Here is a 57671-nt window from a genome sequence, read left to right on the forward strand (position 1 = left end):
GACGAACACGAAGGAGCATGGCCATGGCATTCGACGACATCACCAAGAAGGCGCAGGACTTCCTCGCAGACAACAAGGTGCAGGATGCGCTGAAGAGCGAGAGGGCCGAAGACATCAGTGACCGGGTGCTCGACGGCGTCGCCGATGCCGCGAACAAGGTCACAGGAGGAAAGCACGAAGAGAAGATCAACGACGCCAGGGAGTCAGCCGACAAGCGGATCGGCGACCAGTAGCGCGTCGGCTCGATCGGTGCTCCGAGCGTGCGGGCACCGGTCGCTGCCCGCCATGCCCAGTGCGCCTGCGCCTCGGCCGAGCCGCGGCGGCCTCAGTCGAGCGATCGCGCCAGCAGCTCGCCGGCGACGCGAAGCCACCGAGGGGCATCGTCGATGGCAGCCTCGACACTGCCCGAAACACTCACGAGCGATGCGGCGGCATGAAAAAGCTCCGTGGTCTCCGCGTCGATGGAGCCGGCGACGAGCATGGCCCGCGAACCCGGCGCGGCGAGCGATGCGATGTAGCTCGGCACTTTGCCCGCGGCTGACTGAGCGTCGAAGCGACCCTCTCCGGTCACAACGACATCGGCCGTGCCGACGACCCCCGGCGCCCCGAGGGCGTCACCGACGGCATCCGCGCCGAGCGCCCGTTCAGCGCCCCAGGCCAGAAGGCCGAAACCGGTTCCGCCCGCAGACCCCGCGCCCGGTGCCGCCTCATCAACGTCGATGAGACGTGCGAACCCGTGCAGATTCGCTTCGAGCTCGATGACCTGCTCCGGCGTCGCCCCCTTCTGCGGGCCGAAAACGGCTGCAGCGCCAGACCCACCGAGCAGCGGATTGGTGACATCGGACAGCATCGTGACCCCGCCGGCCGGAAGCGGCCGCAGACCAGAGAGCTCAACGGATGCGACGCTCGCGAGCCCCGCATTGCCCAGTGACACGGGCTCGCCGGCCGAGTCGAGAAGACGGGCGCCGAGTGCGACAAGCGCGCCGGCCCCCGCATCCGTCGACGAGCTTCCGCCGAGAGCGAGGAGCAGCCCGCACACACCGTGGTCGAGAGCGGCGGCGATGGCCTGTCCGAACCCGAGTGTGTGCGCACCGAAGGGCTGAAGGGGGTCGAGCAGGGTGATCCCGCTTGTGTTCGCGAGTTCGACGACCCCGCGGCCGTCCGGCAGAAGCAGCCAGAATGCGTCGACCATCGTGCCGTCAGGTCCGACGACGCGCACGGGCATCCGCTTCGAGCCGGGGACTGCCGTCTCAAACGCCTCGAGGGTTCCCTCTCCGCCGTCGGCCATCGGCAATCGTCTGATCCGATCGTCCGGCCTCGCCTCAGCCCAGCCCTGGGCGATGGCGTCTGCCACCTCGGTGGCCGTCGCCGACCCCTTGAACGAGTCGGGGGCTATGACAACGGTGAGAGCGCGCACTCGTCAAGCCTAGATGCGACAAGGCCGAGCGGGGAGAAGGGCTGATGTCATGGACGCACCCTAGAACCCCAACTATGGTTGAGATCAAGCACGTCGGCCGGCAGACGGACAGCAGAGGGAAGAGATGCCGCAACTCCCCGGAAACAAGCACCAGCCCCTCACGATCGGTGACCTCTCACGCCGAAGCGGCGTCGCGGCGTCCGCCCTGCACTTCTACGAACGCAACGGCCTCATCACCGCTGAGCGCACGGCGGGCAACCAGCGGCGCTACCGGCGGGACACCCTGCGTCGTGTGGCGTTCATCCGCGTCTCACAGCGTGTCGGCATCCCGCTGCGTGACATCAGGGCAGCACTCGAGTCGCTGCCAGAGGGACGCACACCGACCAAGCGGGATTGGGCACAACTGTCTGCCGCATGGCGCACCGAACTCGACGAGCGGATCAACCAGCTCAGGCATCTGCGCGAAGACCTCGACGGATGCATCGGGTGCGGATGCCTCAGCCTCACGACGTGCTCGCTGCAGAACCCTCGCGACGAACTCGGGCGCGCGGGGGATGGTGCACGCCGCTGGGCCGAGTGACCGGGGCCGAGGGCGGGCGAACCGGCCCGCAGCGTGACAGAACCTCGCAGAAGATCCCGCTGCCGGCCGTTGTTCCCGCTGTCAGGATGCTCGGGCGGCGGTGTGTCAGCGTTTGCGCGCTACGGCCTTCTCGATGGCACGCTCGACGTCGGCCAGCAGGTCGTCGATCGACTCGAGACCCACAGACAGCCGAACCACATCGGCGGGAACGGCAAGCTCAGTGCCGGCAACCGACGCATGGGTCATCTCGGCCGGATAGTTGACGAGAGACTCGACGCCGCCGAGCGACTCCGCGAGGGTGAACACACGTGTCTTCTCGGCGAAACGGCGTGCGACACGCTCGCCGCCCGCGAACGCGAGTGAGAGCATCCCCCCGAACTGCGACATCTGCTGCGCGGCGAGGGCGTGCCCGTCGTGCGATTCGAGCCCCGGGTAGAACACCCGGCTGACCGCCGAGTGCGTCTCGAAGTACTCGGCGAGCGCCAGCGCGTTGTCGCTGTGCCGCTGCATCCTGACGTCGAGGGTCTTGATTCCCCTGGTCGTCAGCCACGCGTCGAGCGGAGCCGACACCGCGCCGGCCGCGAACTGGATGAACTTCAGCTTCTCGTGGAGCGCCGCATCGCTCAGCACAACGGCCCCGCCGATCACATCGGAGTGACCTCCGAGGTATTTGGTGGTCGAGTGCACAACGATGTCTGCCCCGAGCGCGAGCGGCTGCTGCAACGCGGGGGTCGCGAACGTGTTGTCGACCACAACGACCAATCCGTGGGCGTGGCCGATCTCACTCAGCTCGGCGATGTCGGTGATCTTCATCAGGGGGTTCGACGGCGTCTCGACCCAGAGCATTTTCGTTGTCTCGGTGACGGCCTTCTCCACAGCCCTGAGGTTCGACATGTCGACGACCGTGTGGGCCACACCCCAATCGCCGAAGATCTGCGCGACGAGACGGTAGGTGCCTCCATACACGTCGTTGCCGATCACCACGTGATCTCCGGGGCGGAGCACCCCGCGCAGCACAGCGTCCTCTGCAGCCAGCCCTGAGGCGAACGAGAGCGCGAACCGCCCGCCTTCGAGTGCCGCCAGCTGCGTCTCGAGAGCCGTGCGGGTGGGGTTGCCTGCTCGCCCGTATTCGTAGCCGTCGCGCAGGCCCCCGATGCCGTCCTGCGCGAACGTCGAGCTCTGGTGGATCGGCGGGATCACGGCGCCCGTGCGCTGTTCCGGGTCCTGCCCGGCGTGGATCGCCTTCGTGGCGAATCCCTGCGATTTCTTGCTCATGGCGCTACCTCTGTCTCGATCGGTCTGTGTTGATCGGTCCGTGTCTTGATCGGTCTGCGGGTGTTTATTCACTCAGGAACGTGAGCAGATCGTGCCGTGTGATCACGGCCTGTGGTTTTCCGTCGCTCGTCACGAGCAGGGCGTCAGACGCGCCGAGCGCGGCACGCGCGTCTTCGACGGAGTCGCCCGCGCCGATGATCGGCAGCGGTGAGTCGACGACGGATGCGACGGCATCCGTCATGCGTGCACGACCGGAGAACACGGCGTCGAGCAGCGAGCGTTCAGACACCGCACCGGCGACCTCACCCATCATCACCGGTGGTTCCGCGGTGAGGACCGGCAGTTGCGACACCCCGAATTCGCTCATCACATCGATCGCCTCGCGCACGGTGTCGCTGGGGTGGGCGTGCAGCAGGGCGGGAAGCTCGCCGCCCTTCGCCGCGACGATGTCGCCGACGGTGCGGTCGCCGTCTGCGGCGAGAAAACCGTACGCGCGCATCCAGCCGTCGTTGAAGATCTTGGCGAGGTAACCCCGACCGCCGTCGGGGAGAAGCACAACAACAACGTCATCCGGCCCGAGCTCACGAGCGGCGCGGAGCGCCGCGACGACGGCCATTCCACTCGACCCGCCGACGAGAAGACCCTCTTCGCGGGCGAGCCTGCGGGTCATCTCGAACGACTCGGCGTCTGAGACGGGAATGACCTCGTTCACCACGCTCGGGTCATATGCCCCCGGCCACATGTCTTCTCCGACACCCTCGACGAGGTAGGGCCTGCCGGTGCCGCCAGAGTACACAGACCCCTCGGGGTCTGCACCGATGATCCGGACCCGGCCCTCTGAGGCCTCGAGCAGATATCGCGCTGTCCCCGTGATCGTGCCTCCGGTGCCGACCCCGGTGACGAAGTGCGTGATCCTGCCCCCGGTGTCGTTCCAGATCTCGGGCCCCGTGGACTCGTAGTGGCTCAGCGGGCCGTTCTGGTTGAAGTACTGGTTCGGCTTGAATGCGCCGGGGATCTCGGCGGCGAGCCGGTCAGAGACCGAGTAATACGACTCGGGATCATCCGGGGCGACCGATGTCGGCGTCACGACCACCTCTGCCCCGTATGCCGTGAGCACCTGTCGCTTCTCTTCGCCCACCTTGTCCGGCACAACGAACACACACCGGTATCCGCGCTGCTGCGCGACGAGCGCGAGACCCACCCCGGTATTGCCAGACGTGGGCTCGACGATCGTTCCGCCCGGTTTCAGCAGCCCGTCTCGCTCCGCCGCATCAACGATCTTCACGGCTATGCGGTCTTTCACCGAGCCGCCGGGGTTCAGGTACTCGACCTTGGCGAGCACCGTGGCGCTGATGCCCTCCGTGACCTGGTTCAGCTTCACCAGAGGGGTGTTGCCGACGAGGTCGACCACCGATTCTGCGTACTTCACGCTTGCTCCTGTTTCCGGCCGTTGCTCGATGCGACCAGCGACCGTTTGGCCGCATAACGAGCCTAACCCGTCGATTCCGCGTGTGACGGAACCACGAAGCCTCTGCAGACCACCCGTCCCTCGAGCGATACGACGGGCGCGGATGCACCCGCTCGCCGCCCCAGACTCTCTCACGTCTCTGGTCGGCCAGAACTCGATCGACCAGCAGGCGGTTGCCGGCCCGTGGCCTGCGTGCACAACGTCGGAAGAATGTGCGTCTCGCCCCGGATTCGGGCGCGGATCGGCGCAATCGATAGATTTTTCCGACGTTGTGCACCGCATCAGCGCCACGACCCCGTGAGCGGTCTGCTCCCAGCCATCGGCAATACACTATGCATAAACATGAGCGGGCCCGCCGCCGTGTCCCGCGCAGAGCAGCCACATCCGGCTCCGTGCTCCTTATGGAGTGCCGGCTGCGCAAGAGCCCAAGCCAGTGAGTCGAAAGGCCCCGTGTGTCTCCCAAGCCCGACAGCCCCTCCCCCAGGAGCGGCAACCCCGCACGCCAGCAAACCGTTAAAGAGCAGCGTGCCGCGCAGCGCCAGGCCAAGGTCGAGGCATATAAACAGGAGCAGGCCAAAAAGGCCCGCAACCGCAAGATCGGGATCGCCTCGGCGATCGTGGGCGGTGTCGCCGTGATCGCACTTCTCATCGTGAGCATCGTGATCACGATGCCGGCGCCGAGCGCGACCTATGAGGCGGGTGCAGACGACATCGAGATCGAGGGCGTCGAGACCTTTTCGAACACCAACCAGCACACCGAGGATCCGGTCGAATACGAACAGAACCCCCCGGCGGGCGGCGACCACAACCCGGCCTGGCTGAACTGCGGAATCTACACCGAGGTGCAGGCCAACGAGAACGCTGTGCACTCTCTCGAGCACGGAGCCGTCTGGGTCACCTATGATCCCGCGGAGGTGTCCGACGACGAGCTCAACACACTCAAGGCCCTCTTGCCGAGCACCTACGTGATCCTGTCGCCGTACGAAGACATGGACACCCCGATCGCCCTGAGCGCGTGGAATGCGCAGCTCAAGGTCGACGACGCCGATGACGAGCGGATCGCGCAGTTCTTCGAGGCGTACTGGAAGAGCGAGAAGGTTCCCGAGCCCGGCGCGAGCTGTGTTGGAGCGGTGGACGGACCGGGCAAGGCCTGATCCGTGCCGGCCGAGTCGCGCTCTCCCGGCACGGATGATTCCGTGCCGCTCTCGGCGGCGCCAGACGCCGGCGAGACATCCGATCGCCGAGGCCGCTCGCGGGTTCTGATCGTCGTCGCCGCGGTGCTGGCGATCGTTGTGGTCGCCGCCGTGGCCTTCGCGACCGGTCGCCTGTCGACGCTCGGAGACCCCGTGCCGGCGAATGACAGCGCTGAGGCCGGCTTCGCCAGGGACATGCAGATCCACCATGACCAGGGCGTCGAGCTGTCGCTGATCATCCGTGACCTGACCGACGACGAAGACGTTCGCCGCCTCGCCTTCGACATCGCCACGACGCAGGGGGCCCAGTCCGGCATGATGGCGGGATGGATGCAGGTCTGGGGCCTTCCGCAGTTCCCTCCGGAGCCGTCGATGACCTGGATGACGAGGCCGGGGCTGCAGGGCGCGGAGCATACCCACGGCACGGCTGAGGGCGAGGGCTCCGCTCACACCCCGGGTGATCCGATGCCGGGGCTCGCCACCCAGGAGCAGATCGACGAACTCGAGTCACTGTCTGGGACAGACGCCGAGATCATGTTCCTCGAGCTGATGATCGCGCACCACCGGGGCGCCGTCGACATGGCAGAGGCCCTTCTCGACCGCAGCACGCATCCGGTGGTGACGACGTTCGCCGAGGGTGTGCTCGTCAGTCAGCAGAGCGAAATCGATCTCATGGAGTCCATGCTCGCCGAGCGAGGCGCCCCTGCCGGTTGACGTCCCTCCCCGATGCCGTGCGCCTCGTCCGTGCGGCGCTGCACGGCGACATCCGCCTGCTCAGATCGTCACGCGCGCCTCCATTTGTGACGCGCCATCCGAAATAGGGCAGCGCGTCACAAATGGAGGCGCGCGGGACGCGTTCGTCGCCGGCACTCGCGCGGGAGTGCACGGTGCGCGCGGATGCTCAGCGCAGATCGCTGCGCTGGTCACGGAACATACGGGCATACACACCGTCGCGCACGAGCAGCTCGTTGTGCGTGCCCCGCTCGGCGATGCGCCCGCCCGCGATCACGAAGATGACGTCCGCGTCGATGACCGTTGAGAGCCTGTGCGCGATCGCGATCGTCGTGCGCCCGCTCGACGCGGTCTCGAGCGCCCGCTGCACAATGCGTTCCGAGAGCGTGTCGAGCGCGCTCGTCGCTTCGTCGAGCACAAGCACCTCGGGGTCTTTGAGCAGCACCCGCGCAATGGCTATCCGCTGTTTCTCGCCGCCCGAGAGACGGTAGCCGCGCTCCCCGACCACCGTCTGGTAGCCGTGCTCGAACGACACGATGCTGTCGTGGATGTGTGCGGCTCGCGCGGCCCGCTCGAGCTCGGCATCGGTCGCCGACGGTCGTGCATAACGAAGGTTCTCGGCGATCGTGGCGTGAAAGAGATAGGTCTCCTGGCTGACGATGCCGATGTGCGAGATCAGGGATGCGTGTGTGAGCGACCGCACGTCGGCGCCGGAGAAGAGCACGCGTCCCTCCGTGACGTCGTAGAACCGCGGAACGAGGTACGACACTGTCGTCTTGCCCGCACCAGACGGGCCGACGAACGCCGCGAACTGACCCGGCTCGATGGTGAACGACACGTCGTCGAGAGTCGGCGGGGAGTCGTCTGCCGCATCCGGATACCGGAACGACACGCGCTCGAACTCGACCTTGCCGACGGGACCTGGGGCTTCCGCCACCGCCACGGCATCCGGGGCATCGCCGATCGCCGGGCGAAGGTCGAGATATTCGAAGATCCGCGCGAAGAGGGCACCGGATGTCTGCAGGTCGAGGCCCACGCGCATCAGCGCCATCAGGGGGAACAGCAGGCGGGACTGCACTGTCGTGAACGCGACGATGGCACCGGCCGTGACGTCTGGCGCTCCCCCGACGATCAGGAATCCGGCCGCCAGGTAGACGATGGCGGGAATCGACGACAAAAAGATGTTGACCATGGCGAAGAACCACTGGCCGCTCATCGCCTGTCTCACCTGCAGGCCGATCTGCGTTGTGTTCGCGTCTGCATACCGAGCGGTCTCGGCCGGCTGGCGGTTGAAGCTCTTGGCCAGGAGCATGCCCGAGACACTCAGCGTCTCTTGTGTGATGGCGCTCATGTCAGACAGGGATTCCTGCGTCTGGGTCGCAATACGGGCGCGCACCTGCCCGACCCTGCGCTGAGCGATCACAAGAACCGGCATCAGAATGAGCGCGATCACCGTGAGCTGCCAGTTGATGAGCACCATGGCCACGAACGCGGCGATCACGTTGACCGTGTTGCCGAGCACACTCGAGATGGTGTTCGTCAGCACACCGGCAACGCCGCCCACATCATTCTGCAGACGCGACTGGATGATCCCGGTTCTGGTACGGGTGAAGAACGAGAGCTCCATCGACTGCAGTGTGCGGAACAGCCTCACCCTCAGATCGCCCATCACCGTGTTGCCGACCGTCGAGGTCAGCCAGGTCTGCCAGACGCCGAGGCCAGCCGCGAGAACGTAGATGGTGATCATGAGGGCGATGATGCGGGCGAGCACGGGAAGGTCGGGAGTGCCGTCAGGAGGAAAAAGCCCGCTGTCGAAAGCGCTCTCGACGAGCAGGGGCGGGATCACGCTGAGCGCCGCCGCGACGAGCACGAGCACAACGGTGACGATCAGGCGACCACGGTGGGGGGCGAACAGGGCGAACACCCTTCGCAACAGGTGCGGCACCTCCGGGGCGTCGGCGTTCGCTTCGCGCTGCGCTCGCTCGTCACCGCGTGCCGCACGGGAGCGAGGGCTGCCGCCGCCCGGCTCGCCGCGTGGCACTCCGGCAGCAGGTGCGCCGCCGTGAATACTCATGATCCGAGCATAGGCGTGCCTGCAACAGCCCTGACCGTGTGCCTCGAAGAGGGGGCGCGCGAATGCCCGCCTCGGGGATAAGATATGTTCACCCGAAATATCCGTACCCGCGGACAACACCCGAAATGCACTGCACCCGAAATGCACTGCACCCGAAATGCACTGCGGCTGCACCATCGCCACTGTGCACGTAACCCGTTTACCCTGCGTGCCGGTTCCCGACCGGCCCCACTGAAGCTGAACTCTCTGTTCGCGCTGTTTGCTGTGCCTGCATAGCGGCGAATCGAGCTGTTCGACCCGATTCCATGTGGAAAGAAGACACAATGCCCATCACCTTTCGTCGGACGCGCTCGTCCGATGCACCTGGCACGGATTCGCCGGCTTTCAGCTCGCGCGTCGGCCGGGCGTCTCTCGCCGTCACCCTGAGCGTTATGCTCACCGGTGCAGGATTGCTCGTGAGCACACCAGCCAACGCAGAAGAGGCAGCCATCGCCACACCACACAGTGCTTCTCCTGCTCCCGCGCCGTCTCACGCTCAGCATGCGGTTTCAGAAGAGAATGCCGACGACATCGAGGACCAGGCATCGGAGGCGATTCACTGCGAGGCGACACCAAACGACTCGTATGTGCCGCAGGACACAACGAGCGCCGGATGCCTCACGGTCACCCCAACGCCGAAAGTCAGTCCCGAGACCACCGAGTGCGCAACGTCATCCGCAACAGGTTCATCCACAACAGGGCCATCCGCAACAGAGTTGGAGAGTCCCGGGATCGAGTCGCTGAGCATTCTTCAGTCTGACCCGGCACACCTCGAGTCCAGCTCCGACGTCGGCACCGCTTCCTGCCAGAAGACATCCGCCGAGGTTCCGCCCGCTGCGACGCCGCTGACTCCGGCGAGTGTGGTTCCCGCCCAGAGAGCCCCGCTCGCCGACACCGGCGCATCGGGCGCCACCGCTGTGCTCGGCACGGGCGTTATGGTTCTGTTGCTCGGAGCCGGGCTGGTGCTCGCCGCCAGGCGCACCGGTCGCACACGCACCGTTAACGCGCGCACCGACTAGGCACAAGAGCGCGGGCCGGTGGAGACCCGAATCCGCCAGCCGGCCCGAGCACAGAGCATCCGCCCCTCGGATGAGGAGCGGATGCTCTGTGCTGCCGAATGCGTGTGGTTCTCACCCGCGGATGACACTCACTTCTGCGATCCGGCGAGCAGCGCCTGCACGAAGTACCTCTGGAAGGCGAAGAACACGATCAGGGGAACGATCATCGACAGGAAGGCGCCCGTCGAGAGCACGTCGATGTTCGAGCCGAACTGCCTCAGCTGACTCTGGATCGCCACCGTCAACGGCTGCGACTGCGAGTTCGTGAAGATCAGCGCGACGAGCATGTCGTTCCAGGTCCAGAGAAACTGGAAGATCGCGAGCGACGCGATCGCCGGTCCGCCGAGCGGCAGGATCACACGTGCGAAGATGCGCCAGTCGCTCGCCCCGTCGATGCGTGCCGCCTCCAGCAGCTCTCCGGGGATCTGAGTGAAGAAGTTCCGCAGCAGAAAGATCGCGAACGGAAGGCCGAACGACACGTGAAAGAGAATCACGCCGAGAACCGACCCGAAGATCCCGATCGTTCCGAACAGCCGGGCGAGGGGGATCAGAGCGACCTGGATCGGCACCGCGAGAAGCACGATGACAACGATGAGCAGCCAGTCCCGGCCGGGGAACTGCATCCACGCGAAGGCGTATGCGGCGAGCGCCCCGATCACAACGACAAGCACGGTCGTCGGCACGGATATCATGATCGTGTTCCAGAAAGAACCAGTGATCGTGGGGTTCGAGAGCAGGTCGGCGTAGTTCTCGATCGTCAGCTGCGCGGGGGCGGTGAACACCGTCCACCACCCGGATGCCGCGTTGTCGCCCACTGTGCGCAGGGACGACAGGAACAGCCCGACCGTCGGCACGAGCCAGAAGACGGCGACGATGACGAGCAGCAGGTTGACCAGCCCGTTGCTGAAGAAGCCGAGGATGCGCCCGGCGACGGTTTTCCTTCCGCGCACGATGGTGAGGTCGCTCATCGCTGTCGTTCCTCCCTGAATCTGCGGATGTTGATGACCATCGACGGCAGCACCAGGATCAGCAGCAGAATCGCGAGCGCGCTTCCGAGCCCCTGGTTGTTCCCCCCGCCGAATGAGACCGTCCACATCTCCACGGCGATCACGTTCGCCGCGGGCTTCGCCGACCCGGGAGGTATGACATAGACCAAGTCGAAGATCTTGAGCACGTTGATGATCAGAGTGACGAACACCACAACGATCACCGGAGAGAGAAGCGGCACGGTGATCCTCGTGAAGACCTTCCACTCGCTCGCGCCGTCGATGCGCGCCGCCTCCTGCAACGACCGGTCGATCGCCGAGAGGCCGGACGAGATCATCACCATCGAGAAACCGGCCCAGATCCAGATGTACGAGATGATGATCACCGAGGTGATGAAGGCCGAGCTCAGCCAGGAGACGCCCTGGAAGCCCTCGTCGAAGTTGGATGCCGGCAGCGCGATCCGGTACTCGCCCTCGGCGAGCCCTTCGAGCAGGTAACGGCCGGAGTCGTCGGTCGTCGCTGTCGCGGTGATGCTGCCGTCCTCTGCCACCGCGTCCACGCGCATTCCGGGAAGCCCCAGCTTGCCCTCGTCGATCTCGCCGTTGGTGCCGCCACCACCCCTGATCACGTCGAGCCAGACCGTGCCGCTGATCTGATCTGAGCCCGGCTCCTCCGCCGGCTCCGCCTGTGAGGCGTTCTCAGGCATGTCATCGCCTTTGATGCCGACGAGCGGGAAGTCCTGCTCAGAACCCGCCGCCACCGTGTCGTCGCTCGCGATGGTGCCTCTGTCGGCCGTGACGCCCGCACCCTCTCTCGGCGACGCACCCGGATAGGCCGCATCGCTGCCGCCGAACCAGTCGCTCACACCGACGATGGTCGCATTCACGACGCCGAGCTGCGGGCTCTCTTGGAACATGCCGCGGAAGATGACACCTGCGGCGAGCATCGAGATCGCCATCGGCATAAAGATGATGAGCTTGAAGGCTGTCGCCCATTTGATCTTGTCGAGCATCACGGCGAAGATCAGCCCGATCACCGTGCACGAGATGGGAGCCACGACGACCCAGATGACGTTGTTCCTGATCGCGGTGAACGTCGAGTCGTTTGTGAACATCGTCACATAGTTGTCCCAGCCGACGAACTCGTCGCCCCCCGGATCGAAGAACGAGCGGATGACCGTGTAGACGATCGGATAGACGACGAGTGCGCCGAGAAGGACGAGCGCCGGTGCGAGGAACACAAGAGCGATGAAGAAGTTCCGTCTACGTGACGCTCCCCCGGGGGAGCGTTGTCTGGCGGTTTCTCTCGGACTCGTTTCGACCGGGGCTACTGACGCGGATTTACTGCTCACGAGCTCCTCCAACCGCCCCGGTCATCCGCCGTATGCGGCTGCTGCCGCGGCCTCCAGTTTCTGTTGTGTCCCAGCTATGTCGGTCGGATTCTGCAGGAATTCGATCATGATCTGCCAGAAGCCCTGCCCCTCTGTGCCGCCGAACGAGCTCGGTGTGAGGTCTGACATGTCGAAGCGGAACGTCTCGGCCCCCACAAGCGACTCCGCGATCTGACGCGAGGTGTCGTCGGGGTAGAGAGAGGTGTCGACAGAGCTGTTCGGTGAGGTGAGGCCTCCGTTCGGAACCCAGATCTCCGCAGACTCCGGCGACGCGAGGAACTGCATCAGGGCATCCGTCGCCTCGTCGTCTGTGAAGGCAACCGCGACGTCACCACCGCCGACCACAGAGGGCTCTGAGTCGTTGATCGCCGGAAAATCGTAGAAGAGCGCGTTCTCACCGACGACGGAGCTTCCGTCGTCAGCGATGTTCCCCGCGACGAAATCCCCCTCGAACACGGTGCCGGCCTGCGGGTCCGCTCCGAAGACCTCGGTGACCGACTCCGGGAACGTGCGCTGGTCTGAGCCCGGCTGCACGAGCTGGTCGTTGCCCCACAGGGTGCCGAGCACCTCGAGCGCTTCGGCGACGGACGGATCCGTCCAGGGGATCTCGTGATTCGTCAGCTGGTCGTACATGTCGCCGCCGGCCGTGCGCAGATAGACGTTCTCGAACCAGTCGGTCAGCGGCCATCCGACATCGGCTCCGATGGAGATGCCCGCGTATCCGGAGTCCGAGATGAGCTGCAACTGCTCGAGGAAACCGTCCCAGTCCTCTGGAACCTCCGCACCGGCCTGGTCGTAGATGTCTGCGTTGTACCAGACGGTGGACTTGTTGGAGCCTTTGAACCAGACGCCGTACTGGGTGCCCTCCACCGTGCCGAGGTCGATCCAGCTCTCGGAGTAGTTGTCTGCGACGATCGACTGCGTCTCTTCTGAGAGCGGCTGAAGGTTGCCGTCGGCGGCGAGCTGCTCCATCAGCGCAGGCTGCGCGAGAAGAGCGACATTGGGCGGGTCACCGCCTTCGATCTGCGTGCCGAGCGTTGTGGCAGCCTTGTCGCCGAAACTCGTGTAGTTGACGGTCGCACCCGTCTGCTCTTCGAATGAGCCGAGAACGGCTTCGAAGTTGTCCTGTTCCGCCCCAGACCAGGCGCCGGCGACCTCGAGCGTCTCTCCGGAGAAGTCGCCTTCCGCGCCTCCGCCCTCTCCCCCGTCGCCGCCGCCTGCACAGCCGGCCAGCACAAGGCCGACGGCCCCCGCCGCCGCGAGTGGTGCCAGAATCCGCCGTTGCCGTGTGAGTCTCATGGATCTCCTCCTCGTCGAGTAGTACCTGTCTTACCGCAGAACGCCGTAATACAGGCGATGCCACGGCGGTTTCACCGCCGGCGCCCCCACCTGGGAGACGAATGCCCCTCAGGGTCAACCTATGACACCCCCTGATCGTTCTCAAGACGTCGAGGTCACAGCTGGGTCACGCCGGCAGCCGCTCGACGTGCCGCGCCGGCTGCCGCATCACCTCGCCGCGTCACTGCGGCTGGGTGAACACCCCGTTCGGATCGTACGTGGCGCGGACCTTCTTCAGCTTCGCGGCGTTGTCGCCGAAGTAGGCCTTCAGCGGGTCGTCGAGGGATGCGTCGGCGTAGTTGACGTACGCCCCGTCTCCCCAGAACGGCACCATGGCCGCGCGGAATCCTCGAACGTACTGGTCGAATGCGTCAGGGTCGGATCCATCGGCGAAGGTTGCCGTGTACTGCACAGTGGCGATGGCATCCCGCCACGGCACGGCCGTGTCACCGGCGCCCACAGAGGCGACGGCACCGCCGAGGGCGTCGATCGAGATGCCGCCCTCTGTGAGCCCGGACACCCCGGAGGCGGCGGACGCCTGCGCGAGCAGCGCCTGGATGCCGTCTGCCGACAGTGCTTTCGTCGCGATGTGGCTCGTCGCGCTGAAGGATTCACGCGTGAGCTGCCCGTTCGGCCCGGTGTTGCACTGGTCGATGGCGACGCCCAGGCATCCGGCATATGACATCATCGCATCGCCATACGAGTGGGTGTTCGAGGTGTTCTGCGTCGGCGGGTTCGGCCCGGTGATGCCCGCGAGCTGCGCCGCGAGGTCCGAGGCCGGCCCGAGCCAGGTGCCAGACATCGAGAGGGCGGGACCACTCGGGTGTTTCGCCCCGCCCAGCACCTTGAGCGTCGTCCAGAGTCTGCTGTCGGTCTGAGGCATCCAGCTCTGCCAGGTGTCTATCACCCGCGCCGCCTGCGACATCGGCCAGGTCACCACGAACATCGTCACCTCTGGAGCCTGCTGGGTGGCGAAGGTGAACTCGGTGACGACGCCGATGTGACCCCCGCCCCCGCCCCTCAGCGCCCAGAACAGGTCGGGTTCGCTCGACGCGCTGGCGGTGCGGACGGTGCCGTCCGCCGTGACGACCTGCATCGACTGCACCTGGTCGCAGGTCAGGCCGAAGGTGCGGGTGAGCACACCGACGCCGCCGCCGAGTGTGAGCCCAGACACACCGACGGTGGCGCACGATCCCGCGCCGATCGCCCGTCCGCTCCCCGCGAGTGTGTTGTAGACGGTTGCCAGTGCGGCGCCAGGGCCGATCGTCGCCATGCCGTCTGCGGCGACGCTGACGGTGTCGAGGGGGCGAAGATCGATCACGAGAGACGGGTCGACGCCCGTCCCCGCTCCGCCGCCGCCTGAATATCCCGGATAGCTGTGCCCGCCGGAGCGCACCTCGAGCGGAATGCCGAACCGGGCGGCGAACGAGATGCCGGCGGCCACGTCGTCGCTGTTCGCCGCCTCGAGGATGCCGAGGGGTGTCACACCGTCGTAGCGCGGGTTCTCGAGCAGCTTGAGTGTGGCGTAGTCGGCGTCGCCCGGCATCACCAGAGAGCCCGTGAGCTTTCCGGCGAGACTCTGCCAGTCCGCCGGAGTCACCGTCGGACGAACGGTCGGGGTCGGCGAAGCGCTCGGGGTCGCATCCGGCGACGCGCATCCGGCGAGGGCGAGCGCTGCTCCCGCGAGCAGAAGGACCTGACGCCGGTTGATCTGCAGAGCGTCGTCGCGCCGGTGCGACTGAGGACCCGGGCTGAAAGCAGGTGTCATGGCGCCAGGTTATCGTTCCTCCGCGGCCCCTTTTGGAGCGGCGAGCCGCGGCATACGATGTCGCCAGGCTCCGCCGGCAGCCCCGCCGCGTCGGCGCTACGCGCTACACCTTTTGTGACGCGCGCCCCTAGCTCGGATAGCGCGTCACAAAAGGTGTAGCGCGTGCCGAAGGGGTCGAGGGCCGAAGGGGTGAGGAAGGAGGGGCCGAGGGAGGGGCGAGGGGAGGGAGGCACGGTCAGGCGTCCGCCGCCGTGATCGCCTCCGCCTCTTCGAGCTCGGAGCCGATCCGTCCGTTCGCGCGCGCGAGTGTGCGACGGCCGAGGACGACGATGAGCAGGGCGACCAGCGCTGATCCGGCAGCCGCCCAGAACGGCGTGGAGGCCGAGAGCAGGTGCGCGAGCTCGGTCGCGACCGGCGGAGCGACGGCCCCACCGAGAAACCGCACCCCGGAGTAGGCGGATGACGCCACCGGTCTCGGCAGATCGGTGGCCTCCATCACGCTCTCGGTGAGCACCGTGTTCAGCACACCGAGCACGAGTCCCCCGATCACAACGCACGTGATCAGCCCGGGCACGGAGTCGATGAGCATGGCAGCCGCGGCAAGGTCGAACGACAGCAGCAACATGGCGATCCAGATCACACGCGTTCTCGGCATCCTCTCGGTGAGCATGGGGGCGACGAACACGCTTGTGACGGCAAGCCCGATACCCCAGCCGAAGAACGTCAGGCCCAGGCCCATGGCGTCGAGGCCGAGTGGGAACGGTGTGTATGCGAGCAGCACGAAGAAGGCGATGTTGTAGAAGAGCGCTGTGGATGCCAGCACGGCGAGAGCGGGAACGGCGAGCGCCTTGAACGGCGCAGAGAGCCGGACCGGCCGGCGAACGGCACCCCCGGCATCCGGTTTCGATTCAGCGAGCAACACAACGATGGCGATGAACCCGATGGCCATCAGTGCGGCCGTTCCGAAGAACGGGCCCCGCCAGCTCAGGCTGCCGAGCAGACCGCCGAGCAGGGGACCGATCGCGATACCGAGCCCGAGTGCGGCCTCGTAGAGCACGATCGCAGCGCTGGAACCACCCGATGCCGCGCCGACGATGGTCGCGAGCGCTGTCGAGATGAAGAGCGCGTTGCCGAGCCCCCAGCCCGCGCGGAACCCGATGACGGCGTCGACGTTGCCAGACGATCCTGCCGCGAGCGCGAAGACGACGATGAGGGCGAGCCCGATCAGCAGGGTGCGCTTCGCCCCGATCCTGCTCGACAGCCAGCTGGTGAAGAACATCGCGACACCTGTGACCACAAGATACGAGGTGAAGAGCATCTCGGCTTCGGTGGGCGTCGCGTCGAGGTCGGCCGCGATGGACGGCAGGATCGGATCGACGAGGCCGATGCCCATGAAGGCGATCACACACGCGAACGCGACGGCCCACACGGACTTCGGCTGATTCACGATGGCACGGATGCCGGCGGCGGGCACGGCCGGCGCCTCGGTCTGCCCGGCGCTCACTCTGAGTCCCGCTTCGACGCGATCACGGCCACGGCGACACGATCGCGGAGCACCTCGACGGTGAGCCGCATGGCCTCTGCCTCGTTCTCGTCGAGATCGCCGAAATACGGCACGAGCGCCTCGGCCAGCTGCTGTCTCCACGCGTTCAGCTCGCGTTCGCCCGTCGGCGTGATGGCCAGCTGCCACGCGCGACCGTCCACGGGATCGGCTATGCGTTCGATCCAGTCGATCTCGTGCAGGTTGCTCACGATCTTCGTCATCGTGGGCTGTGTCACACGGCTCTGCCTGGCCAGTTCGCCGAGCCGGACCGGGCCGAGGGCATAGAGCACGCTGAGGGTGCGCCAGACCGCCGGTGATTGTGTGCTGTCAGAGGCTTGTGCGGCGAGTCTGGTCACCCGGTGCGAGACCGAGACGAGATCACCGAGCAATCGGGTGAGTTCCGCCGAGGCGTCCGATGAACGCTGCTCGCGCGCGTCTGGGGTGGTTTCTGTGGGGTCGATGATGTCTGTCTGTGTCACCCCATCATTATATAGCCCACCTATATAGATTTGCCGCCGCAGACCCCCGACCCCTTCTCGACCCCTCTCGATCGCCAGAGCGCGGCGGCGCGAACCAGAGACTGCAGCACAGAGGTCTCGAGTCCGCAGAACGACGGACGACACGGGACGGCGGACGACACGGGACGAGCACGCAGAAACGGACGCCGCCCCGTGGAGGGGGCGACGCCCGTTCGCTCGAGACCATCGGACAACGGATGCCGAGCATCCGCATGTCAGAGGGTCAGGTATGCATTCCGCCGATCGGCGGACGCTGCTGCACTCTTATGAATCCGCCCTTGCGGGCAACGATTACTTGAGGGTGACGGTAGCGCCTGCCTCTTCCAGGGAAGCCTTTGCCTTCTCGGCGGTCTCTTTGTTCGCACCCTCGAGCACGGCCTTCGGAGCACCGTCGACGACAGCCTTGGCCTCGCCGAGGCCGAGCGAGGTGAGCTCGCGGACGACCTTGATGACCTGGATCTTCTTGTCGCCTGCAGCCTCGAGGACGACGTCGAAGGAGTCCTTCTCCTCGACCTCTTCGGCAGCGGCGCCACCGCCGGCAGCAGCCGGGCCTGCGACGGCGACGGGGGCGGCAGCGGTGACCTCGAAGGTCTCCTCGAATGCCTTCACGAACTCGCTCAGCTCGATGAGCGTGAGACCCTTGAACTGCTCGAGCAGCTCTTCAGTTGACAGCTTTGCCATGATTTCTCTCCTTAGTTTCGATGTACTCGTTCCGCGTGCGAGGGTGTTGCCCTACGCAGCGGACTCCTGCTTCGCACGCAACGCGTCGACCGTGCGAACGGCCTGAGACAGCGGTGCGTTGAACAGATATGCGGCTCCGAACAGCGAGGCCTTGAAGGCGCCGGCAAGCTTGCCGAGCAGAACTTCACGGGACTCGAGGTCGGCGAGTTTGCCTACCTCTGCAGCGGTCAGGGCGTTACCGTCGAAGTAACCCCCCTTGACCACCAGGAGAGGGTTTGCCTTGGCGAAGTCGCGCAGGCCTTTCGCGACGGTGACAGGGTCGCCGTGCACGAAGGCGATCGCCGAGGGGCCCTGAAGCTCGTCGTCGAAAGCAGAGATCCCGGCGTTGTTCGCCGCGATCTTGGTCAGCGTGTTCTTCACCACGGCGTAGGTTGCGTCCACACTGATCGACTTGCGCAGCTCCTTGAGCTGAGCGACAGTGAGGCCGCGGTACTCGGTCAGCAGTACGGCTGTCGAACTCTGGAATTTCTCCGTGAGTTCGGCAACCGAGGCTTCCTTGTTCGCCATGGCCACTCCTTAGATGTTGATTGAGTGACGGATGCTCACGCATCCGTCAGCCTCGAACCGAGGGCAGATGGGCACAAAAAAAGCTCCGGCGCAGAGGCACGGAGCTCGAGGAGCGGATGCGAGGCACCCGCCTGTCACTTCATACACCTGCGCGGGCTGCCTCTTTCGAGAACCTTCGACGGGACGCACTTCTGCGCACACCGAAACCTGCGGTCTTTGGCTTGTGTCCAGAGTACGTCACCCGGGCGGCATCCGCCAAATCGGGATGCTGGCTGCCTCGCCGTGTTGTGGCACCGATCCGGGTGCGGCCGAGGAACCTGCCCCTCGAGAGGCCGCAGGCGGCACACTGCGTGGTCATCGATCACCGTTCAGGGGGCGAGTGGCAGCTTTATGCAGAAGAGGGTGTCACCCGGTTCGCTCGTCGCAGAAACGGCTCCGCCGTGGGCTTCGACCACCGCGGACACGATCGCGAGCCCCAGCCCCGTGCTGCCCGTGGTGCGAGCACGCGAGGTGTCTGCACGCACAAAACGCTCGAACACGGTCTCGGCGATCGACGGGTCGATGCCGGGACCGTTGTCGTGCACAGAGATGACGGCGGTACGCGCTCCCCCGGCTTCTCCGTCATCGCCGGCGACAGCTCCGTCTTCAATCGAGAGCGAGGCGGTGACCCTGGTGCCGACCGGCGTGTGCACCCGAGCATTCGCGAGCAGGTTCGCAACGACCTGATAGAGCCGGGCGGAGTCGCCCGTGACGGTAACCGCGTGATCGGGAACATCGAGCACCCAGTCGTGGTCTGCAGACACGGCTCTCGCATCACCGATCGCGTCGGCGACGAGAGAACCGAGATCAACGGGATCCTTGGCGAGTTCCCGCCCCTCGTCGAGACGGGCGAGCAGCAGCAGGTCTTCGACGATGGCCGTCATCCGCTTGGTCTCGCTCTCGATGCGGGTGAGCGCGTGCGCGGCATCCGGCGGCATCTGCTCCCCCGAGAGTCTCGTCAGCTCCGCATAACCGCGGATCGATGCGAGGGGCGTGCGCAACTCATGGCTTGCGTCGGAGACGAACGCGCGCACCTTGTTCTCACTCGCCTGGCGCGCCGTCAGCGCGTGGGACACGTGCCCGAGCATCCTGTTGATCGACGCGCCGACGCGGCCGACCTCGGTGTTCTCGTCGCTGTCGCCTTCTGGCACCCGCGCCGAGAGTGCGACCTCACCGCGGTCGAGTCGCATGGCGCTCACCTCGCTCGCGGTCTTCGCCACCCGGTCGAGCGGCGCAAGGGCGAGACGCACTATCGCGTACGCGGCCGCGGCCGCGAGGCCGAGTCCCGCGAGAGCGACGAGCATCACCACCCAGATGAGCTCACGAACAGTCGTCTGCGTGTCGATGAGCGGCAGACCCACAACAAGGGTCGAGCCGTCGAGCACCTCTGTCGCCATCACGCGATACTCGCCGAGACCGGAGCCGAGGTTCACCGAGACCGGGGCAGACCCGGGGTCGACGGTGATCAGGTCATCGAGCTTGATGTCTCGCAGCGGCTCGCTGTCCGCCCCTCTCAGATACCCGGCGAAGGTCACAGCACCGTCTCTCACGATCGCACCGAACGTCCCCGTCGGGTTTCCCGGATTGTTGAGGAACTCGGGCGCAGACGGCACAACAGGGGTCGAGGGGTTCCCGTTGTCGGACGACGCCACAAGCACGGAGGAACGGGCGATCGCGTCGGCCAGCTGCTCGTCGACGCGATTGACCATAAAGGTCTGAACGGCCACCACGCTGATGGTGCCCACGATGATCGAGACCAGCGCGATCAGCGCGACAGTCGCCGCGACCAGGGTGCGCCGCAGCGGCCAGCGTGAGAGCAGTGTGCTCACGCAGGTTCAGCCGCCTTGATCATGTATCCGGCACCACGGACCGTATGGATCATCGGGCTCCGGCCTGCATCGATTTTCTTGCGCAGATATGAGATGTACAACTCGACGACACTCGCTTTGCCCTCGAAGTCATAACTCCAGACCCGGTCGAGGATCTGGGCTTTGCTCAGCACCCGGCGCGGGTTGCGCATAAGGTAACGCAGCAGCTCGAACTCGGTCGCCGTCAGCTCGATCGTCTCGCCCGCACGCTCGACCTCGTAGCTGTCTTCGTCGAGGCGCAGGTCTCCGACGGTGATCATCGGGTCGTTGACGGATGCCGTGAGCGCTGTCCGCCGGATGAGGCCACGCAGGCGAGCCACGACCTCTTCGAGGCTGAACGGTTTGGTGACGTAGTCGTCTCCGCCCGCCGTCAGGCCGGCGATACGGTCGTCGAGCGAGTCCTTCGCCGTGAGGAACAGAACGGGTGTGTCGTCTCCGCCGACGCGCAGCCGCTGCAGAACGGTGAGTCCGTCGAGATCGGGAAGCATGATGTCGAGGACGATGGCATCGGGTTTGAAGTCGCGGGCGGCGTCGAGCGCCTGCCTGCCGTTGTCTGCGGTGCGGATCTCCCACCCTTCGTACCTCAGGGCCATCTTCAGCAGGTCGGTGAGGCTCGGCTCGTCATCGACGACGAGCACGCGGATCGCCGATCCGTCGGCACGACGAAGGGGTTCTGCTACCGGGTGAGAAGACGCGAAAGTGCTCATTCCTCCAAGTATCGCTCCCTTGCTATGCGAACACTATGAAGTGCTTGAGAACACGCCATGTCAGCACCGCCACCCCACGCATTCCGCCGATGACACCGGCGCGAGCAAAAGTCACAAGAGCAGGACGAGATCGCGCTCTCGCACCTCCTGAATAGTTGCCACAGGTCAACCATCTGTTATAGTTGATGTTCGTCAACTAACGGCCCAACGGCGAGCCGGCCGCATTCTCTTCAACGTCTGGAGCCGCACACCCGTGGCACACAAGAATCCCTCACCGTCCGAGCAGGCGCCCGTGACCGTCGGCGGTTCGCCCGGCCCCGCGCCGGCCGCAGAGCCCGCGCCCATGACCCACAGGCAGGTGCTCGAGGCGCTGTCCGGGCTTCTGCTCGGCATGTTCGTCTCGATCATCGCCGGCACCGTCGTCAGCACGTCGCTTCCGGTCATCATCTCCGACCTCGACGGAGACCAGGCGGCGTTCACGTGGGTCGTCACATCGACACTGCTCGCCACCACCGTGTCCACCCCGATCTGGGGCAAGCTCGCCGACCTGTTCAACCGCAAACTCCTCATCCAGCTCGCGCTCGTCATCTTCGTGCTCGGGTCTGCGCTCGCCGGGTTCTCGCAAGATACCGCGACGCTCATCGGTTTCCGCGTGCTGCAGGGGCTCGGCGCAGGCGGGCTGATGGCACTCAGCCAGATCATCATGGCCGACATCATCAGCCCGCGCGAACGCGGCAGGTATGCAGGTCTCTTCAGCGCCGTGATGGGCATCGGCACCATCGGCGGCCCCCTCCTCGGCGGTGTGCTCACGGACACCCTCGGATGGCGGTGGAACTTCTTCGTCGGCGTTCCGTTCGCCATCGTCGCGATCGTTCTGCTGCAGAAGACCCTGCACCTGCCCGCGCTGTCGTGGCGCAAGGTGTCGATCGACTACGTCGGAGCCGTGCTCATCGCTGGCGGTGTCTCACTGCTGCTGATCTGGGTGAGCCTCGCGGGCAGCCAGTTCGACTGGTGGAGCCTTTCGACGCTGTTCATGGTCGGCGGTTCCGTTGTCATGCTGGGTGTCGCCGTGGTCGTCGAGCTCCGTGTGACCGAGCCGATCCTGCCGATGAAGCTCTTTCGCAATCGCACGTTCACTCTCGCCGTCGTGGCCTCGATCGCCGTCGGCGTCGCGATGTTCGGCACGTCGATCTTTCTCAGCCAGTACATGCAGATGGCGCGCGGCGCGACCCCGACGGAGTCCGGTCTGCTCACCCTGCCGATGATCGGCGGTATGCTCATCGCCTCGACGATCGTCGGCAACCTGATCACGAGGTTCGGCGTCTGGAAGCCGTACATGATCGCTGGAGCCATGTCGCTGACCGCGGGTATGGGCCTGATGGGCACCATCCACTACGACACGAGTTATCTGCTGGTGTCGATCTACATGTTCCTTATGGGTGCCGGTATCGGCATGGTCATGCAGAACCTCGTGCTCGTGGTGCAGACGGCCGTCCACCCGCGAGAGCTCGGAGTGGCCAGCTCTGGAGTCACATTCTTCAGAAGCCTCGGAGGCACGATCGGTGTCTCCGCCATGGGCGCCGTCCTTGCGAGCCAGGTCACAGCCCACCTGAGCAACAGCGCGGATGCCCTGAAGCAAGCGATCGCGTCGCTCGGCGAACGGGGCGCAGAGGTGGCGGCGGCGCTGCAGAGTGGCACACTGCCCGATGTCAGCGAGCTTCCTGAGCGGGTGCGCGTCATCGTCGAATCGGCGTACGGAAGCGGTGTCGCCGATATCTTCCTCGTCGCCGCCCCTGTCGCCCTGATCTCTCTTCTGGCCATCGTGTTCCTGCCGAAGCAGGAGCTCGGGACCAAAACGACACTCGAGCGGATGCGGGAGGAGTCGACGGTCGAACGGGCCGAAGACACGGTCATCGACCTGGCGAGGGCATCCGCCGGCGGCGCCCCCACCGGTGCGATCGAGACCCAGACACAGGACAAGGCGCGATGATGACGCACACGACGCCCGAGCCCGCGAACACCGGCATGCAGCCAGACCGAATAGAAGAGATCGACGAGGCCATCGCTGCCGTTGAACGCGAGTTCGGCATCATGTTCAATCGCGTGCGCCAGAACATACGACAGAGGGCCGCACGGATTCACCCGGATCTGCAACCGGTCGGGTTCAACGTCATCAGCGCCCTTGTGCGAGACGGCCCGCATCAGACGGGCCGCCTCGCCGAGGTTCTTATGGCAGACAAAAGCGTCATCAGCCGCACCGTCAAGCAGCTCGAAGAACTCGGACTCGTGTCACGCGAACAGGATCCCGCTGACGGACGCGCGCACTTCATCGTGGCGACCGACGACGGGCGAGACCGCTTCGAGGCCGTGATCGCTGCCGAGAAAGAGCTGCTCTACGAGCGGATGCGAGACTGGCCGGCCAGCGACGTCAATCGACTGGCCGACCTGCTCGTCAAGCTCAACGAGACCTTCCTGAGCCGAGCGACGACACCACGAGGTCGCCCCCATTCGGGTGAGTGAAGGCCGCTCTCGGGTGAAGGCCGCTGTCGGGTGAATCAGTGTGTCGGGTGAATCAGTGTGTCGGGTGAATCAGTGTGTCGGGTCATTCGGGTGAGTGTCATTCGGGTGACGGGATGCTCTCAAGGAATTCGCTGGCTCCACCTGCGTTGAAGCAGACGTGCAGCTCGTTCTCTATACCTCCGCTTTCTGTGCACCGTGTCATGCGGCGCGTGCGACGCTGGCGGAGGCCGAGCGGCTTGTTCCCGGCGCGAGGGTGGTCGAGCGGGATGTCGTCCGGCAGGAGAACCTCGCAGCGGCCGATGGTATCCGCTCCACACCGACGGTGATCGTGAAGAGAGCCGACGGCGCTGAGGTCTTTCGCGCTGCAGGTGCCCCCACACTCCGTCAGGTGCTCGCTGCGCTGTCACGAGCGCTCCCGCGAGAGACGCCGGCCACAGAGCCGGAAGCCGGGCCGCATCGGACGGCATCCGGTGCACACGATGCCAGGGCAGGCGCATCCGGCTCGCACCGACGACGATGATCGACACTCCGCCGATGAACAGCCCGATCAGCACGGCCCAGCCCAGGGCGGGGAGCGGACCGCCCGGCTGGCTGGGGTCCAGAAAGCTGTACGGGTACCATCCGTCGATCAGGCCGCGGATCATCGTGTAGCCCAGCCATCCGGCGGGGAACACAACGATGAGCCAGGTGCGCGACCACCTGACGACGTGTCTGCCCGGCATCACGATCCAGACGATCACCACGTAGACGACCCCGATGAGGTGAAGCATCTCGTTGGCCCACCCGACCTGGTTCACAACCGCGCGCAAGGCGAAATTGTATACAGCCCCGGTCGTGACCATGTAGGTGACCACACAGGCGAAGGCCAGGCTGTACCACGGCGGATCGGTGTCTCTTCGAAACGCGACGCACGAGCCGATCACGAGAACTGCCGCGGCAGAGGCGTTCGAGAGCGTTGTGAAGTAGCTGACGTAGTTGCCCAGATGCTCGAGCAGGCTCACCTCGACGAGCCGGTGGCTTCGCAGAAGCTCGTCGATGATCGCAGCCACGATGATGGCCGCCACCGCAACGCGGATGACCCCTGTCGCCACTCGCATGATGCTTATGGTATAGCCCGAAGGCGCTCGCGGGGATCGAGTCGGCGATCGTGTCAGTCCTGTGAGCTGAATGCGGCGTCGAAAGAGCTCTCCGGCGGCTTCCGGAGAAGCGACCTGATAGAGCTCACAGTCTCTGCGGCGACGTGCAGTCGATCCATGCCTGCGTCTTCCCACTCGATCGAGATCGGCCCGGCATAGCCGATCGCCCTGAGCGCTCTGAACGCGTCTTCCGGGGAACATCGCCGTGCCCCGTCGAGACGACATCCCATCCACGACGCGGGTCACCCCGGGGCAGCTGAGAGCCGAGCATCCCGCCCGGCCGTTGTGCTCACGCATCCTCGTGCCTCCGCAGGTCTCGGTGGCGCCGCCAGGCGGGCGAGCAGAACGTCGCCCGGCGTTACCGGCCCGTAACACTGCCGAATTGTTGACCCGCTTGACTGGTGTCAGGCAACGACGACAGGAGTGAGATGCGTGACGGCGTTGGCATCGCGTGGCAGACTCGCAACGTGACGATGAACGACATTCCCGAGACCATGCTCGCCGCGGTGATCGATGAGCCCGGTCCTGCGGAACAGCTCCATCTGGCGACGGTCGACACACCCGTCCCGTACCTCTCAGAGGTCGTCGTGCGGGTCGTGGCGGCCGGGCTCAACCCGATCGACGCGAAGACCCGGGCCGGAAGAGGCGTCTCATCTGGGCTCGTCTACCCGGCCGTCCTCGGCTTCGACTTCAGCGGCGTTGTGGTGAAGAGCCCGTTCGAAGCCCATCCCCTCGCCCCGGGCACCGAGGTGTACGGCATGTCGTCGCTCCCTCGGGCCGGCGGCAGCTATGCGCAGTACGTCACGGCATCCAGCCTCTCGCTCGCGCGCAAGCCCGCGAGCCTCTCTCACGTCGAGGCGGCAGGGGTGCCGCTCGCTGCCCTCACCGCCTGGGGCATGGTCGTCGAGATCGCCAAGGCGCATCGGGGGCAACGGATGCTCGTGCACGCCGGCAGCGGAGGCGTCGGTCATTTCGCCGTGCAGTTCGCACGCTACTTCGGCGCCCACGTCATTGCCACGGCGTCGTCGCGCAACCTGGACTGGTTGCGCGAGCTGGGTGCGTCAGAAGCGATCGACTACACGTCGACCCGTTTCGAAGACGTTGTGCACGACGTCGACGTGGTGATCGACCTCATCGGGAACGCGGCAGAGCACACCGGAAGCCGGTCGCTCGGCGTTCTGAAACCAGGCGGTCTCATCATCAACGCGCCGACGGGGAGCTGGCCGGAGTTCCTCGACGAGGCAGAGGCCGCCGGAGCGCGGGCGACCACCTTCAAGCTCGCACCCGACGGCGACACGCTCTCCACCGTCTCGCGTCTGCTCGAATCCGGCGACGTGCGGGTCTTCGTCGACCAGATCTTTCCACTCGGCGAGGCAGCGGCTGCACATCGCGCGCTCGAGACCGGTCACACCCGCGGCAAGATCGTGCTCTCCGTCTCTGACCACTGACACTGAGCACCCCAGTGCCACCGAGCACCGGGCGCGACCGAGCACGTCGCGCTCGCGCGGGTGCCTGCGTCGTGCGCGGGGGTGTGAACTCCCGCGCACGAGGCAAACACCCGCGCATGACCGGCTTCGAGGTCTGCGGCGCGCCGATTCGCGCATCAGCATCAGGGCCACGCCGATCAGCTGGCGGGCAGTGTCCGACCGAGCGTGCAGAATAGGCGGGTGGGTTCCGCTTATCTCGATCGTGTCGTCGCGAACTCGACCGATCGGGTCGCGTGGCTGAGAGCGCGTTCACGCGGAATCACCGCGACCGACGTGGCGAAGCTGTCCACACAGCGCTCGATAGATGCCGCGGCGACAGCCAAACTGCACGGCACCGGTTTCGGCGGCAACGCCTTCACCGATCACGGGCGAGTGCGTGAACCGGAGATCGCCGCCTGGGTCGCCGCGACGCACGGCATCCGCCCCTCGTCGACGCTCTACCACGCCGAAGTCGAACGCCGCCACCTCGCCACCCCTGACGGCCTCGCCGAAACACAGGACGGCCACCTGATACTCGCAGAGATCAAAACAACCGCAAAGCCCTGGCGCTCGATACCCCGGCAGTATCTGCGACAGGTCTGGTGGCAGCAGTACGTGCTCGGGGCAGAACGGACGCTTGTGGTGTGGGAACAGCACAAGGACTTCGTTCCCGTCGCCGACGAGCCGCTCTGCCGCTGGGTCGACCGCGACGATCGCGAGATCACCTCGCTCGTCGCCCTCGCGAACGCCCTGATCGACGAGCTCCACAGGCGCACGACGAAGCCCGTGTCACGGTACCTCGTGAACGACGACCCCTACGAACTGGTCTGACCGCCGGACTGGCCTGGCCGCCGGACTGGCCTGGCCGCCGGACTGGCCTGGCCGCCGCGTGCCACCTTCGGTCCTCGTTCAGAACACGTATTCCATCACGTGGTCGTCGTGCAGTTCTGGCCCCATCGCGAATCGCTTCGACCCCACGACCACGAATCCTGTGCGCATATAGAACCTGATGGCACGAGCATTGTGCTTGTTCACCCCGAGCCACACGCTCGCCGCACCGAGTTCGAGCGCTTTCGCGAGTGTGGATGCCATCAGTGCAGAAGCCATACCGGTTCCGTGGACGTCCTGGTGCAGGTAGACCTTGCTGAGCTCGAAAGAGGGGGTAGCCCTCAGCAGCCTTCTGACCGAGGGATGGGCCTCTTCTGCCACGAGCATGGTATAGCCGCGAGCTTCACCGTCGATGTCTGCGATGAGGATCGTGTGCTGCGGGTCGGCCAGATACTCGCGAAACCGCTCGGCGCTCAGATGGGCGCTGATGTGTTCGGCGATCGCCTCTGGCGCACTCCCCGGCGGGCAGGCAAGGGGAAAGGTCGCAGCAGCGAGTGCCGCGAGCCGTGTCTCATCGCCGGGCACCGCCAGCGCTATCTCGGGTGCGCTCACCCCTTGATTCTACGACTGCGTGCCTGCAGAGATGACGAGAGCCCCGCGCACTGAACCGGCCCCCGGGCGCCGGAACGGATTTCTCCGTTCCGACGTGCAGGGACCCGTCCACACGGCACGGGGCTCTCGATAACGCTGGTCCGGCTGATCAGCCGATGACGTTGACGTCGAGGGGGATACCGGGGCCGAAGGTCGTCGACACGGCGCCCTTCTGGATGTAGCGGCCCTTCGAGCTCGACGGCTTGAGCCGCACAACCTCATCGAGCGCGGTCTTGATGTTCTCGCTCAACTGGTCGACGGTGAAGCCCGCCTTGCCGACGACGAAGTGCACGTTCGAGTGCTTGTCGACACGGAACTCGATCTTTCCGCCCTTGATGTCGGAGACGGCTTTGGCGACGTCGGGCGTCACGGTGCCCGTCTTCGGGTTCGGCATAAGGCCACGGGGTCCGAGAACCTTGCCGAGGCGACCGACCTTGCCCATAAGCTCGGGAGTCGACACCGCGGAGTCGAACGAGGTGTAACCCTCTGCCACCTTGGCGATGAGCTCGTCGCCGCCGACCTCGTCTGCGCCCGCCGCGATTGCCGCCTCCGCTGCCGGACCGGTTGCGAAAACAATGACGCGGGCGGTCTTGCCTGTGCCGTGAGGAAGAATCACCGTGCCACGGACCATCTGGTCCGCCTTGCGGGGATCGACGCCGAGCTTCAGCGCAACCTCAACCGTCGAGTTGAACTTCGCCGAACCGGTCTCTTTCGCAAGAGCAACGGCTTCGTCAGGGGTGTAGTACTTTCCAGCCTCGAGCTTCTCGGCTGCGGCCCGGTAGGCCTTTGATTTCTGTGCCATGTGATTTCTCCAATGAGAGTGTGGTCATCTGCGCCTGGCCGGCGCTGCCACGTGTGTTGATCGAGCTTGTCACCCGGTGATCGAGCCTGCGGTGCCCTGAGCAGGCCCGCCAGGGCCGTGTCGAAGGGTCGAGATCCCGGTGGTCGAGCCGAACGGGTGCTCGAGCCCGTCGAGACCCGGATGCTTCGATGTGTTCTGTTGTGCGACCAGAGCCTCTGTGAGCTCTGCGCTCTCGGTGATTGAGCAGGACGCCCGCGACCGGACATCCGGCTGACGGCCGAGCATACGCTCAATCTCGAGGAGCAAACGCTTCGCGTTTGCTACTCGACAGTGATTCCCATGCTGCGGGCCGTTCCTGCGATGATCTTCGACGCTGCGTCGACATCGTTCGCGTTGAGGTCGGCCATCTTCGCTTCGGCGATCTCGCGGACCTGGTCGCGGCTCAGCTTGCCCACCTTCACGGTGTGGGGGGTGCCGGACCCGGACTTGACTCCCGCCGCCTTCTTGATGAGCTCCGCTGCCGGCGGGGTCTTCAGGATGAACGTGAACGAACGGTCCTCATAAACGGTGATCTCAACCGGGATCACGTTGCCGCGCTGCGACTCGGTGGCCGCGTTGTACGCCTTGCAGAACTCCATGATGTTCACGCCGTGCTGACCAAGCGCCGGGCCGATGGGCGGGGCGGGGTTGGCGGCGCCGGCCTGGATCTGAAGTTTGATCAGACCTGTGACCTTCTTCTTCGGTGCCATGTTTTTTCCTTCTTATTGGGGTTCGAGCATCCGTTTTTGTGACGACGGGCTGCTCTCCCGCGTGCCCGGACGGGCAGCGGTGGTAGAGAAAATCTAGAGTTTGGTGACCTGGTCGAAGCTGAGCTCGACGGGCGTCTCACGCTCGAAGAGCGAGACGAGCACGGTGAGCTTGCCGCTCTCCGGCTTGATCTCGCTGATCGTGCCGGGCAGGCCTGCGAACGAGCCTTCCTTGATCGTGATGGTCTCGCCGATCTCGAAGTCGACCTCTGCGGGCAGTGCGCGTGATGCCGCCGGCGCGCCCTTGGCTGCGCCGCCCTTCGCCTGAACGGGCTCTTTCACCTCGACGAGGCTCTTCAGCATGTTGAAGGCCTCTTCGAAACGAAGCGGGGTCGGGTTGTGCGCGTTGCCGACGAAGCCGGTGACACCGGGGGTATGGCGAACAACCGACCACGAGTCTTCGTTGAGGTCCATACGAACGAGCACGTACCCGGGAATGCGAACACGGGTGACCATCTTGCGCTGGCCGTTCTTGATCTCGACGACATCTTCCATCGGGACTTCGACCTGGTAGATGAAGTCCGCGACGTCGAGTGAGCCCTTGCGCTGCTCGATGTTCGCCTTCACCTTGCGCTCGAACCCGGCGTACGAGTGGATCACGTACCACTTGCCGGGCAGGCTGCGCAGTTCCGCGCGGAATGCGTCGTACGGGTCGACCTCTGACTCCTCGTCAGGGTTCTCCTCATCGTCTTCGTCTTCGATGGCCTCTGCGGCCGCCTCGGCTTCGCTCGTCTCGTCGATTTCGAGAGCGTCGTCGACAACGGCGTCTGCCTCGGGATCCGGAGCCTCGGCCATCGCGTCGAGCATGGCATCGAGATCGATTGTGTTGCCCTTGTCGTCGACGACGTGCATCGACTCGTGCTCAGCGGCCGACGACGCCTGCTCGTCTGCGGCGTCGACGTTGCCCTCTTGAGCTTCGTCAACCTCACTCGACTGCTCGGCTGCCGGCGCCCAGTCGACGTCGTCTCGGTTTCTCTCAGACACCTGATTCCATTCCTTGCCCGGCAATCGCGTTGTCGATCACCGCACGTTCTTGTGTTGCCGTATGCGTTGGCGGTTATCAGCTGATCGGCGCGCCGAAGACGAACGTCACCAGCCAGGCGAACACCCAGTCCAAGCCGTACACGATCGCCATCATGATCAACACGAACACGAGCACAACGCCCGTGTAGGTGAACAGCTCTTTTCGAGTCGGCGTGACGACCTTCCGCAGCTCGTTCATGACCTGCCTGATGAACAGGATGATCCCCGCGAAGGGTCCCCGCTTCTCAGCACGCGCCTTCTTGGCTGCGGCGACGACTTCCTCGCTCGGAGTGTCGATAGCTTTTCGGGCCAACTTGTTACACCTTTCGTGTGCCGATGCTGTTGCACCGACGCGCAGGGCGGACAGGACTCGAACCTGCAACCTGCGGTTTTGGAGACCGCTGCTCTACCAATTGAGCCACCGCCCTTCGAGTGGGGCTTCACCCACTCTAGGCGTGAAATCTGCACAGTTCCACTGCGCGTGCACGATCGGGAGAACCAGAAAATGGGCGCAGAGAAGCTTGGCAGATTTCAACTACCACGACCCAGTGTAAACGACTCTGGTCCCGCAGTAAAACCGAGTGCGCGCACTGCATGCCACAGCACGAATACGCGCCGGTTTCGGGGCTCTGCGGCTCCACCCTCACCCCCGACATCCGACTTGCGGCCTTCTGCTGCTCTGCCGCCATCTCGGGCAACACATCTCCGCAACTCGGGTGTGTGGCCAGTCCGCAGCTCGGTTGCGTGGCGAGCGAACTCATGAGCTCGGCGATCGGGGCGCTGTGGATAACTCTGATGCACTCCGGCGAGACTTGCCAGGCTCGAGGCCATGATGTTCCGCCGCCCTCTGCCATCGGTTGACGACCACTTCACCGTCGCGCGAGCGCTCGAACTGGGGGCAACTCCCGCGCAGCTACGCAATCCCGGTCTCTTCAGGCCGTTTCACGGCATCCGTTCGTTTGCCGACCCGAATGGCCTACTCGACCAGGCTCACGCACTTCGGCTGCGTCTGAGGCCGTGGATGGTGTTCAGCCATTCAACGGCGGCCGGGCTCCTCGGCATACCGCTGCCGACCCGCGCCGCGGCCATTCCCCTGCACGTCACGTCGGCGAAACCGCACAGGGCCATGGACGCAACAGGCGTTGTCGGCCACCAGTCGTCGTTCGCCGTCACAGACGTCGAGCATCTCGACGGGCTGCCGCTCACGTCGCCCGCGCGAACGTGGTGCGACCTCTCGGCATCACTTGACCTGGGCAGCCTCGTTGCTGCAGGCGATCATCTGCTGCATCGAAAGCACCCGTTGGCCACGCCTGCACAACTCCTCGACGCGGTGGAGCGGCATCCGACGCGGCGAGGTATGCGGCGGGCACTGACCGCGCTCCCCCTGCTCACCGATCGCTCCGACTCACCACCCGAATCGCGACTGCGCGTGCACATCGTGCTGAGCCCGCTGCCCGATCCCCTGCCGAATCTCGAGTACACCATCAGGCGCACGGGCAGAAAGGTACGCTTCGATCTGGCCTTTCCCGTGTACAAGGTCGCGCTCGAGTACCAGGGCGACCACCACCGGTCCGACGTGCGGCAGTGGCGGAGTGACATCGCGCGCAAGAACGACGTCACCGACGAGGGGTGGAGTGTTATCGAGTTCACCGCAGACGACCTGCGCGACGTGCCCGCGCTGTTGCGGCGAGTGGAACAGCGACTTCGGTCGCGTGGTTGGCGCCCATAGACAGGACGGGACGGGTCCGCGCGGATGCGTCGCCGCGGCATCCGCTCACCGGTTGCGGAGAACTGCGGCCTGTGCCGTCGCCGGACAGCGTTTCTCCGCACGTCATCTTTGAGACATCAGCCAGCTGCGGAGAACTGCGGCCCAGATGGCGCGGGAACAGCAGACTTCCGCAAGTCGTAGCGCGTGGGCGCGTGAGCGCGTGAGCGCGTGGGCCTACCGGGGCGCGTGGGCCTCGAGAAAGCGATACACCTCGGCCTCGTCGACTCCGGGGAACGTGCCCGTCGGCAGGGCGGCGAGCAGACTGGTCGGGGTGCGCGCCGCCGGCCAGGAGTGATGCGCCCAGGTGTCGGCGAGCTCGCGCGGCGGGTTCTTGCAACACGACTCATCGGGACACGACGACCGCGAGCGGTTCACGGTCTCACGACCGCGGAACCACTTCACGTGGTCGAACGGAACACCGAGGGTCACGGAGTAGTCACCCTCCTTCGCCTTCTCGATGCGCGAGGTGCACCAGTAGGTTCCGTTCGGGTTGTCCGTGTACTGGTACCAGGGGCTGAAGCGGTCCTCGGCGGCGAACACGGTGAACGCCGTCCATTTGCGGCAGACGTTTGTTCCCTCGACGGCACCGAGGGCATCCGTCGGGTGGATGACCCCGTCGTTCGAGTAGGCCTTGACGATCGTTCCCGACTCGTGCACCTTCGTGAAGTGAACGGGGATGCCGAGCCTCGCCGTGGCGAGGTTGGTGAAGCGATGCGCGGCCGTTTCGTACGACACCGCGAAGGCGTCGCGCAGGTCTTCGAGTGAGATGCGCCGAAAGTTCTTCGCCTCGGTGAGAAACCGAACGGCCTCGCGCTGCGGCAGCAGTATGGCCGCCGTGAGATAGTTGGTCTCGACGCGCTGGCGCAGAAAGTCCGCATAGCTCGTGGGCTCGGTGTGGCCGAGAACGTGACTGGCGAGCGCCTGCACCACCGGCGATCGCGAGTCACGGGATGCCGACTGCTGGGTGGGAAGGTAGATGCGCCCGTTCCTGTGGTCGGCCACCGAGCGGGTGGAATGCGGGAGATCACCGACGTAGTGCAGCGAGAATCCCAGGTGGCCGGCCATGTCGCCGACCAGCTGCTGCGACACCGGCCCCCCGCCGTGCCCGACGGCCGTGAGCAGCTCGGCCGCCTGCTGCTCGAGCTCGGCGAAGTAGTTGTCTCTGGCCCGCATCTCTGCACGCAACTGGGCGTTCGCGCGACGGGCCTCCTCGGGGGTCGCCGCACGCTCTCGGTGCAGCCTCTCGACCTCTTGATGCAGGGCGAGGATCGTGCGCAGGGTGTCGTCGCTGTGCGACCGGGACACACGGAACGGTGAAATGCCGAGCGAGCTGAAGACCGGCCCGCGTTGCGCACGCTCGACAGCGATCTCGAGGGCCGACCGCTCACTCGGTGCCTCTTCTTGGAGAAGATCGTCGGTTGTTGTGCCGAGTGCTGCCGCGATCCGGCGCAGCATCGACAGGCTCGGCTCGCGCTTTCCATTCTCGATCGTCGAAACCTGCGAGGCGGCGCGCTCGATCGCCGCACCCAGCTGTTCAAGCGTCATTCCGCGGCGCACACGGCGCTCACGAATCCGATGTCCCAGGGTCAGTGCGTCGACTGAACGTTCGTCGTTCGAGGTTGGGGCCTCAGCGGCTGTGCTGGTCATGCTCAACATGCTGCCATTCGCCACTCCTTCTGGCAAACAGAAGAAAGAACGAATTTCTGTCTACAAATCCTCTCCACAACGCTTTGTGGTCCCACAAGATCGACTCAAGCGCCACAGATCGGCATCCGACGCAACGCCGATCGGAATCGCACCGACCAGACAGACAAGAGGAGACACCGATGAGCACACAGCCCCTTCGCGCAGGAGACCAGACTCAGACCGCCGAGGAACTCGCCGCCGAGTGGCGCGACGACCCGCGATGGGACGGCATCCGTCGTGACTACAGCGCAGAGGACGTTATAGCGCTCCGCGGCAGTGTGCGTGAAGAGCCGACCCTCGCTCGCCGTGGCGCCGAGAACCTCTGGAACCTCATCCACACCGAGGAGTGGGTGGCCGCATTGGGTGCTCTCACCGGCAACCAGGCCGTTCAGCAGGTGCGCGCGGGTCTCAAGGCCATCTATCTCTCGGGCTGGCAGGTCGCCGCAGACGCCAACCTCGCCGGCCAGACATACCCCGACCAGTCTCTCTATCCGGCCAACTCGGTGCCGCAGGTGGTGCGCCGCATCAACAACGCGCTGCTGCGCGCCGACCAGATCGAGTTCGCAGAGACGAGCGCTGAGCACAGGTCCTCCGAGCAGGCGAGCGCCGCTTCTCGTGAAGGGATCGACTGGCTCGCACCGATCGTGGCGGATGCCGAGGCCGGCTTCGGCGGCCCGCTCAACGCCTATGAGCTGATGACGTCGATGATCCAGGCGGGTGCTGCTGGCGTTCACTGGGAGGATCAGCTTGCGAGCGAGAAGAAGTGCGGCCACATGGGCGGCAAGGTCCTCGTGCCGACGAGCCAGCACATCCGCACCCTCAATGCGGCCCGTCTCGCGGCGGACGTCGCCGGTGTGCCGAGCGTGATCATCGCCCGCACGGACGCCCTCGCGGCGACGCTCATCACAAGCGACCACGACGAGCGCGACAGCCGGTTCATCGTGGGCGACCGCACCGCAGAGGGCTTCTACAACGTTCAGAACGGCATCGAGCCGGTGCTCGCCCGTGGCCTCGCCTACGCCGAGTACGCAGACCTGCTCTGGGTCGAATCCGCCGAACCGGACCTCGAACTCGCCCGCCGGTTCGCCGAGCACATCCACAAGGTCTTCCCGGGCAAAAAACTCGCCTACAACTGCTCGCCGTCGTTCAACTGGAAATCCCACCTCGACGACGCACAGATCGCGAGCTTCCAGAAGGAGCTCGCCGCCATGGGCTACGCCTTCCAGTTCATCACCCTTGCAGGCTTCCACGCGCTGAACCACTCGATGTTCACACTCGCCCAGGACTACAAGAACCGCGCCATGAGCGCATACGTCGAGCTGCAAGAGGCCGAATTCGCCTCTGAGGCGTCCGGCTACACCGCCACCAGACACCAACGCGAGGTGGGAACGGGTTACTTCGACAGGATCGCGACAGCGCTCAACCCGACGAGCTCCACCCTCGCCCTCGTCGGCTCGACCGAAGAAGACCAGTTCCACTGATCACGTCTCACACCGTAAGGACACGACAATGAACACCCTCACCGCCGGGCAATCGCCGGCACCTTCGACCACCGAACGAGCACAGCCATCGACGCGCCAGGCATCGGCGCACCAGGAGCCCGCACGAGGTCCGCGCATCGACGTCATCGGCCGCCGGCACGAACGCTTCGATGAGATTCTGACGCCAGAAGCACTCGAGTTCATCACCCGCCTGCACAAACGCTTCGCGGGGCGCCGTCACGAACGCCTCGCCGATCGGATGCGGCGTCGCTACGAGATCGGCAACGGACGCGACCCGAAGTTTCGCGACGACACCGCCGACATCCGTGCGGATGCCTCGTGGCGCGTCGCCGGCCCCGGTCCCGGCCTGGAAGACCGCCGAGTCGAGATCACCGGTCCCACGGATCCCAAGATGACCATCAATGCGCTGAACTCGGGCGCGAAGGTGTGGCTCGCCGACCAGGAGGACGCCATCAGCCCCACCTGGAGAAACGTCATCGGCGGGCAGATCTCGCTCTTCGACGCGATCCGTCGCCAGATCGACTTCACAAACGCGCAGGGCAAGGAGTACCGCCTCACCACCGGCAAGACCCCGACCATCGTGATGCGCCCGCGCGGCTGGCACCTGGTCGAGAAGCACATGGCGTTCACCGACGCGGGCGGGCAGACGATGCCGGCATCGGGCAGTCTCGTTGACTTCGGGCTGTATTTCTTTCACAATGCCGCGCAGCTGATCGAGCAGGGCGCCGGGCCGTATTTCTACATCGCGAAGCTCGAATCGGCGGACGAAGCCCGTCTCTGGGACGACGTCTTCACCTTCGCGGAGAAGGACAGGGGGATCCCTCACGGCACCATCCGTGCGACCGTGCTGATCGAGACGCTCCCCGCGGCGTTCGAGATGGAGGAGATCCTCTACGAACTGCGTGACCACTGCGCCGGGCTCAACGCCGGGCGCTGGGACTACATCTTCTCGATCATCAAGAACTACCGAGGCCGCGGCGCGCGTTTTGTGCTCCCCGACCGCAGCGAGGTCACCATGACCGTGCCCTTTATGCGGGCATACACCGAGCTGCTCGTGAAGACCTGCCACAAGCGGGGCGCCCATGCGATCGGGGGTATGTCCGCGTTCATCCCGAACAGCCGCGACCCCGAGGTCACCGCGAAGGCCATCGAGAAGGTGGCCGCAGACAAGCGCAGAGAGGCCAGAGACGGCTTCGATGGAACCTGGGTGGCGCACCCTGGTCTCATCGATGCGGCCAGGAGCGAATTCGACGCGGTGCTCGGCGACCGGCCGAACCAGGTCGACCGCCAGCGCGACGACGTCGAGGTGACGGCATCCGATCTGCTCAACGTGCACATCGGCAGGCCGGTGACCGACGACGGGCTGCGCGACAACGTGAGCGTCGCCGTGCGTTACCTCGAGGCCTGGCTGCGCGGGATCGGGGCGGTCGCCATCGACAACCTGATGGAAGACGCCGCGACGGCAGAGATCAGCCGGTCTCAGATCTGGCAGTGGATCCACCAGGACGTCTGCACGAGCGACGGCGAGCCCATCACCGTCGAACGGGTCGACAAGATCCTGTCCGAGCTGCTCGCCGCGCTGCCGCGGACGGACGGCAATCGGTATGACGATGCCGCGGAGGTGTTCCGCGAGGTCGCGCTGCGTGAGGAGTTCCCCACCTTCCTGACCGTTGGAGCCTATTCGCGGTTCCTCGTCGAGCACGAGTGATCTCGGGCGCCGGGGGTGACGCCGATTCCGGCGGAATCCCCGGCGCTCCGTTTATGCTCGGAGGGTGAGCCCAAAACATCGCCTGTCCCAGAAGATCTCCGCCATCGCCGAGTCCGCGACCCTCAAGGTCGATTCCAAGGCCAAGGCGCTGCAGGCCGACGGCCGTCCCGTGATCAGCTTCGCGGCCGGTGAGCCCGACTTCGCGACACCCCGGCACGTCATCGATGCCGCTGTCGCCGCCGCGACAGAGGCGCGAAACCATCGCTACACGCCCGCGGCTGGGCTTCCGGACCTGCGCGAGGCGATCGCCGCGAAGACGGCGCGCGATTCGCGCCTCGAGGTGCCGACGAGCCGAATCGTCGTCACCAACGGCGGCAAACAGTCCGTCTATGAGGCGTTCCAGGTGCTGCTCAACCCGGGCGACGAGGTCATCGTGCCCACACCGTTCTGGACGACCTACCCAGAGACCATCGCTCTCGCAGACGGCACGCCTGTCGAGGTGTTCGCCGGTGCCGAGAGCGACTACAAGGTGACTGTGGAGCAGCTCGAGGCGGCTCGAACCGAGCGATCGAAGGTGCTGCTCTTCGTGTCGCCCTCGAACCCGACGGGAGCCGTCTACACCCGGGACGAGACCCGCGCGATCGGCGAATGGGCGCTCGAGCACGGCATCTGGGTGATCTCGGACGAGATCTATCAGAACCTCGTCTACACCCCGAACGCCTCTGGTGCATACACGGCGACGTCGATCGTGGATGTCGTTCCGGAGCTTGCCGAGCAGACGCTGCTTGTGAACGGCGTCGCAAAGACCTACGCGATGACCGGGTGGCGTGTGGGCTGGACTGTTGGCCCCGCCGACGCCGTCAAGGCGATCGGCAACCTGCAGTCGCACCTCTCCGGCAACGTGAACAACGTCGCGCAGCGTGCCGCGCTCGCCGCGCTCAGCGGGCCCCAAGACGAGGCGGAACACATGCGCCAGGCCTTCGACAGGCGACGCGAGACGATTGCGCGTGAACTCAACCGCATTGAAGGGGTCGAGGTTCCGACACCGCAGGGGGCGTTCTACGTCTATGCGGATGTCTCGGGCCTGCTCGATCGGGACTGGAACGGCGTGACGCCCCGCACGTCGCTCGAACTCGCCGATATGATCCTCGATCGCGCTGAGGTCGCCGCGGTGCCGGGTGAGGCCTTCGGCCCGTCTGGCTATCTGCGATTCAGCTACGCGCTGGGAGACGACGCACTGCTCGAGGGTGTGCAGCGACTGCAGCAGCTGTTCGCGGGCTGACTCACCCCGCGCCCCGCGCCCCGCGCGCCCCGCGCGCCGCGCGCCCCGCGCGCCGCGCGCCGCGCGCATCGGCGCACACCGCCACACGCTACACCGTTTGTGACGCGCTACCCGAAATAGGGTGGCGCGTCACAAACGGTGTAGCGCGGGTCGTGATGACCATTCGCCGGAACCACGATCACGCGTCGATGACCACGTCGGCGAGCAGGTCCTCGAACATCCCCTCAGCATCCTCGACCTCACTGTCGAGACAGCTCAGACCGATCGAGAGATATGCGTCGTGCGCCACGAACACCCTGGTGGCCATCAACCAGAACGCGTCTTCGCCCTCGTCGGTCACGAAGTCGATCCTGCTGAGCATCATCTCGACCTCATCACCGGCACTGCTCTCGACGCCGACCACGTCACCGGATTCCGACGTTGACGACGGGTCGTCTTCCGTCAGGGTCTCGAGGTCGTCTTCGACAGCGGCTTCGGTCGCAGGCAGGTCGCCTTCGGGATCGTCCGCGGGGCCCGCGGCGGCATCCGTCTGGTTGTACACGTCGACGAAACAGCCGGTTTCGGTGTTCTCCCATTCCTGAAGGTCTTCGTCGTCTGTGACCTGGTCCCATTCCGCGGGCAGGGAGACGACCAGCCGCGGGTCTGCGTCGAACTCCGCATGCTGGTCGAGTGCGAAGCCGGCCGGTGTCGGCGACGGCGTGGCATCCGGCGTCTCAGACGTCGAGTCGCTCGGGGTCGGCAGCGGCGCTGCCGTCTGTCCGAGATTGGCGATCACCAGAGCCACCACCACGATAACGGCGACGAGGATGAGCACCCCGCCGCCGATGAGCCACCACGCCCAGCCCGGCATACCTCGTCGATTCGGAGGTTCGGGCGGACCGGGCGGTCGGCCGCCATACGGTTGGCCTCGGTAAGGCTGCTGCCCCGGCTGAGGCTGCCAGGCCGGAGGCGGAGGATACTGCTGAGACGGCTGCTGCTGTGAGGGATGCTGGGCACCCTGTTGTTGTGGCGGATGCTGGGGACCCTGTTGTTGTGGCGCAGGAGCCTGAGCGCCAGGGTACGGCTGGTTGGGTGGCTGCCAGCCGGCGCCCGCTGGCTGCTGGGGGCCAGGATGTTGAGGTGTCTGACCGGGATACGGAGCCTGGTTCCCGCCGGGGACCTGCTGCCCTGGATACGGTTGCCGACCCTGAGACGAAGGAGGCGGCGGTTGCTGGCCCGGTGGCCACTGTTGACCATACGGCGGTTGCTGCCCGGGAGGCTGCCGCGCCTGTTGTGCCGGAGGCTGCTGACCGGGATGCTGCTGATTCGCCGGCGGGGCCTGGGGCGGGTGCCGGGGCTGCTGGTCACCCCGATGCGACAGCGGACCGGGTGGCATGTCTGGCACGACCGGCTGCTGCGGCGTCTCCGGTGACGGGGCGTACGGCACTGGCTCCTCGGGCGCGGGCGGGCGCGGTTCCTCTGGTCGCGGCGGCGTCGGCTCCGAAGGCGCGGGCGGCGCGGGCTCCGAGGGGTGGCCGGGTGCCGGTTCCTGGCCCGGCTGCGGATCGGGTTGCTCGGGTATGCCGGGAGCAGGCGGCTGCTGCGGCCCGCCGGGAGGTGTGGGGTCGCCCGGGGGTGTGGGAGCGTCTGGGGGACCGGTCATCGAATGGCCTGCGGGGTTCTGACCACGGTGTCTCTCAGGAGGCTGTGCGCCTGTGGGCGGCCGGGGAGGCTGATCGGACATGGGGTCCTCTCTCTTGCACGGACTTGCACTGACTTGCACCGAGCCGTTGCGCTCTCCCGCCAGCATTGCACGCGTCCGCCGATTAGTCACCCCCGCACGTGCTGCGTCACGCGAGAGGCATCCCCCGCCCGCTGACACGGGCCGGCACCGGCCGTCGCCCTACAGCTCCACACCCACGAGCACAGGTTCTGGCTGCAGCACAACACCGAACTCTGCAGACACCCGCGACTGCACAAAACGAGCGAGCGCGGCGATGTCGTCTGCAGTCGCCCCTCCGGCGTTGGTCAGCGCGAGTGTGTGCTTCGTCGACACCCGGGCTCTCCCGCCGGGGAGCGCGAACCCGCGGCGGACGCCTGCACGCTCGATGAGCCAGGCGGCGCTGAGCTTCACGCGGCTCTCGACAGGCTGCGCAGCCGGGAGGTTGCCCTCATAGCGCTCGAGCGGAATCACGATCTCGCGATCGTCGTCGGCCTCGTCGACGGGCCAGCGCGGCGCGTCAGCCGGAAGAGTGCGCGCGAAAGACTCGCTGACGATCGGATTCGTGAAGAACGACCCCGCGCTCCACGTGTCCCTGTCGTCGGCGTCGAGCACCATCCCCTTCGACGCGCGCAGGGCAAGCACCGTCTTGCGCACCTGGGCGACAGACATCCGCTCGCCCAGGTCGACGCCGAGAGCGAAAGCGAGCTGGTCGTAGGCGATCGGCGCGCTCGTTCCGTGTGCGTCGACGAGTTCGATCTCGACAGCCACCACAACGCCGTCTCGTTCGGGCTCCGCCCCGCCGTGCCGCTTGAGCGCCGAGGTGCGGTAGCCGAGCGCGAGGTCTGCCGGCGGCACACGGAGCACCTCACCCCGTTCGCGGTCGAGCAGCCACACGGCGGCGAGGCTCGAGACGAGCTCCTGCCCATATGCACCGATGTTCTGAATGGGCGCAGCGCCGACAGAGCCCGGGATGCCGCTCAACGCCTCGATCCCACACCATCCGTTCGCGACGGTGTGCGCGACGAGGTCGTCCCAGCTCTCGCCGGCCTCGACGATCAGGCGCACACGCGAGCCGTCACGAGATGTGAACCGCTGGATGCCCGTCGTCCGGACCCTGACGAGCGGGCCCTGATATCCGTCATCGCTGACGAGCAGGTTCGATCCACCTCCGACGACGAGCGGTTCCTGACCCGAGCCCCAGAGGCTGAGCACCGTGTCGACGAGCTCGTCTCGCGTCGACGGAGTGACGACCTGCTCGGCCGGGCCTCCGACGCGAAAGGTCGTGAACTGAGCCAGGGTGCGCGCCGTCATACCGCTAGTGACACCCGTACCTGGGCTTTTCCGAGAACCGTCTCGCCGTTGAATGTCACCGTCAGGTCGATCCGGGCCGACTCGCCCTCGGTGTCGAGAGCGCCCACCTTCGCGCTGACAGAGACCATCGCTCCCTCGACCGCGTCGACGACGACCGGCCGGGTGAATCGCACCTGATAGTCGACCACACGTGCCGGGTCGCCCGCCCACTCGACGACCGGCTGCACGGCCAGGCCCATGGTCAGCATCCCGTGCGCGAGCACACCGGGCAGGCCCGCGGACGCCGCCACGTCGTCGCGGTAGTGAATCGGGTTGAAATCACCCGATGCGCCCGCGTACCTCACAAGAGAATCCCGCGTGAGCGGATACTCGGCCCCTGCGATGACGTCACCGACGGTGAGACCGCCGATCCGGGGTGCGCTGATCTGCGGTGTGTTCATTCGTCTCCCCTGACCACGAGCGTCGACACGGCGGTGACGACATGCTCGCCGTGCGCGTCGACGATCGTCGACTCGGCCGTGACCATGGCATGCGCTCCGAGCGTCTTCACACCGGTCACTCTCAGGGTGGCGGTGAGCTCGTCTCCCGCCACGATCGGACGCGTATAGCTGAAGCGCTGGTCGCCGTGCACAACGCGGGCGAAGTCGATGCCGGAGTCGGGCTCGGCGAGCAGCTGCTGAAGCGTCTGCTCCTGCACGACGACGGCGAAGGTCGGCGGAGCGACGACGTCGGCATGACCGGCGGCGCGTGCTGCCGAGGGATCGTGGTTGACGGGGCTCGTCGCGAAGACCGCGCGCGCGAACTCGCGCACTTTCTCGCGGCCCACCAGATAGGGCGACACGGGCTCGAACGTTCGGTTCTGCAGGTCGGGATTCACAGGCACGCGACCAGCCTACCCATGCAGCGTGCCCTACCGCCCCGGGGTGGCGACGACCTCGAGCTCTTCGCCGTTCACGCTCAGCACACGCCAGGCATCCTGCTCGCGCACAACCGTCGAGATCGCGCCGTTCAGGATCTGATCGAAGTCGCGCCCGGCGAGGTGCTGCAGGGTGTAGCGGATGAGGGTGCCATGGCACACGACGATGGTGTTCGAATCGGCGTAGTCGTCTGCGATCTGTGCGAGCGCGCGCGTGCCGCGGCCCACCACCTGGTCGAGGGGCTCGAGGCCGGGGAACCGTTTGTCCGGCCACCGCTCGGCGATGTCTTCGGCTGTCGCGCCCTCAGCGTCACCGTATGAGCGCTCGACGAGCAGGTCATAGCTCCGGCCGAGCTCGACGCCGAGCCCCGATGCGATGATGCTCGCGGTCTCGCGGGCGCGCGACAGCGGTGAGCTCACGATGGTGCCCCACTTCTGCGAGGCGAGCAGGCCGACGGCATCTCGTGCCTGCTGCCTGCCGGTCTCGTTGAGGGGAATGTCTGTCGCACCCTGCATTCTGCGGTCGCGATTCCAGTCTGTCTGTCCGTGGCGGATGAGGGCGAGGGGCATAACACTCACTTTCAGGTCGCGGGCTTCAAGTCTGCAGCATCAAACTGAACGAATCGGCAAGAGCGACGAAAAGAGGGGCGTCATCCCCGGTGACGAACGATGTCGACGATCATTCGCAGCGCGATGATCGCGACGAAGACGGCGAAGAGCACGTTCGCGAGGAACGGATCGATGTTGGCGGCGACGACCGCTCCGAGCGCCGTCGTCGTACACGCGAACAGTCCGATCACGGCGGCGGCGGGAAGGTCGACGATGCGACGCCTGGTGTTGCCGATCGTGCCGGACAGTGCGGTGGGAACCATCATGGCGATGGACGTGCCCTTCGCGATGAGGTCGCTCGATCCGAAGAGCAGAATGAGCATCGGCACAACGACGACTCCCCCGCCGATGCCGAGCAGGCCGGAGAGGATGCCGGTCACAAGGCCGAGAGTGACGATCCCGGCGATGACCAGCGGTGTGAGTCCTATCGATGCCTCCCGTGAGGGAACCACCAGGAACAGCGAGACGATCACGGCGCACATGAACACAACGAACGCCCACTGCAGAACGGGACGAGACACACGGCTGAGCAGATGGCTGCCGATCTGCGCACCGACGATCGAGCCGGCCGCGAGCAGTCCGGCGGCGACCCAGTCCACGGCACCTGGAATCGCGTAGCTCAGCACCCCGACGAGCGACGACGGAACGATGGCGGCAAGCGATGTGCCCGCGGCGATGCGCGGCTCCATCCTGAGAAGCAGCACGAGCGCCGGCACGATCATCACCCCGCCGCCGACGCCGAAGAGCCCAGACATAAAGCCGGCGAGAAGCCCGATGAGAATCAGCCACAGCCAGGCGCCGCGCGTGCGTTGTTCTGGCATCCGTCCCCTTCGCCTGTCGAGTGACCTCAAGACACTATCACCGGCCGCCACGCGCCTCGCGGGGCCGCGGTGGCCTCAACTCGAAGCGCGTATGCTCGCGACGTACTTCTGGACCCGTTCGAAGAGCTCCGCGTCATACGGCCCCCAATCTGGCCGGGGAGTCTCGGGACCCGCGTACGGCTCGTCGGCGTAGTGGCGCTGGTACTCGGCGAGCTTGGTCTCCAACTCGGATCTGATCTGCGCGTACGCGGGGTCGTCGGCGACGTTGCGCACCTCAGCCGGGTCGTTCTGCAGATCGTAGAGCTCCCACTCCGGCTCGAAGAGCGTGTCCGATGCGCCCGGCACCCCCAGGCCGGCACCGTAGTAGTAGATGAGTTTGTGGGTCGCGGTGCGGATCCCGTAGTGAGCGGGAGCGGCATGGATGGGATCGTTATGCTCCCAGTACCTGTAATACGCGGCATCCGGCCAGTCGTCGACGTCCTCTCCCCGCAGCAGCGGACGGAAGCTCCTCCCCTGCGACGTCGGCAATGCGGCATCCGCCTCGATGCCGCACACGTCGAGGAAGGTCGCGGCGAAGTCGACGTTCGTGATGATCGCCTCGCACCGCGAGCCGGGCTCGATCTCGGCCGGCCAGCGGATGAGCATCGGCATCTGCAGCGACTGATCGAACATCAGCCGCTTGTCGAACCAGCCGTGATCGCCGAGGAAGAACCCCTGGTCGGAGGTGTACACAACAAGTGTGTTCTCGGCGAGACCGTTCGCCTCGAGGCGGTCGAGCAGACGGCCGACGTTGTCGTCGATCGACTGGATGCACTGGAGATAGTCGCGCATGTAGATCTGGTACTTCCAGCGCATGCGCGCCTCACGGTTCTCGGGGCCGCGCAGGTGCTCAGGAACCTCGGTCTTCAAGTCGTCGGCGCCCATGTCGTCGGCGATGGTCATGCGCACACCACGGACCGCTCTGCTGCGGGTCTGGTAGTCGTCGAAAAACGTCTCGGGCTCGGGAATATCGCCGTCTGCGTAGAGGTGCTTGTGCTTCTCGTCCGGAATCCACGGGCGATGAGGAGCCTTGTGGTGAACCATCATGCAGAACGGCTCGTCCTCGGCGAGGGTGTCGAGCCAGTCGATGGAGAGGTCCGTCACGATATCGGTGGCGTACCCGGTCACCGTCGCCCGACCGTTCTCGTCGATCATCTCGGGGTCGACGTAGTCCCCCTGTCCCGGAAAGATCTTCCAGGTGTCGAACCCGCGCGGCAGTGACGCGCCGTGTTCGCCCAGGTGCCACTTTCCGAACAGGGCGGTGCGGTAGCCGTTGTCGTGGAGGACGTCGACGAAGGTCGGGACCCGGTAGTCCAGCTCCGTCCAGATCGAGGACACTCCGTTGACGTGGCTGTACGTGCCGGTCAGGATCGACGCACGCGACGGGCTGCAGATCGAGTTTGTGCAGAACACCGCGTCCATACGCATTCCGCTCTCGGCGATTCGGTCGAGGTGCGGGGTCGTGTTGACGCGGCTGCCGTACGCGGAGATCGCCTGGGCGGCATGGTCATCCGACATGATGAAGATGAGATTGGGGCGTGCCATGTGGTGTCCTTCGGTGCCGCGATGCGGCGTGTGGGCTGGTGAACGTTGCGCCGCCACGGCAGCGCGGTCAGGGTGCCGCGTGAGAGCGCGCCGGAAGTGAGGATGGCGAGGAGCCGCTCACCCCGCATTCGCGGCGTGCAGCTGGCGCAGCACCTCGTCGGTGGTCTCGAGAATCGCAACCGTCTCGTCGAGGGTGTGCACGGGGGACTCCGTGCGTCCCTCGCCGATGAAGCGAGCAGCAGCAGTGGCCTCCCACGACAGACCGGCGAACATGGCGAGGCCGGTCGGGTCCTCCCACCGCTCGGGCACCGACCTGGGGTCGTTCGTTCCGAGGCTGAATCCGCCGGGAACGTGGAACGGTCCGTCGAGCTCGATGTGCGCGGACGTGCCGGCGATGTAGGCGCGCGACGGCGTGCGGGTGAGCAACGTCGTCGTCAGGGTCGACTGCACGCCCGAGGCATGCTGGAGGATCGACGTCGAGTAGGCGTCGACCCCCGTCGTCGTCAGCCCGCCGACAGCTGTGATCGAGGCGGGGCGGCCGGCGACCATCGACGAGAACTGCACAGGATAGATCCCGAGGTCAAGGAGCGCACCGCCGCCGAGTTCGGGACGATAGAGGCGGTGTGCCACGTCGGCGGGCACAGCGTGGCCGAAATCGGCGACGACGCTGCGGACCTCCCCGAGTGCTCCCTCCGCGATGAGGCGACGGATGACGCTCGTCTTGGGATGATAGCGACTCCACATGGCCTCCATCAGAAAAACGCCCGCGTCATGGGCCTGCGAGACGAGGGTGCGAGCATCCGCCGCGTTGGTCGCCAGCGGTTTCTCGATCACTGTGTTCTTGCCGGCGCGCAACGCGAGCAGTCCGAGCGCGAGGTGCTCGCTCTGGGGCGCGGCGATGTAGACCACATCGATCTCGGGGTCTTCGACGAGCTGTTCGTAGGATCCGTATGCGCGCTCCACACCGGTTCGGGCGCAGAACTCCTCGGCTCGTTCGATTGATCGCGATGCCGCGGCCACCACCCGCTGCTGGGTGTGCTCGAGGACCGCGCCGACGAAACTCGACGCGATCCTGCCGGGGGCGAGCACCCCCCAGCGCAAGGCGGGCTCGCCATGGCCAGGGGTGTAGAGGTCGGGCTCGGGAAAGGTCATGGGCATGTCGTATCTCCTTGCGGGTCGGTGGGTGTCTCCTTGCGGAGCGGTGCGTGGCGCCGTCTGGTCACGTGTCGTCGCCTTCTCAGATCAGAGCTTCGGCCCGTTGCGCCTCCAGCAGGGCCTGACGCTCGACGCGTCTTCTCGCCTGGGCGCGGGGGTCTGCCACGGGCGCGGCGAAGAACAGTCGCTGCGTGTAGGGGTGCTCTGGGCGACTGGTGACCTGGTCGCCGTCGCCGAACTCCACGATCTGGCCCTGATACATCACGGCCACACGGTGGCTGATGTGCCTGACGACCTCGAGGTCGTGAGAGACGAACAGATACGCCACACCCGTGCGCTCCTGGATGTCTTTGAAGAGGTCGAGCACCCGTGCCTGCGTCGACAGGTCGAGCGCCGAGACCGGTTCGTCGCACACGATCAGCTTGGGATCCAGTGCGAGCGCTCGCGCGATGGCGATGCGCTGACGCTGACCGCCTGAGAACTCGCGGGGCAGCCGCCCTCCCGAGTCGTGAGGCAGCTGCACGAGGTCGAACAGTTCCTCCACACGCCTGACGGCGTCACGACGCGACACCTTCCGCACAGTGAGCGGCTCTGTGAGGATCTGCTCCACGGTCATCGACGGGTTCAGCGACGTGTACGGATCCTGAAACACCACCTGGATGTCCCTGGCCAGGCGCTTGCGCTCGTTGCGCGGCGCATGGGCGATGTCTCGTCCTTCGAAGAGCACACGCCCCTCGGTGACCGGGGCGAGCCCGAGAACGGCGCGCCCGAGCGTGGTCTTGCCCGACCCGGACTCGCCTACCAGGCCGACGCATTCACCGCGGCGGACATCGACCGATACCGAGTGGAGCGCGCGGAAGGGCTTGCCGCGCAGTCCGCGTCCGGGATACTCGACGGTGACATCCGAGATGTCCAGAAGCGGGGCGCTCATCGGGTGGGTCCTTCCGCTGTCCGAGAGGAGGCGTCGTGCAGGGCACCACGCGGCTCCGTCTCGTTGAGGATCGATCCGAGCAGATCTCGGGTGTATGGGTGAGTCGGATTGTCGAAGATGTCCGTCGTCGGGCCGGTTTCGACGATTCGGCCGGACTTCATCACGGACACGCGATCGCAGATGTCGGCCACCACGCCGAAGTTGTGTGTGACGAGAATGACGGCCATCTGCAGCTCGCTCTGCAGATCTCGCAGCACCTCGAGCACGTCCGCCTGCACGGTCACATCGAGCGCCGTGGTCGGCTCGTCGGCGATCAACAGGTCGGGTTCGCACGAGATCGCGCCCGCTATGAGAACACGCTGCGCCATACCGCCGGAAATCTGGTGCGGGTACGCATCGAACGTGCGCTGCGGGTCGGGGATGCCGACCTTCGCCAGGAGGTCGAGCGCGCGCGCCCTGGCTTCGGTCTTCGGCAGCCGGAGCTTGACACGCATCGGCTCGACGAGCTGGCTGCCCACGGTGAACGATGGATCGAGGTTCGACATCGGCTCCTGCGGGATGTAGGCGATACGGCGCCCGCGCAGATCCGTCATTTCTGCTTTCGACGCCGACACGAGGTCAATCCCGTCGAACAGGATGGAGCCGCCGACCACTTTGCCGCCCTCGGGAAGGAGGCCGAGCACAGACCAGGCGGTCTGCGTCTTTCCCGAACCCGACTCTCCGACCAGGCCGTGCACCTCGCCGCGGGCTACGGCCAGCGACACATCCTCCACAACCCGTTTGAGCGATCCGTCTGGCTGCTGATACCCGATCGACAGGTTTTCGACACGGATCAGCGCCTCGTCCACCGGATCTGACCCGTGCCGGATGATCTCGGCCGGCGCCGGCGCCGGCGCTGCCGCGGCAACCGCTGCTGCCCGCCGCGCGCGACCGCCGCGGCGGCGCGTGTTTCCGGAGCGCTCGAGTTCGTCGCGGAGGGTGTTGGCCAGCAACGTGAGCGAGAGCAGCGTCGCCGCGATGGCGACCGCCGGCCAGATGACCAGCATGGGAGCACGGTACAGGTTGGTGAAAGCATCGCTGAGCATGGCGCCCCAGGTGGGCACACGTGCGTCGCCCAGTCCGAGGAACTCCAGGCCGGACTGGATGGCCAGCCCGATGCCGCCGACGATCGCCGCCTGGATGATGATGGGCGCGCGTACGACGCCCAGGATGTGACGCGAGATGATGCGGGAGTCCGACAAGCCGGACACACGAGCCGCATCGACATACAACTCGTTCTTCACACCGGTGACGGAGGCGTGCACCAGCCGGAAGAACGAGGGTGAGAGCATGATTCCGAAGATCACCATCGACCACCACAGCGACGGCCCGATGACGGCGCGGGCTGCGAGCAGCACGATGATGCCCGGCAGCGCCATCAGCAGCGCGATGATCCCACCCGAGACGAGGTCGAGAATCCCGCCGAAGTAGGCGGCGAACAGTCCTCCGATGACGCCGAGCACCACCGCCACCGCCAACGCGATGGCGGCGCCGGCGAGGCTGAACTGCGCCGCGAAGATCAAACGCGAGAGCGCGTCGCGCCCAGCCCCGTCGGTGCCGAGGATGTGACCGTCAGTACCTGGCGGGAGAAGGACCTGGGAGATATCCGCGCGGTTCGGATCGAACGGTGCGATGAGAGAGGCGAAAACGGCGGCGAGCACCGCCACGGCAAGAAAGGCGGCGGCCGCGGCGGCGAGCGGGTTGCGCAGCACTCGCACCGCGAGGTGGTCCTGCTTAGCCGTGGCGGTCGTGGGCAACGCCGTCTGCGGATCGGGCGCGGAAAGGGGAACGGTCATGACAGACGCACCTTCGGGTTGAGCCATCCTTGCATCAGGTCGACAAGGAGATTAAAGAGGATGACGAGGATTCCGACAGCCATAACGAGTCCCATCACCATGGGAATGTCGCCCTGGGTTGTCGCCTGCACCGCCACCTGACCGAGGCCGGGTATCGCGAACACCTGCTCAACGATCACTGCACCGCCCAGAAGACCCACGAAATACACGGCGAGCACGGCGAGCGCCGGCCCTGCCGCGTTGCGGAGGACGTGTTTGAAGATGATCCGCCGCTCCGACATCCCGCGGCTCCGGAGCGTTCGAACGTAGTCATTGCGCAAGGCGTCGATGACCGAGCCCCTGATCTGTTGTGTAACGCTCGCGATACCGCTCAACGACAGCGCGACCACGGGGAGGGTCACGGTGCTCACCCACCCCGCTGGCGAGGTGAAGAAGGGAATGTAGCCGGTCGGCTGGAACCACCCGAAGCCGATCGCGAAGATCAGCACAAGCGCGAGCGCGAAGAGGAACCCCGGGATCGCGAACCCGATGAGCGAGATGACCTGTACCACCCGGTCGACCCACCCCCGACGCGTCGCAGCGAGCAGGCCGAGGATGACCGAGACGATCGCGATGACGATGACGGCGCCGACGATGATGGAGAGCGTCACAGCGAGACGCGACTGGATGCCGCCCGTGACCGCCTGTCCAGAAAACCAGGAGCGACCGAGGTCTCCCGTGACAGCTCCGACGAGCCAAGACCAGAACTGCTCATGGAGCGGGCGGTCGAGACCGAGTTCGGCGGACTTCTGGAGAACGGCTTCGTCCGTGGCTGCCTCGCCGAGGATGCGACGTGTGATGTCACCGCCGCTCATGTAGAGAAGAGAGAACGCGACGACGGCGATTCCGAGGAGCAGGAACGCGCCCCCCACAAAACGTCGTCCGATGAATTTCAGCATGCTTGTGCTTCCGTGTCTGCAGCCGGGTGAGGATGCGCACAGCCCCGACCCGCCTTGTCGTCAAGAGGAGGGATTGATTTTCCGGGCGTCCGGGCACACGCTGCGCTCGTCGTCCCCGACAGCCCTGTTCACGTCTGTTGTGAACGAGGCCTCGGTGCCGAAGAACGCTCGTGCGTTGGCCTGTCGGCTGCCAGATCCCCTGTGGTGTATCGACAGACGGCGCGTTGACATCGCCGGCCACCACGCTCGGTTGCCTCTGACTCTCACCGGCACCGTGGCTGCGGTGCCGTCCCTTGCACAACGCATCGTTACGTCCTCTCGGCTGTGATCCACCATGGATTCCGCCCTGACCGCCCGTGGCCGACCGGTCCCTCGAAAGCATGACACGAACGAAGCCGATGTTCAAGCCGCCACCTATACCAGGGGTTAATTAGCCATCGTCGTATTCTCTTGGGATCTGTTCGGCGTACATGTTCCATTTGTGACATGTCTCGGTGTGCTCCACCCACACGTCTGGGCAACACCGGGACACGTTGGCGGTCGAGCAGCGCGCGCACCCCTGCGTCCTGTTATCGTCGCTATAGGATCCAAGCGACGAAGGAGAATGCAGTGGCACTGGCACGCCTCGAGGTGATCATCCTCAGTCTTCTCTCCGCTGGCGACCGCACCGGCTACGACGTCTACAAATGGCTGGCGCGCAAGGGCGCGTTTGTCGGCTATACGACCCAGCCTTCGCAGATCTACCGTCAGTTCACACGCATGGAAAAGCTGGGATGGGTGGTGTCGGCGGTAGAAGAGCGCCACGGCAGCCCTGACGCGAATGTTTTCAGCGTCACCGAGACCGGCATCGAAAAACTTGAGGAGTGGATCGACTCGCCGTACGTTCCTTCACCGCGCCCCCTCGATCCAGACTTCCAAGTTCGACTGATGTTCAGTGCGCGTCGAGGACCGGCGAAGACCCTGGAGCTCGTGCGTATCGAGCTCGCATACCGCAAGGAGCACGAAGAGCTCCGAACGGGTGTGGACCCTGACCTCGTTCCGCGCGGAGCGGACGCCGAGTTGCGCGAGTGGTTCGGACAGTCGATGATGATGCTGAGCGAACGGGGACACTATATGGTGCAGACGTTCATCGCCTGGCTGGAGTCTTCCGAGGTGCGGTTGCAGGCGTTGGTCGAGAACGACTGACCGTCGAGGGCCAGCGACTCGCGGATGGCCCGCCTCGGCAGCGGGGCCGGGATACGACGCTCAGGAGTCGATGAGCGCCGCGAACCTCTCGGTGAGCGCGTCGCCGATTTCCGTCATCCACTCGATCATCTGGTTCCTTCGCGAACGCAGCGCGGCGAGGTGCTCAGGGTGGTCCGCCAGGTTAACGAGGCAATCCGGGTCCGCACGCAGGTCATACAGTTCCTCAGGCGTGCGATGCAGATAGAAGTCGACGCGCTGCGCGATCTCGCCTGTTCCTTCCGCGGCCTCCAGCATGGACGGCCACGAGAGACCTTGCATGTTCTCGGCTCGGTACTGGACCTCTCCGTCGGACCAGGCGTTCCAGATATAGCCGTATTCCGCGTCCTGGATACACCGCATTTCGAGGCGCTGCTTCGCCGACGTCTCATGGAAGACCGAGAACACGCGGGCACGAGGGAACTCGTCGTGACCGTCCCGCAGCAACGGAAGGATGGAGCGGCCGTCGAGCTCTCCCTCGTGGGTCACACCGGCCGCCTCGCAGAACGTCGGAAACAGATCCAGCATCGACACGAACTCATCCTGCACGACCAGACCAGGCCGGACGTGACCGGGCCAACGCACGATGAGCGGCGTCAAGGTGCTCCTCAGGTAACAGTTCGCCTTCGCAAACGGAAAAGCCATCCCGTTGTCTGAAAGGAACACCACAAGCGTGTCGTCGGCCTGGCCTGCGTCTTCGAGCACCTGCAGGACCGCCGAGACGGTGTCATCACACCGACGACTCGACCCCAGGTACTCTGCGTACTCTTCTCGCACTCCGTCTGTGTCGGGGAGAAACCCCGGAACATCCAGTCTGTCCGCCTCCCCGAACGTGCGAGACGGTGCAGGGTAACCCTCCCGCTCGGCTGCAGAGTGCACGGAGAGCTCCTGACGGCTGCCGGCGAACGGGCGATGAGGGTCGTGGGAGTTGACCATCATGAACCAGGGCTGCGCAGCTTCGCTCGCCCTGTGAAGAAAACTGCGCATCGCGTCTGCATACTTGCCCGGGTTCCGTCCCATGCCGAGGTCTTGCTCGTCCACGTTCATATCCCAGCCGTATCGTTCCACCGGCTGAAGGTGAGCGACCTTCCCGAGGATGCCGACGAGGTATCCAGCCTGTTTGAGCGTCGACGTTATGACCGGCACCCCGTCATCGATCGGCTCGAATCCCTCGGCGCCGTTGCGGTGAGGCCAGAGGCCGGTCATGATCGAGGACCTGCTGGGCTGGCACACAGCCACGGCGACGTGGCTGCGGCGGAAGACAGCCCCCTGCTGCGCAAGCCTGTCTAGCCCCGGGGTGACGTCAGGATGACCGCCGAAGGCGCCCGGCGTGAGCCCGTCCATATCGTCCGCGGTGATAAGGAGGATGTTGATGCCGGTCATTGCCGATCCTTCCGTCCGGAAATGCAGGAACTCGAGGCCTGTCGTAATCGACGGATCATCATCGATCCCTCCCGGGGTGTCAAGCGATGTCTGCACATTCTTTATAACACAGGTGGAACCTTCTATCGGGCTACTGTGCACACACAGTGGTCAACTGTTTGTGACCCATATGTTACAACCGGAATAGCTCGACCACTTGTTCATCATCAGCAGACGTGCGATAGTTCCGGAGGACTGCTCTTGGTTAGAGCGGCTGGGCCACCCGGAGAGACTGTGTGTGGCCTCCACAGCGGAAGGACGTAACGATGCGTTTTATAAAAGCGGGAGTCGCAGTTGCGGCAGCCACGGTTCTTCTCCTCAGCGGCTGTGCCGCTGGCGGGAACGGCGGAACGAACGGGGGTGAGGCCCCGAAGGACCTGGTGCTCGGGAATCTGCTGGCGCCGGCCACTCTGGACGCCGGCAACATGAACTGGGGAAACCAGTCGATCTACGGGCAGGCCGTCTACGACACGCTGCTTCGATCAGACCCCAACGGCGTGGACGCCCTTCCCGGCCTGGCCACGGAGTGGGCGTACAACGAGGACTCCACCGTCCTCACACTCACGTTGCGCGACGATGTGACTTTCACCGACGGGGTCGCCTTCAACGCGGATGTCGCGGCACAGAACCTTCTGCGTTTCCGCGACGGGACGTCTCCGCAGCGGGCGAAAGCGTCGAATGTCGTTGATGCCAGGGCCGTCGACGACACGACCCTCGAGATCGAACTGGGCCGTTCTGACCCGTACTTCTATCTCTATCTGGCTCAGGCTCCTGGCCTGGTCGCCAGCCCCAACCTGTTCGACAATGCCGACGCCGCCACCAACCCGATCGGATCTGGCCCCTATATCCTGAACACCGACGATTCGGTGGTAGGAACGTCCTACAAATTCGATAAGAACCCGGAATACTGGGACCCGGACATTCAGTACTACGACTCGATCACCGTCAACGTGTACGCAGACAACACGTCGATGTTGAACGCACTGCGAGGCAAGCAGCTGAACGGCTCCGCTCTGATCGACAACAGCACTCTCCAACAGGTCGAGGAAGCCGGATACACGGTCAACCCGCTGTTTCTCAGCATGGTGGGTCTGTTCCTGTGGGACAGAGGTGGAGTGCTCAATCCAGCCATCGGCGACGTCCGCGTGCGCCAGGCGATCAACCACGCGATCGACGCGGAGGCGTTCCTCGAGACCTTCGGGCTCGGTTACGGCGAGCTCACACAGCAGACCGCACGCCCCTCGTCCGTCGCGTATGACGAGTCGCTGAACTCGACCTACGACTACGACCCGGAGAAAGCTCGCGAGCTTCTCTCCGAAGCCGGATACGGTGACGGATTCGAGCTCGTTATGCCGTCGAGCCCAGCACAACCGCAGGCGCTGCTGGCCCTCATCCAACAGCAGCTGTCCGAGGTCGGCATCACGGCCACGTTCCAAGACGTCGGCCAGAACTTCCTGCCCGACATGCTCGCGGGCAAGTACGCCGCCTCGTACTTCCAGCTGGGGCAGGATCCGCTGCCGTCCCAGTTCATCAACTTCGTCGTCGCACCCAATGCCACGTGGAACCCCTTGAAGTACGAGGACCCCGAGGTCAACGAGCTGATCGACCGCGTTCGCGCGGGTGGTGAGGATGGAGACACGGCGGCGAAAGAGCTGAACGCCTACCTCGTCGAAGAAGCATGGTTCAACCCGTGGTACACCGTCCAGACGTCGTTTGTCACCGATGACGTGACGAGCGTGACCATCAACCAGGGCAACGCCTACCCGTCGATTCAGGACATCCGTCCCGCGTCATAGCTGCTCCAGGGGGTGGAAAGCCGTGCTTCCCACCCCCTGTGTGTATGAGCTTGACGTTGGTGACCCTGACGTTGGTGACGCCCGTCCCCGAATCGAGATGCCGGCGGCCGTCCATCAGTGCCACTGTGGGGCGGCCCCGGAGCAGGCTGCCCGAATTGCACGGGCGGCGTTCGTCTCACACGGCGGGTCGATCTTCGATCGTCGCGAACAGTGCAAGGTCAACGAGATAGTCGGCGACGTCGTCAACACGTTCGTCTTTTTGCGCCGCTGCCACCAGACGTCGCCATGCGGCACGATGCACGCTCTCGTAGCTCGACGGGAGCCGCCGTTCCCCGTCGGCGTCGGTGATCGCGACGGTGGCGGGACGCGAGGTCTCAGCGGTCGGGATCTCGATCGACAGGCGCTGCGGCGGGCGCAGGAGCTGGAGCGTCACGCGGGTCGGCTCTATCGCAGAGACCACTCCACCGAGCACCACAGAGGTACCCCCCGTCAACGATGCGGTCACGGTGTATCCACCGGGCCCGGTCTCGAGCACGCGCACGCCGGCGATCTTCTCGGTCAGCGCGCGGGCGACGGCGAGGTGGTCGAAGAGCGCCCCGCCCAGGTCTGTGCCCGGGGCTATGAACTGGTCGCTCGTGAGGGAGAGCGCCCCGACGGCGGACGGCCATGCATCGCGAGAACCGTCCAGCAGAGGGTTCGACAGGTACTCGCGGCGCAGCGCCACCGGCACTCGTGTGCTCGCACGACGGAGCGCGTCGATGTCGTCGGAAGCGATCCGCCCGGGTCTTTCGACGAGTATCCCGCGGGCCCCCGCGTCGACGAGGCGGGCGACCTCGCCCACCCAGCCTGCTGCGGCGCCCGATACCGCGACGAGCGCCCCGTCGATGCCCTCGGCGGCCGAGAGTGAGATCGGCAGTGCTGAACGGATCGTCGCCGAGTAGTCGATCAGATCGTCAGAGGCGACGAGCATCGGGAGTGATGTGAGTTCGCTCATCGCGAGGCTCCTTCCAACAGGAACCGGCTGGTTTGCTCAGCCAGTTCGACGGCGTACTGCACATCGTCGATGAGAACCTGTGCGCCGATGCGCGGCTCACGTTCACCGCGGGCGATGGCCGCGAGCTCCTGCCACTCCCCCTCGTACCCGTTCCGGTCTGCGGGCACGGGGCTGTGCCGTATGCCGTCGGTTGTGACGGTGGCTCGCGCTGAGCCCGCCCAGACGTACGACGGCATGAACTCGACCTCAAGACTCGTCGATTCCGAATAGGCGCGAAAATGCCACTCGGGCTTCCAGCCACCCGTCATACCGCCCGTGAGATGCACGAGTCGGCCCGCGCTGCTGTACACGATGACCCAGCCGCCGGAGAGGGCTCTGACGTCGATCATCCTGTCGATGGTGGGCGCAAAACGGCGAACGAGCGGCAGGTCGTGAATGATGAGACCGTAGATGACTCCGCGAAGGCGCGCCGCCTTGCGCTCGCGCTCGGGCAGATCGCCTCCGTTCGGAGGAGCCGCCCGCTTCAGCACTTCTGTGGCGAAGTCCTCAAAACGCGTGCCGCCGGGCATAACGATCGAGGAGCGAACGGTATGAGCCTCCTGAGGAAGCGCCCCCCACAGCTCCTCGGCCGCGAGCCATGCCGGGTCGTAGGTGTGCATGGCTCCGACGACCACTCGCGCACCCGTCTCTGCGACGGTGCGCGCGATGCGCTCGGCCTCCTCACGCGACGAGGCGAACGGCTTCTCGCACAACACAACGCCGACTCCCGCGCGGCATGCCGCCTCGACATGCTCTGCGTGCAGATGTTGGGGGCTGCAGACGGCGACGATGTCGAGGTCGCCAGCGGCCAGCATCTCACCCGCGTCGGTGTGCCCGGTCGCGCCGACGCGACCAGCGACAGCCGAAACCACGTCGGCATCCACGTCTGTGATGCGGACGACGGTGAGGTGATCCGCGAGACGCGCGATCGCGGGGAGGTGGATCGACTGGGTGACAGGACCCGCGCCGATGATGCCTACGCGCAAAAGCGGTGCGTTCACGAGCCGGCCCCCACCGCACGGCCGACGCTCACGGCGGCGTCGTATGCTCCGGCAGGGGACGAGGTCGAGGGAGTTGTCATGATTTCTTTCCTGTCGTTGATGTCGCCGTGGGAGGGGCTGCCTGCTCGATGTGCGGTTGCCCGCTCGGCACCGTTGTCCACGTGTGCTCGACCCGCACCTGCGCCAGGGTCGTTCTCCACGTCACACATTCCCATCCAGCCGACCGGTGGCGTATGCGTTCTCAACGAGCCCTACAACGCGGTCATGGTCGGGGTGCACGCTAATAATCCACACGTGTCATTCACTCTAGCATCACACAGCCATTGCTACGCCACATTGCTACTCCACCGGTGGCTTAGCTGGTCCCGTTCCGTGTTGACGCCCGCGGCACAACCCGGACGTCCTCGACGCCAGCCAGGACGTCCGAGCGTCGCTCAACGTCCGGATGCAGCCAGGGCCAAGGCCTTCAACTGACCGACGACAGCCTCGATCTGCTGCGGGGTGGCCGCGCTTTTGAGCAACGAGCCACTCACCGCGTAAGGCCTCGCGGGGTCTTGGGAGGACGCCAGCGGGACCGCGATGCACACGATTCCGGGAGTCGTCTCTTCGTCGTCCATGGCCCAGCCGCGAGCCGCACAAGAGGCGACATCCTCTTCGAGAGCAGCCGTTGACGCGAGGGACTTCGGTGTGAAGGACGCAAGCGGCTCCGTCCGGCCCGCAAGCAGGCGATCGAAGTGTCCGGACGTTCAGCTGACTCGTCCAGGCCGAGCCTGTCGATTTCAACGTGGATACACCGATCTTCGAGGGCGACCACCTGAACCTCGCGCTCGGACGTGGCACAATCACGCAGCAGGTCAGGTCCTCGTGACAGCGGGAGACGAAAACTCGCTGACGCCGTGGGCAAAGCGCTGGCCCCGATCGAGGCCACCCCAGGGATTGATTCTGACGAGGTCGACGCGGCGCGCGAGGCAGTCAC

52 protein-coding genes, 1 tRNA gene and 2 pseudogenes are annotated in these 57671 nt (G+C 65.6%); 16 read left to right on the top strand and 39 right to left on the bottom strand.

The annotated features are described in order from the left end of the window. Positions 1-23: 23 nt before the first annotated feature. On the top strand, positions 24-233 hold the full coding sequence (locus tag ACYVF5_RS08845; RefSeq protein WP_460945444.1) for an Rv0909 family putative TA system antitoxin: 210 nt from the start codon (positions 24-26) through the stop codon (positions 231-233). 92 nt (positions 234-325) lie between these two features. On the opposite strand, the gene ACYVF5_RS08850 is transcribed toward ACYVF5_RS08845, so the two are convergent. Beyond that, positions 326-1417: a glycerate kinase gene (locus ACYVF5_RS08850; RefSeq protein WP_460945446.1), complete on the bottom strand. Its 1092-nt coding sequence runs from the start codon at positions 1415-1417 to the stop codon at positions 326-328. A gap of 124 nt (positions 1418-1541) precedes the next feature. On the opposite strand from ACYVF5_RS08850, the gene soxR reads away from it, so the two are divergent. Then, positions 1542-1997 (top strand): redox-sensitive transcriptional activator SoxR, encoded by a 456-nt coding sequence (soxR, locus tag ACYVF5_RS08855; protein WP_460945448.1) that lies wholly within the window; start codon positions 1542-1544, stop codon positions 1995-1997. Between the two features lie 105 nt (positions 1998-2102). Here soxR and ACYVF5_RS08860 read toward each other — a convergent pair whose 3' ends face one another. Continuing rightward, on the bottom strand, positions 2103-3272 hold the full coding sequence (locus ACYVF5_RS08860; RefSeq protein ID WP_460945450.1) for a cystathionine gamma-synthase: 1170 nt from the start codon (positions 3270-3272) through the stop codon (positions 2103-2105). A 64-nt stretch (positions 3273-3336) separates the two neighbouring features. Continuing rightward, a complete protein-coding gene (locus ACYVF5_RS08865; RefSeq protein WP_460945452.1) occupies positions 3337-4701 on the bottom strand; it encodes a cystathionine beta-synthase in 1365 nt (454 codons plus the stop codon). 491 nt (positions 4702-5192) lie between these two features. Here ACYVF5_RS08865 and ACYVF5_RS08870 point away from each other — a divergent pair, with 491 nt between their 5' ends. Together ACYVF5_RS08870 and ACYVF5_RS08875 are read left to right on the top strand one after the other, a co-directional pair. Next, positions 5193-5894, top strand: a complete 702-nt coding sequence (locus ACYVF5_RS08870; RefSeq protein WP_460945454.1) for a DUF3105 domain-containing protein — start codon at positions 5193-5195, stop codon at positions 5892-5894. A gap of 3 nt (positions 5895-5897) precedes the next feature. Continuing rightward, complete coding sequence (locus tag ACYVF5_RS08875; protein ID WP_460945456.1) at positions 5898-6647, top strand: DUF305 domain-containing protein; 750 nt, start codon at positions 5898-5900, stop codon at positions 6645-6647. Positions 6648-6834: 187 nt separating this feature from the next. Here the strand turns inward: ACYVF5_RS08875 and ACYVF5_RS08880 are convergent, their stop codons facing one another. Next, complete coding sequence (locus tag ACYVF5_RS08880; RefSeq protein WP_460945458.1) at positions 6835-8739, bottom strand: ABC transporter ATP-binding protein; 1905 nt, start codon at positions 8737-8739, stop codon at positions 6835-6837. Positions 8740-9062: 323 nt separating this feature from the next. Here ACYVF5_RS08880 and ACYVF5_RS08885 point away from each other — a divergent pair, with 323 nt between their 5' ends. Beyond that, a complete protein-coding gene (locus tag ACYVF5_RS08885; protein WP_460945460.1) occupies positions 9063-9797 on the top strand; it encodes a hypothetical protein in 735 nt (244 codons plus the stop codon). 128 nt (positions 9798-9925) lie between these two features. On the opposite strand, the gene ACYVF5_RS08890 is transcribed toward ACYVF5_RS08885, so the two are convergent. The 10 genes from ACYVF5_RS08890 to ACYVF5_RS08935 all read right to left on the bottom strand — a co-directional run bounded on the left by ACYVF5_RS08890 (position 9926) and on the right by ACYVF5_RS08935 (position 21242). Then, the gene (locus ACYVF5_RS08890; RefSeq protein WP_460945462.1) at positions 9926-10804 is read right to left on the bottom strand and encodes a carbohydrate ABC transporter permease; all 879 of its coding nucleotides are present in this window, start codon (positions 10802-10804) and stop codon (positions 9926-9928) included. Beyond that, complete coding sequence (locus ACYVF5_RS08895; RefSeq protein WP_460945464.1) at positions 10801-12174, bottom strand: ABC transporter permease; 1374 nt, start codon at positions 12172-12174, stop codon at positions 10801-10803. Before ACYVF5_RS08895 ends, ACYVF5_RS08890 begins: the two co-directional genes overlap by 4 nt. 21 nt (positions 12175-12195) lie before the next feature. After that, entirely contained in the window at positions 12196-13512 is a 1317-nt protein-coding gene (locus ACYVF5_RS08900; protein ID WP_460945466.1) for an ABC transporter substrate-binding protein, read from the bottom strand. A 220-nt stretch (positions 13513-13732) separates the two neighbouring features. After that, positions 13733-15319, bottom strand: coding sequence for an FAD-binding oxidoreductase (locus ACYVF5_RS08905; protein ID WP_460945468.1), 1587 nt, complete (start codon positions 15317-15319; stop codon positions 13733-13735). A gap of 235 nt (positions 15320-15554) precedes the next feature. Next, positions 15555-16823, bottom strand: coding sequence for an MFS transporter (locus ACYVF5_RS08910; protein WP_460945469.1), 1269 nt, complete (start codon positions 16821-16823; stop codon positions 15555-15557). Beyond that, complete coding sequence (locus ACYVF5_RS08915; protein WP_460945471.1) at positions 16820-17341, bottom strand: MarR family winged helix-turn-helix transcriptional regulator; 522 nt, start codon at positions 17339-17341, stop codon at positions 16820-16822. Before ACYVF5_RS08915 ends, ACYVF5_RS08910 begins: the two co-directional genes overlap by 4 nt. 330 nt (positions 17342-17671) lie before the next feature. After that, the gene (gene rplL, locus ACYVF5_RS08920) at positions 17672-18061 is read right to left on the bottom strand and encodes a 50S ribosomal protein L7/L12 (RefSeq protein ID WP_460945473.1); all 390 of its coding nucleotides are present in this window, start codon (positions 18059-18061) and stop codon (positions 17672-17674) included. A gap of 51 nt (positions 18062-18112) precedes the next feature. Further along, positions 18113-18628: a 50S ribosomal protein L10 gene (gene rplJ, locus ACYVF5_RS08925; protein WP_460945475.1), complete on the bottom strand. Its 516-nt coding sequence runs from the start codon at positions 18626-18628 to the stop codon at positions 18113-18115. Positions 18629-18996: 368 nt separating this feature from the next. Further along, positions 18997-20496: a sensor histidine kinase gene (locus tag ACYVF5_RS08930; RefSeq protein ID WP_460945477.1), complete on the bottom strand. Its 1500-nt coding sequence runs from the start codon at positions 20494-20496 to the stop codon at positions 18997-18999. Further along, entirely contained in the window at positions 20493-21242 is a 750-nt protein-coding gene (locus ACYVF5_RS08935; RefSeq protein ID WP_460945479.1) for a response regulator transcription factor, read from the bottom strand. Before ACYVF5_RS08935 ends, ACYVF5_RS08930 begins: the two co-directional genes overlap by 4 nt. 343 nt (positions 21243-21585) lie before the next feature. On the opposite strand from ACYVF5_RS08935, the gene ACYVF5_RS08940 reads away from it, so the two are divergent. The 3 genes from ACYVF5_RS08940 to ACYVF5_RS08950 all read left to right on the top strand — a co-directional run bounded on the left by ACYVF5_RS08940 (position 21586) and on the right by ACYVF5_RS08950 (position 24282). Then, entirely contained in the window at positions 21586-23232 is a 1647-nt protein-coding gene (locus tag ACYVF5_RS08940) for an MDR family MFS transporter (RefSeq protein ID WP_460945802.1), read from the top strand. Continuing rightward, positions 23232-23762, top strand: a complete 531-nt coding sequence (locus ACYVF5_RS08945; RefSeq protein WP_460945481.1) for a MarR family winged helix-turn-helix transcriptional regulator — start codon at positions 23232-23234, stop codon at positions 23760-23762. The genes ACYVF5_RS08940 and ACYVF5_RS08945 overlap by 1 nt, the downstream gene beginning before the upstream one ends. A 157-nt stretch (positions 23763-23919) precedes the next feature. After that, a complete protein-coding gene (locus ACYVF5_RS08950; protein WP_460945804.1) occupies positions 23920-24282 on the top strand; it encodes a thioredoxin family protein in 363 nt (120 codons plus the stop codon). On the opposite strand, the pseudogene ACYVF5_RS08955 reads toward ACYVF5_RS08950, so the two are convergent. Together ACYVF5_RS08955 and ACYVF5_RS08960 are read right to left on the bottom strand one after the other, a co-directional pair. Next, positions 24272-24859, bottom strand: a pseudogene (locus ACYVF5_RS08955) (Pr6Pr family membrane protein); the annotation flags it as partial. The gene ACYVF5_RS08950 and the pseudogene ACYVF5_RS08955 sit on opposite strands and share 11 nt — an antisense overlap. Before the next feature lie 53 nt (positions 24860-24912). After that, a pseudogene (locus ACYVF5_RS08960) lies at positions 24913-25210 on the bottom strand (sugar phosphate isomerase/epimerase); the annotation flags it as partial. A gap of 116 nt (positions 25211-25326) precedes the next feature. Between ACYVF5_RS08960 and ACYVF5_RS08965 the strand changes: the two are divergent. Both ACYVF5_RS08965 and ACYVF5_RS08970 read left to right on the top strand, forming a co-directional pair. Next, positions 25327-26346, top strand: coding sequence for an NADP-dependent oxidoreductase (locus ACYVF5_RS08965; protein ID WP_460945483.1), 1020 nt, complete (start codon positions 25327-25329; stop codon positions 26344-26346). 219 nt (positions 26347-26565) lie between these two features. After that, positions 26566-27195: a YqaJ viral recombinase family protein gene (locus tag ACYVF5_RS08970; protein WP_460945485.1), complete on the top strand. Its 630-nt coding sequence runs from the start codon at positions 26566-26568 to the stop codon at positions 27193-27195. Positions 27196-27273: 78 nt separating this feature from the next. Here ACYVF5_RS08970 and ACYVF5_RS08975 read toward each other — a convergent pair whose 3' ends face one another. The 7 genes from ACYVF5_RS08975 to ACYVF5_RS09005 all read right to left on the bottom strand — a co-directional run bounded on the left by ACYVF5_RS08975 (position 27274) and on the right by ACYVF5_RS09005 (position 30902). Beyond that, entirely contained in the window at positions 27274-27804 is a 531-nt protein-coding gene (locus ACYVF5_RS08975) for a GNAT family N-acetyltransferase (RefSeq protein WP_460945487.1), read from the bottom strand. A gap of 148 nt (positions 27805-27952) precedes the next feature. After that, on the bottom strand, positions 27953-28645 hold the full coding sequence (gene rplA, locus ACYVF5_RS08980) for a 50S ribosomal protein L1 (protein WP_460945489.1): 693 nt from the start codon (positions 28643-28645) through the stop codon (positions 27953-27955). Between the two features lie 69 nt (positions 28646-28714). Then, entirely contained in the window at positions 28715-28951 is a 237-nt protein-coding gene (locus ACYVF5_RS08985; protein WP_460945491.1) for a hypothetical protein, read from the bottom strand. Between the two features lie 14 nt (positions 28952-28965). Further along, complete coding sequence (gene rplK, locus ACYVF5_RS08990) at positions 28966-29394, bottom strand: 50S ribosomal protein L11 (protein ID WP_460945493.1); 429 nt, start codon at positions 29392-29394, stop codon at positions 28966-28968. A 93-nt stretch (positions 29395-29487) separates the two neighbouring features. Then, positions 29488-30435 carry a transcription termination/antitermination protein NusG gene (gene nusG / locus ACYVF5_RS08995; RefSeq protein WP_460945496.1) on the bottom strand — a complete coding sequence of 316 codons (948 nt, stop codon included), beginning with the start codon at positions 30433-30435 and terminating at the stop codon, positions 29488-29490. A 76-nt stretch (positions 30436-30511) separates the two neighbouring features. Then, positions 30512-30787 (bottom strand): preprotein translocase subunit SecE, encoded by a 276-nt coding sequence (gene secE / locus ACYVF5_RS09000; protein WP_460945498.1) that lies wholly within the window; start codon positions 30785-30787, stop codon positions 30512-30514. Positions 30788-30829: 42 nt separating this feature from the next. Next, positions 30830-30902, bottom strand: a tRNA-Trp gene (locus ACYVF5_RS09005). 401 nt (positions 30903-31303) lie between these two features. On the opposite strand from ACYVF5_RS09005, the gene ACYVF5_RS09010 reads away from it, so the two are divergent. Beyond that, on the top strand, positions 31304-32203 hold the full coding sequence (locus tag ACYVF5_RS09010; protein WP_460945500.1) for a hypothetical protein: 900 nt from the start codon (positions 31304-31306) through the stop codon (positions 32201-32203). A 213-nt stretch (positions 32204-32416) separates the two neighbouring features. On the opposite strand, the gene ACYVF5_RS09015 is transcribed toward ACYVF5_RS09010, so the two are convergent. Then, positions 32417-33889, bottom strand: coding sequence for a helix-turn-helix domain-containing protein (locus ACYVF5_RS09015; RefSeq protein ID WP_460945502.1), 1473 nt, complete (start codon positions 33887-33889; stop codon positions 32417-32419). Between the two features lie 179 nt (positions 33890-34068). Here ACYVF5_RS09015 and aceA point away from each other — a divergent pair, with 179 nt between their 5' ends. The 3 genes from aceA (at position 34069) to ACYVF5_RS09030 (ending at position 38420) form a co-directional block, all read left to right on the top strand. Further along, the gene (aceA, locus tag ACYVF5_RS09020; protein WP_460945504.1) at positions 34069-35409 is read left to right on the top strand and encodes an isocitrate lyase; all 1341 of its coding nucleotides are present in this window, start codon (positions 34069-34071) and stop codon (positions 35407-35409) included. A gap of 28 nt (positions 35410-35437) precedes the next feature. Then, the gene (gene aceB / locus ACYVF5_RS09025; RefSeq protein WP_460945506.1) at positions 35438-37138 is read left to right on the top strand and encodes a malate synthase A; all 1701 of its coding nucleotides are present in this window, start codon (positions 35438-35440) and stop codon (positions 37136-37138) included. 64 nt (positions 37139-37202) lie between these two features. Then, entirely contained in the window at positions 37203-38420 is a 1218-nt protein-coding gene (locus ACYVF5_RS09030) for a pyridoxal phosphate-dependent aminotransferase (protein WP_460945508.1), read from the top strand. Positions 38421-38598: 178 nt separating this feature from the next. Here the strand turns inward: ACYVF5_RS09030 and ACYVF5_RS09035 are convergent, their stop codons facing one another. From ACYVF5_RS09035 to ACYVF5_RS09085, 11 genes are all read right to left on the bottom strand, one after another. Beyond that, entirely contained in the window at positions 38599-39270 is a 672-nt protein-coding gene (locus ACYVF5_RS09035; RefSeq protein ID WP_460945510.1) for a hypothetical protein, read from the bottom strand. A 1032-nt stretch (positions 39271-40302) separates the two neighbouring features. Further along, positions 40303-41433 carry a UDP-N-acetylmuramate dehydrogenase gene (locus ACYVF5_RS09040; protein WP_460945512.1) on the bottom strand — a complete coding sequence of 377 codons (1131 nt, stop codon included), beginning with the start codon at positions 41431-41433 and terminating at the stop codon, positions 40303-40305. After that, the gene (locus tag ACYVF5_RS09045; protein WP_460945514.1) at positions 41430-41873 is read right to left on the bottom strand and encodes a MaoC family dehydratase; all 444 of its coding nucleotides are present in this window, start codon (positions 41871-41873) and stop codon (positions 41430-41432) included. The genes ACYVF5_RS09040 and ACYVF5_RS09045 overlap by 4 nt, the downstream gene beginning before the upstream one ends. Next, positions 41870-42316 (bottom strand): FAS1-like dehydratase domain-containing protein, encoded by a 447-nt coding sequence (locus tag ACYVF5_RS09050; RefSeq protein WP_460945516.1) that lies wholly within the window; start codon positions 42314-42316, stop codon positions 41870-41872. The genes ACYVF5_RS09045 and ACYVF5_RS09050 overlap by 4 nt, the downstream gene beginning before the upstream one ends. Positions 42317-42343: 27 nt before the next feature. After that, positions 42344-42919 carry a histidine phosphatase family protein gene (locus ACYVF5_RS09055; RefSeq protein WP_460945518.1) on the bottom strand — a complete coding sequence of 192 codons (576 nt, stop codon included), beginning with the start codon at positions 42917-42919 and terminating at the stop codon, positions 42344-42346. A gap of 80 nt (positions 42920-42999) precedes the next feature. Then, positions 43000-43779 carry a sulfite exporter TauE/SafE family protein gene (locus ACYVF5_RS09060; protein ID WP_460945520.1) on the bottom strand — a complete coding sequence of 260 codons (780 nt, stop codon included), beginning with the start codon at positions 43777-43779 and terminating at the stop codon, positions 43000-43002. Between the two features lie 75 nt (positions 43780-43854). Then, a complete protein-coding gene (locus tag ACYVF5_RS09065; protein WP_460945522.1) occupies positions 43855-45363 on the bottom strand; it encodes a sulfatase family protein in 1509 nt (502 codons plus the stop codon). Positions 45364-45480: 117 nt separating this feature from the next. Beyond that, positions 45481-46521, bottom strand: a complete 1041-nt coding sequence (locus ACYVF5_RS09070; RefSeq protein ID WP_460945524.1) for a Gfo/Idh/MocA family protein — start codon at positions 46519-46521, stop codon at positions 45481-45483. A 79-nt stretch (positions 46522-46600) separates the two neighbouring features. Next, positions 46601-47449, bottom strand: coding sequence for an ATP-binding cassette domain-containing protein (locus ACYVF5_RS09075; protein ID WP_460945526.1), 849 nt, complete (start codon positions 47447-47449; stop codon positions 46601-46603). Further along, on the bottom strand, positions 47446-49284 hold the full coding sequence (locus tag ACYVF5_RS09080; RefSeq protein ID WP_460945528.1) for a dipeptide/oligopeptide/nickel ABC transporter permease/ATP-binding protein: 1839 nt from the start codon (positions 49282-49284) through the stop codon (positions 47446-47448). Before ACYVF5_RS09080 ends, ACYVF5_RS09075 begins: the two co-directional genes overlap by 4 nt. After that, the gene (locus tag ACYVF5_RS09085; protein ID WP_460945530.1) at positions 49281-50222 is read right to left on the bottom strand and encodes an ABC transporter permease; all 942 of its coding nucleotides are present in this window, start codon (positions 50220-50222) and stop codon (positions 49281-49283) included. Before ACYVF5_RS09085 ends, ACYVF5_RS09080 begins: the two co-directional genes overlap by 4 nt. A gap of 609 nt (positions 50223-50831) precedes the next feature. Between ACYVF5_RS09085 and ACYVF5_RS09090 the strand changes: the two genes are divergently transcribed. Beyond that, complete coding sequence (locus tag ACYVF5_RS09090) at positions 50832-51407, top strand: PadR family transcriptional regulator (protein WP_460945532.1); 576 nt, start codon at positions 50832-50834, stop codon at positions 51405-51407. Between the two features lie 60 nt (positions 51408-51467). On the opposite strand, the gene ACYVF5_RS09095 is transcribed toward ACYVF5_RS09090, so the two are convergent. Continuing rightward, positions 51468-52826 carry a sulfatase family protein gene (locus ACYVF5_RS09095; RefSeq protein ID WP_460945534.1) on the bottom strand — a complete coding sequence of 453 codons (1359 nt, stop codon included), beginning with the start codon at positions 52824-52826 and terminating at the stop codon, positions 51468-51470. A gap of 305 nt (positions 52827-53131) precedes the next feature. On the opposite strand from ACYVF5_RS09095, the gene ACYVF5_RS09100 reads away from it, so the two are divergent. Next, on the top strand, positions 53132-54661 hold the full coding sequence (locus tag ACYVF5_RS09100; protein ID WP_460945536.1) for an ABC transporter substrate-binding protein: 1530 nt from the start codon (positions 53132-53134) through the stop codon (positions 54659-54661). A 175-nt stretch (positions 54662-54836) separates the two neighbouring features. Here the strand turns inward: ACYVF5_RS09100 and ACYVF5_RS09105 are convergent, their stop codons facing one another. From ACYVF5_RS09105 to ACYVF5_RS09115, 3 genes are all read right to left on the bottom strand, one after another. Then, positions 54837-55655 carry a hypothetical protein gene (locus tag ACYVF5_RS09105; RefSeq protein ID WP_460945538.1) on the bottom strand — a complete coding sequence of 273 codons (819 nt, stop codon included), beginning with the start codon at positions 55653-55655 and terminating at the stop codon, positions 54837-54839. After that, a complete protein-coding gene (locus ACYVF5_RS09110; protein WP_460945540.1) occupies positions 55652-56695 on the bottom strand; it encodes a Gfo/Idh/MocA family protein in 1044 nt (347 codons plus the stop codon). The genes ACYVF5_RS09105 and ACYVF5_RS09110 overlap by 4 nt, the downstream gene beginning before the upstream one ends. A gap of 434 nt (positions 56696-57129) precedes the next feature. Continuing rightward, positions 57130-57420, bottom strand: a complete 291-nt coding sequence (locus ACYVF5_RS09115; RefSeq protein ID WP_460945806.1) for an IclR family transcriptional regulator domain-containing protein — start codon at positions 57418-57420, stop codon at positions 57130-57132. Positions 57421-57671 lie beyond the last annotated feature (251 nt).

The organism is Okibacterium endophyticum (assembly GCF_054780075.1).

Bases quoted from the DNA above. Each gene is read 5' to 3' on its own strand.
- ACYVF5_RS08890 (WP_460945462.1), bottom strand. From the start codon at position 10,804: ATGAGCGACCTCACCATCGTGCGCGGAAGGAAAACCGTCGCCGGGCGC.
- ACYVF5_RS09080 (WP_460945528.1), bottom strand. From the start codon at position 49,284: ATGACCGTTCCCCTTTCCGCGCCCGATCCGCAGACGGCGTTGCCCACG.
- ACYVF5_RS08935 (WP_460945479.1), bottom strand. From the start codon at position 21,242: ATGAGCACTTTCGCGTCTTCTCACCCGGTAGCAGAACCCCTTCGTCGT.
- rplJ (WP_460945475.1), bottom strand. From the start codon at position 18,628: ATGGCGAACAAGGAAGCCTCGGTTGCCGAACTCACGGAGAAATTCCAG.
- ACYVF5_RS09060 (WP_460945520.1), bottom strand. From the start codon at position 43,779: ATGCCAGAACAACGCACGCGCGGCGCCTGGCTGTGGCTGATTCTCATC.
- ACYVF5_RS08940 (WP_460945802.1), top strand. From the start codon at position 21,586: ATGACCCACAGGCAGGTGCTCGAGGCGCTGTCCGGGCTTCTGCTCGGC.
- ACYVF5_RS09075 (WP_460945526.1), bottom strand. From the start codon at position 47,449: ATGAGCGCCCCGCTTCTGGACATCTCGGATGTCACCGTCGAGTATCCC.
- aceB (WP_460945506.1), top strand. From the start codon at position 35,438: ATGAACACCCTCACCGCCGGGCAATCGCCGGCACCTTCGACCACCGAA.
- ACYVF5_RS09105 (WP_460945538.1), bottom strand. From the start codon at position 55,655: ATGAGCGAACTCACATCACTCCCGATGCTCGTCGCCTCTGACGATCTG.
- aceA (WP_460945504.1), top strand. From the start codon at position 34,069: ATGAGCACACAGCCCCTTCGCGCAGGAGACCAGACTCAGACCGCCGAG.
- ACYVF5_RS08880 (WP_460945458.1), bottom strand. From the start codon at position 8,739: ATGAGTATTCACGGCGGCGCACCTGCTGCCGGAGTGCCACGCGGCGAG.
- ACYVF5_RS09070 (WP_460945524.1), bottom strand. From the start codon at position 46,521: ATGCCCATGACCTTTCCCGAGCCCGACCTCTACACCCCTGGCCATGGC.
- ACYVF5_RS08965 (WP_460945483.1), top strand. From the start codon at position 25,327: ATGCGTGACGGCGTTGGCATCGCGTGGCAGACTCGCAACGTGACGATG.
- ACYVF5_RS08945 (WP_460945481.1), top strand. From the start codon at position 23,232: ATGACGCACACGACGCCCGAGCCCGCGAACACCGGCATGCAGCCAGAC.
- ACYVF5_RS09035 (WP_460945510.1), bottom strand. From the start codon at position 39,270: ATGCCGGGCTGGGCGTGGTGGCTCATCGGCGGCGGGGTGCTCATCCTC.
- ACYVF5_RS09095 (WP_460945534.1), bottom strand. From the start codon at position 52,826: ATGACCGGCATCAACATCCTCCTTATCACCGCGGACGATATGGACGGG.
- ACYVF5_RS09055 (WP_460945518.1), bottom strand. From the start codon at position 42,919: ATGCCCCTCGCCCTCATCCGCCACGGACAGACAGACTGGAATCGCGAC.
- ACYVF5_RS09045 (WP_460945514.1), bottom strand. From the start codon at position 41,873: ATGAACACACCGCAGATCAGCGCACCCCGGATCGGCGGTCTCACCGTC.
- soxR (WP_460945448.1), top strand. From the start codon at position 1,542: ATGCCGCAACTCCCCGGAAACAAGCACCAGCCCCTCACGATCGGTGAC.
- ACYVF5_RS08900 (WP_460945466.1), bottom strand. From the start codon at position 13,512: ATGAGACTCACACGGCAACGGCGGATTCTGGCACCACTCGCGGCGGCG.
- ACYVF5_RS09010 (WP_460945500.1), top strand. From the start codon at position 31,304: ATGATGTTCCGCCGCCCTCTGCCATCGGTTGACGACCACTTCACCGTC.
- ACYVF5_RS09085 (WP_460945530.1), bottom strand. From the start codon at position 50,222: ATGCTGAAATTCATCGGACGACGTTTTGTGGGGGGCGCGTTCCTGCTC.
- ACYVF5_RS08845 (WP_460945444.1), top strand. From the start codon at position 24: ATGGCATTCGACGACATCACCAAGAAGGCGCAGGACTTCCTCGCAGAC.
- rplK (WP_460945493.1), bottom strand. From the start codon at position 29,394: ATGGCACCGAAGAAGAAGGTCACAGGTCTGATCAAACTTCAGATCCAG.
- ACYVF5_RS09015 (WP_460945502.1), bottom strand. From the start codon at position 33,889: ATGACCAGCACAGCCGCTGAGGCCCCAACCTCGAACGACGAACGTTCA.
- ACYVF5_RS09065 (WP_460945522.1), bottom strand. From the start codon at position 45,363: ATGGCACGCCCCAATCTCATCTTCATCATGTCGGATGACCATGCCGCC.
- ACYVF5_RS08885 (WP_460945460.1), top strand. From the start codon at position 9,063: ATGCCCATCACCTTTCGTCGGACGCGCTCGTCCGATGCACCTGGCACG.
- rplL (WP_460945473.1), bottom strand. From the start codon at position 18,061: ATGGCAAAGCTGTCAACTGAAGAGCTGCTCGAGCAGTTCAAGGGTCTC.
- ACYVF5_RS09100 (WP_460945536.1), top strand. From the start codon at position 53,132: ATGCGTTTTATAAAAGCGGGAGTCGCAGTTGCGGCAGCCACGGTTCTT.
- ACYVF5_RS08905 (WP_460945468.1), bottom strand. From the start codon at position 15,319: ATGACACCTGCTTTCAGCCCGGGTCCTCAGTCGCACCGGCGCGACGAC.
- ACYVF5_RS09040 (WP_460945512.1), bottom strand. From the start codon at position 41,433: ATGACGGCGCGCACCCTGGCTCAGTTCACGACCTTTCGCGTCGGAGGC.
- ACYVF5_RS08860 (WP_460945450.1), bottom strand. From the start codon at position 3,272: ATGAGCAAGAAATCGCAGGGATTCGCCACGAAGGCGATCCACGCCGGG.
- rplA (WP_460945489.1), bottom strand. From the start codon at position 28,645: ATGGCACAGAAATCAAAGGCCTACCGGGCCGCAGCCGAGAAGCTCGAG.